Genomic DNA, 55,930 nt, shown 5'->3' on the forward strand with positions numbered 1-55,930 from the left:
ATGAGTTCTTCTCGCGGTCTTGAGATAGATTTTGCAGAGCCGGCCATGGCGCATGTCGCACGGGCGGCGTTCGACTTGAACGGATTTTCGGCCGAGTATGTCGAGCTGAGCGGTGCTGAACCCTATGACTTCAGAAGCCGTGGCGAGAACCACTATCTCGCACTGCACGACATCACTCTCACTGATGGCGAGCTGCGCGTGGACGGTCTTCCGACGCTCCATAAAAAGGACTTGCGCGACACGATCACCTTCGTGCCCAAAGGCTGCGGCATCGAGGGCTGGTGCCAGCCTCAGCCACGAACCAACCGGTTTGTCGCTATGTATTTCGATCCAAAGGCGATCCGCGACGATCTGGCTGGTAGATATTCCGAGCGGGATCCTGCGCCGTTCGCTTACTCGCGCGATCCACAGTTACGCGTCACACTCAAGAAACTTGAAGCGGTTCTCAGGGCGCCTCATGTGGACGAGCTCCACGCGGAGAGCGTCTGCCTGCTGGCATCGCTTGAGGTTTTCGGGGTCATGGCCGACAGGCAGGGGCGTCTGTCGGACCGACAGATCGCCGCGGTCACGGATTTCGTGGAGGGGCATCTGCAGGCAACAGTCGGCCTGGCCGAGCTGGCCGCTGTTGCCGGGCTCAGCCGTTTCCACTTTTCCCGCGCCTTCAAGGCAACGACCGGGGAAAATCCACACTCGTTTGTTCAACGGCGGCGCATCTCGCGAGCTGTCACGCTCCTTGCTCAGGTTGACCTGCCCATCGACGCGATTGCCGGGGCAGTCGGGTACAAGGGCACACCACAGTTTCGAAGGGCGTTTCATGACGTGATGGGGACTTCTCCGCTGAAATATCGTCTGCAACGTTAGGCAAAATGGCGGGGGCCACCAATGGGCTATGAGTACACAGATGCCAGTCTGATCGTCTGCGATAGGGAGCCGATCACGCGGCTCGAAGAGATCCAGAACTTCGCGTTCCTCGTTGCGATTTCGAACGACTGGACGATCGTTCGCGTATCCGAGAACTGCGAAACATTCTTCACCGTCAAACCGGAGAAACTCCTGGGCACGCGCTTCGACACGTGGATCAGTGAGACGGCGCTCCACGACATCCGGAACCGGATGGCGATTTTGGCGTCAACGACAGGAGAGAGAATCTTCGACGTGAAGCTGGTGCAGGGATTGCCCAACGTCGATCTGTCGATCCATTTTCAGGGCGATCTTCTGATTGTCGAAGGCGAACGGACACAAAAGACCGAACGGGTGGAGGCGGCTTCGATGGTTCGCGCAATGGCTGCGCGTCTGACCAAAGTTCCTTCAATCGAGAAATTCCACAGAGATGCGGTCCGACAGGTCCTGGCGATCACCGGCTTTGATCGAGTGATGATCTATCGGTTCGACACAGACGGTCATGGCGAAGTCATCGCGGAATCAACCCGCGCCGGGGTGGATAGCTTCCTCGGGCTTCATTATCCCGCGTCGGACATCCCACGCCAGGCGCGCGAATTGTACTTGCGCAACCCTTTCCGCATCATAGCCGACGTCGCGGCACCAACCGTGGCGTTACTACCTCCCGCGGACGCGGTCACGCCACCGCTTGACCTGTCGATGTCGATCAGCCGTGCAGTGTCTCCGGTCCATATCGAATATCTGCGCAACATGGAGGTCGGTGCCTCCCTATCCATTTCGATCGTCGTCGAGGAAAAGCTTTGGGGGCTTATCGCATGCCATGCCAATGGACCGCGCCTGCCGAGCTTCATCATGCGGACCGCATCGGAACTGTTCGGCGCAATGTATTCGATGATGCTGGAGAGCCGTCTGCGGCGCGGCAGCGAGGAGCACGAGCATCGCGCACGTGCTTTGGCTGATCGCGTCATTACGATGATTGCTGGTGACGAATCGTTGATGGAAGATGCTCAGTGGCTGCAGGACATGACGCGCGACATGCTGGATTGCGATGGTGTCGCAATTTACCGTCGCGGCAAAGCTCATCTTCACGGGGCCACTCCATCGGAACATAATGTCATCTCTCTGGCCCATCATCTGAACGCCGCCTCGCCGAGCCGGGTCTTCACGACCGACAACTTGGCTTCGGTCCATGCGCCGTGCAGCGAGACAGCGGACCGCGCCGCCGGCATGCTGTCGATCCCCATCTCGCGTGTTCCGCGCGACTATATCTTGCTGTTCCGCCGCGAGCGGCTGAGCGAGATCAGGTGGGGTGGCAATCCTGCAAAGCCAGCGGAAGCAGGCACCGAGAGCGAACGCATATCGCCCCGCAAAAGCTTCGCAGCATTCGCCGAACTCGTCCGCGGCAAATCCAACCCTTTTTCCGATCGCGATCAGCGCATCGGCGAAGCGATCAGACAGGCACTGATCGAAGTCATCCTGCGCTATTCGGACGGCGCCAGCGACGAGAGACGACGTGCTTCCGAACGTCAGGAAGTGCTGATTGCCGAACTCAATCACCGCGTCCGCAACATCCTTGCCCTGATCCGCAGTCTCATGACGAAGACAAGCCATACAGCCGTTGATGTCGCGAGCTATGTCGAATCGCTCGGCGGACGGGTGCAGGCGCTCGCACGAGCCCATGACCGCGTCACGCGCCAGAGCTGGGGCCCCGCGCCGCTCGCCGGCATCTTTCAGGATGAGATCGCGGCACATGACGGCGTACGCGGTCGATTTACCTTGAAGGGACCGAACGTACTGCTGCAGCCACAGGCGATGTCGACCATTGCGCTGGTCGTTCATGAACTCGTCACCAACAGCTGCAAGCATGGCGCGCTTTCGGCAAACGGCCGCATAGAGGTGACCGTCGACTCGGTCGACGGCGAAGGCGTTTACATCAAATGGAAGGAAATCGGCGGCCCGGCCGTGGTTGCGCCGACACGGCGAGGGTTTGGGTCTGTCATCGTCGAGAAAACGATTCCGTTCGATCTGAAGGGAACGGCAGAGGTCCGCTTCCTGCTGGCCGGGTTGGAAGCGGATTTCTTCATCCCGGTGAATTATGTGATCATTGCGCCTGAAGACCCGGCACCGACGCAGACGATGATTGAGCCCGATACCCTGAAAGCTACCAGCGTCCCCCCAAAGCAACTACTGCACGATGCGCAGGTTCTGCTGGTCGAGGACAACATGCTCATCGCACTGGAGGCCGAGGACATGCTGTACGAGCTGGGCGCGGTTCAGGTTCACCTCGCCTCCACTATTGCCGAAGCCGAACAGCTGCTTGCCAAGCAGAGTTTCCAGTTCGCTATGCTGGACATCAATGTCGGTCGCGGCACAAGTTTCGATCTTGCGACCAAGCTCGGGCAAGCAGGAACGCCGTTTATCTTCGCGACCGGCTACGGCAACGAATTGGCGATCGCGCGCAGAAAGGAAAGTGAGGTCGTCATCCAGAAGCCCTATGAGCGTGATCATCTTGCGCGCGCCGTGCAACAGGTGCTGACGAAAGCGACTGTCGAAGATGGCTGACGAAAGCGCTCGCGCTCTCTTCATTCATCCGCTCTGAAACGACGTTCCCTGCCCCCACTGCGGTCAATGACCTCAACCTGCAGGTTGCCGGCATGACAGCCCATTCAGTGGACCGACTGGCCGTCGTCTTCTTCGAGGAAGCTTTTGATGCCGTCGCGCTCGGCGGTGGCGAGGAATTCTTCCCAGGCGTCCTTGTCGGTCGCGAATGTCTCTTCCCAGCTGGTCACGACTTCCGTCTGGCTGATGACCTCGAGCGTCCAGTCGCCATTGGTATCGGCCGGGCGATAGATATCGACGAGCACGGTGACGCCATCGTCTTCGAACTCACCGGCGAATTCTGAATGTTCGAGTTTGGGCTGTTTCGTCATCGGTGAAGAACCTTCGTTTTCGTGCTGTCTTTAGAGAGACGCCAGCTCAACACGCCGGCCCTTGTTCGGTTGCATGGCCGGCATATTTGCCGAATGCGCTTTCCCTTATAGCAAAGCGAAAATTCACGCCAGCCGTACGGCTGTGCAGAAATCGGGCTAGGATTGTCGGCCGAATTGGTGGACAAAGGACGCATATTGATGACCGGAGGATTTTTTTCGATGCGCGCTACCGTGATCCCTGCCCCGCAGCCCGTGCTTCTTGATGTCGAGGGCGAGACCGAACAGTTCCCGGTGCGCCGGGTCTATTGCGTCGGCCGCAACTATGCCGACCACGCCATCGAAATGGGACACGATCCGTCACGCGAGCCTCCCTTCTTTTTCCAGAAAAATGCCGACAATCTCTATCATGGCGACACGTTTCCATACCCGCCGGTCTCTTCCGATGTGCATTTCGAAGTCGAGCTGGTGATGGCGCTTTCCGGTGGCGGCGCCGACATTCCGGTCGAGGAAGCCCTGTCCAAGGTCTATGGCTACGGGATCGGCATCGACTTCACGCGGCGCGATGTCCAGGACAAAGCAAAGAAGATGAGCCGGCCGTGGGAATCGGCAAAGGCGTTCGAACATTCGGCGCCCGTCTCCACACTCGTCCCGGCCGCCAAGATCGGGCACCCGCAGGAAGGTGCGATCTGGCTTGAGGTCAACGGCGAACGCAAGCAGTCCGGCAACCTCAACCAGATGATCTGGAAGCTGCCGGAAATCATCGCCGAACTGTCGAAGCTCTTCGTGCTGGCACCGGGTGACGTGATCATGACCGGAACGCCGGCCGGCGTCGGACCGATCGTCAAGGGCGACACGATCACCTGCAGCGCCGAGGGTGTCGGCAAACTCTCTCTCAAGGTGGTTTGAAGCACGAACCGGAGGTCAACAGATGCCGATCTATGCGCTTGGCGAATACCAGCCAAAACTGCCCGCACCCGACCGCTTCTGGATCGCGCCGGATGCGAACGTGATCGGCAAGGTGGAACTGGGCGAGGATGTCGGCATCTGGTTCGGCGTGACGCTGCGCGGCGACAACGAGCCGATTACTGTCGGTGCGCGGTCGAACATTCAGGAGGGCGTGATGGTGCATACCGATCCCGCCTACCCAGTCGTAATCGGTTCGGACTGCACGATCGGCCACCATGCGATCGTGCATGGCTGCATCATTGGCGACAATTCGCTTGTTGGCATGGGTGCGACCATCCTGAACGGCGCAAGGATCGGCCGCAATTGCCTGGTGGGCGCCAATGCGCTTGTCACCGAGGGGAAGGAATTCCCGGACAATTCACTGATCGTCGGCTCGCCTGCCAAGGCAATTCGCACGCTTGACGATGACGCCGTCGAACGGCTGCGGCAATCTGCGGCGCGCTATGTGGAGAACTGGAAGCGGTTTTCCCGGGACCTCAGGGCGCTGTGATCAAACGGACTATGCCGCGCATTTCTGGCAGATGCCGCGGATCTCGATCGTCGTCTTTGACGGCTTGAAGCCCTTGCTGGATGCCCAGTCGCTGAGGTGGTGATCGACCTCGTGATCGTGGAATTCCAGCACCTGGCTGCAGCTTTCGCAGATCGCGAAGGCAACCGTGCCGTGGCCATGCCCCTTGCCGCAGCACTCGCTCTCCCGGTGCGCGCAGGCGACGAAGGCGTTGAGGCTTTCGAGCCGGTGGACCATGCCGAATTCGGTCAGCTTGTCGAGCGCGCGGTAAACCTGAAGCGGTGCACGGAAGCCGTGGTCGCGCAGTTTGTCGAGGATCGTGTAGGCGCTGAGCGGCCCATCGGCACGGTCCAGCGCATCAAACACCAGCGACTGGTTCTTGGTCAGGGCCGGATTGACGATCGGGGCGTTCATCCGCGCACTCCTTTATTGGTTGCCCGCTCATTCGTTTTGCGGCCGAAGGCGGGTAGCAAACTCATGATGAAAAGTAGGAGTGCTGCCACCACGATGGAAGGGCCGGACGGCGTATCATAGGTCAAAGAGCCGAAAAGACCGCCGACAACCGCCGCAGCACCGATTAGCGAGGCGAAGACCGCCATCCATTCGGGGCTTGCCGAAAATCGTCTGGCCGTCGCGGCTGGAATGATCAGCAGCGAGGTGATCAGCATGATGCCGACGATCTTCATGGCGATCGCGATGACCAGCGCCATCAGAAGCATGAAGAACAGTTTTGCCTGCGCCGGCCGCATGCCCTCGGCTTCCGCAACGTCTTCGCTCACCGTCGAAGCGATGAGCGGGCGCCAGAGGAATGCGAGCGCTGCGACGACGACGATACCGCCACCCCAGATGAGCGCGATATCGGACGGCGTGACCGCCAGGATATCGCCGAACAGGAAGGCGATCAGATCGATCCGGACCCAGGTCATGAAGGCAACGAGGACAAGGCCGATCGCCAGAGCCGAATGCGAGAGGATTCCGAGCAGCGCATCCGCAGACAGCGACTGGCGACGCTGAAGGAGGAGCAGCAAGCCGGAGACGAGGACGGCGACGCCGAATACCGACAGAAGAAGATTGACCTCGAAAAACAGCGACAGCGCCACGCCGAGCAGCGCAGAATGGGCCATCGTATCGCCGAAATAGGCCATTCGCCGCCAGACGACGAAGCAGCCGAGCGGTCCGGCTGTCAGCGCCACGCCGACGCCGGCGATCATTGCGCGAGTGAAGAAGTCGTCAAGCATGAGGCTTGCCCTCGCCGTGATGGTGGTGGCCGTGGTCGCCATCGTGGCGATGGTCGTGAGCACCATCGTGATGGTGCTCGTGGTCACCATGGTCGTGGTCGTGCCCGGCAGCAGGCTCGTGATGATGGCCGTCCTCGGGATGGCAATGATCGGTGATCGAGCCGTCGCGGTGCTGGACCCGACCATCCGGCAGATGGGTATGGTCGTGATTGTGGCTATAGACGGCGAGCGCACGGCCATTGGCGCCAAACAGCTTGGCATAGTCAGAACTCTGGCTGACCACTTCCGGCGTGCCACGGCAGCAGATATGACCGTTGAGGCAGATCACCGTGTCGGTTCCCGCCATCACCATGTGCAGATCATGCGAAATCATCAGGATGCCGCAACCGGTCGTGGTGCGGATCTTGCGGATGAGATCGTAGAGCGCTGCCTCGCCGGCAAAATCGACACCCTGCACGGGCTCGTCCAGGACGAGCAGATCCGGCTTTCGCGCCAAGGCGCGGGCCAGCAAAGCGCGCTGAAATTCACCGCCCGACAGGTGACGGACTTCGGCATCGGCCAGATGCGCGATGCCGGTCGCTTCGAGCGCTGCCATCGTATCCTGATCGGAAATCGAGCTTGTCAGCCGCATCAGGCGACGAACCGAAAGCGGCATCGTCCAGTCGATCGAAAGCTTTTGCGGCACATAGCCGATGCGCATATCGCTGCTGCGGGTAACGGTGCCCTCGTCCGCCTTCAGGACGCCGATCGCCATCTTGGCAGTCGTCGACTTGCCGGCGCCATTGGGTCCGATCAGCGTCACCACTTCGCCTCGGGCAATCGATAGATCGACGCCGCGCACAAGCCAGCGATTATCCCGGAAAATGCCGGCATTCGACAGCGATACGAGTTTCGCTGCGGCCTTTGCATGATCTCCAAGCGGCAGGTCGGCCCGGTTTCTCATCAGCATGGTCGTCAAAAAATCCTGTTGTCAGGCCTCTTGCAGACCCTGATGGCACACGTTATAGCATAACGCAATTGATGTAATAACATTACGTCATTTCACAAGGAGCTATCCGATGAAATTTGCCGCAACCCTCCTCCTCTCATGCTCGGCCCTGATGACCGCATCGAATGCATTTGCCGATGCACCCAGCGTCGTTGTCTCGATCAAGCCGATCCATTCACTGGTCGCCTCCGTCATGAAGGGCGTGGCGGAGCCGAAGCTGATCGTCGAGGGCGCGGCCTCCCCGCATACCTACAACATGCGCCCATCCAACGCGTCCGCCCTGCAGAAAGCCGACCTGATCTTCTGGGTCGGCCATGGAATGGAAGCGTTTCTGGAAAAGCCGCTGGAAGCGCTCGGCACCAAGGCTGCCGTGGTAAGCCTGGAAGACGCGCCGGGCCTGACCAAACTGAAGTTCCGCGAGGGCGGTGTGTTCGAGCCGGAAGCCGAAGAGGAAGGCCATGATCACGGTCATAGCCACGGCAGCGAGGATCACGCAGCCGGCGCGGAGGACGACGGCGACCACGACCATGACGGCAATGACGTGCATCTATGGCTCGACCCGATGAATGCCAAGGCGATGGCGCAGGAGATCGAGAAGGCGCTGGTTCAGGCCGACCCGGAAAACGCGACGACATATCAGGCGAATGGCGCAGACCTGATGAAGAGGCTCGATGCACTCGATACGGAACTGAAGACCACGCTCGAGCCGGTCAAGAACAAGCCGTTTATCGTCTTCCACGATGCCTATCAGTATTTCGAGAACCGTTACGGCGTGAAGGTTGCGGGCTCGATCACGGTGAGCCCCGAATCCATTCCCGGCGCAGAGCGCGTGAAGGAAATCCACCAGAAGGTGGAGGAGCTTGGCGCCACCTGCGTGTTTGCGGAGCCGCAGTTCGAGCCAAAGCTGGTGAAGGTGGTGACGGAAGGAAGCAAGGCCCGTTCCGGCGTTCTCGATCCGGAAGCCGGAGCACTGACCGAGGGGCCTGATCTCTACTTCGAGTTGATGCGCGGTCTCGCGACCTCATTGAAGACCTGCCTCTCGCAGGCTTTCTGATCTCCAGGACATTCGCGGTGCTGCGACCTGCAGTGCCGCGTGTTGAGACAAACAGGTGGGGGACGTCGAACACTCGACGTCCCCCAACTCAATTTATTGGCCGGATATGATTCTTGCGATCACGCCACTGGTGATGCCGACGAGCAGGAAGTCGTTATCCACCTTCACCCAACGCTGACCGCGCGGCGGGGCCGACAGGCGGTAGCGGCGATAATCGCGGACTTCCGCCATGTGGCGGCGCTCAGCAGCCGACATGCGATGACCCCGCACCCAGCGCTTCTTGGTGACGACGACTTTCTTCTTTTCAATGACGACATGCTTGCCGGCCGGGCGGTGATGCTCCGGACCCTTGCGCCAATCCTGCGCCTGCGCTGTGGAGGCGATCGGCGCGACCAGAACGGTAGCGGCGAGCATGGCAATGATGAACTTCTTCATGGTTGTTTCCTCGTATTGAACACACGAGAGAATTAGAGCCCAACCGATGAACGCCATATGAATGGAAGATTAAACTTATGTAATGATCCTAGTGCCTTGGCGTCATATCTTATCGCAGGAAGTTAAGCGCTACGGGAGCTTCTCATACGATTGGCTCGTATACGAAGTCGTCGAAATCAGCGGCTTTCGCACGACCTGAGGTATCGAAGGCGAACACGCCCACGAACGCGCCGGTGAATGAGCCATGCTCGCCGCGTCCACCTTCGTCTGAGATGACAGAGGCGTCCAGCATCGGTCCGATCGGCTCCCAGTCGTTCGCTCCACCTGCGCGCCAGAAGAACTGAAGGTCATTGTCATCGACTTCGATCGCCAGATGCACCGGTCCGTCTGGCACCGGCACGCCGCTTCCGGCTGGCCAGACGAGCTTCGCATGCGGGAAGTCGCCGGGGCATGACAGCACTGTCACAACGCGGCCGAGCTTCTCGTGCAGCGTGACGGCGACGGCATGCAGCTTGTGGCGATTATAGTAATGGGTAAGGCCCGCCACCTGCTGGTAGGTATCAGGTGAGAAATCGACGACCGTCTCGGCCCGGAAGCGATGGTGCTCCTGCCTGCGGGCGACCAGAGCCTGCTCGAACCAGGAACCGATGCTTTCGCGGCCGATCAGGCGCAGATGGCCCGGACGCTCCGTCAGGCTGAAGATCCGCTCCGGTTCCGGCGTGCGCAGCCACTGGAATTCGGTTGGCAGCATTGCCGTGTCGAACCCGTGCACCACGCGACCGGCATCCTGAGCCGCCTCGGCGCCGTTCGTCACGGGGACGTCGACGGCGGGAACCATGCCGCCATGTTCGAGATAGAGCCAGTCGTCCTTCCAGACGCATTTCTGCAATGCCGTCTCGCGGCCGAGCGGTGAGCGGCGATGCGGTTCGATCGGTCTGCTGCAGAGGTGGGTGTGATAGACCTCTCCTTCCGGCGTCTCCACATACTGCCCATGGCCGGACCGCTGCAGCTCCGCCTCCGGTGCATCCTTGGACGTGATGAGATGGTTATCGGGATGTAGCTCGTAAGGGCCGCCGATCGTTTTCGACCGGGCCATCGTCACAGCGTGATTATAGCCTGTGCCGCCCTCGGCAGTCGTCAGATAGTACCAGCCATTGCGCCTGAAGAGATGCGGGCCTTCGACAAGGCCGAGAGCGCTGCCCGGAAAGATATTGCTGATGGGACCCTTCAACGTCTTCGTCTCGGCGTCCCATTCCTGCATGAGGATGCCATCGAACGCGGGCGATTTCGGCGCGCCGCCAAAGCTCTCGGTCCGGTGGTTCCACTGCATGTTCAGGAACCACTTTCGCCCGTCGTCGTCGTGAAACAGCGACGGATCGAAGCCGGAGGAATTGACATAGATCGGGTCCGACCATTCACCTTCAATCGTCGGCGATGTGACGATGTAGTTGTGAGCGTCCTTGAAGCTGCCGTCGAACCGTTTCACGTCGGTATAGACCAACCAAAACAATCCATCCGCATGGGAGAGGCACGGTGCCCAGACGCCGCAGCTATCGGGATTGCCGCGCATGTCGAGCTGGCTTTTCCGCTCCAGAGGCCGCCGCACGAGCGTCCAGTTCACGAGGTCGCGGGAGTGGTGGATCTGAACGCCCGGATACCACTCGAATGTGGAGGTCGCGATATAATAGTCCTCGCCGACACGGCAGATCGATGGATCGGGATTGAAACCCGGCAGGATGGGATTGCGGATCATGAATTTCCTCCGGTATGCACTAGGTCTCTAAGATGCAGACTGCTCTCCTCAGTCTGCATCCCGTTGTTTCCCGCTGTGGGGAGGTTCACTTGCGGGCGGGACCCTCGCGTTCGGCCGATGCTGCCCAGAGGTTGATATCGGCTTCCTTGGCGAAACCGTCGATCTCGGACAGTTCGTCTGCCGTAAACTCCGGGTTCTCCAGCGCCTTGACGCAATCCTCGACCTGTTCCGGGCGGCTGGCGCCGATCAGGGCCGTCGTCACGCGGCCGCCGCGTAGAACCCAGGCAAGCGCCATCTGCGCCAGCGTCTGGCCTCGCCTTTCGGCAATGGCGTTCAGACCTTTGAGGTTCTCGACATTCTTATCGTTGAGGAAGGCCGGGCGCAGCGACTTGCCCTGGGCGGCACGGCTGTCTTCTGGAATGCCGCCCAGATATTTCGATGTGAGCATGCCCTGAGCCAGCGGCGAAAACACGATCGAGCCGACGCCGAGATCATCCAGCGTGTCGAGCAGACCGTCTTCCTCGACCCAGCGATTGATCATCGAATAGCTCGGCTGGTGGATGAGAACCGGCGTTCCGAGAGCCTTTAGGATCGCCGTAGCCTCCCGGGTGCGCTGCGAATTGTAGGACGAGAGGCCGACATAAAGCGCCCTGCCCGAGCGAACGATGTGATCCAGCGCGCCGCAGGTTTCCTCCAGCGGCGTATCCGGATCGAAGCGGTGCGAATAGAAGATATCGACATAGTCGAGACCCATGCGCTTCAGGCTCTGGTCGCAGGATGCGATCAGGTACTTGCGGCTGCCCCATTCGCCATAGGGGCCGGGCCACATGTTGTAGCCGGCTTTCGACGAGATGATCAGTTCATCGCGCAGCCCGTGAAAATCATCGCGCAGGATCTGGCCGAAGGCCGTTTCGGCGCTGCCAGGCTTCGGCCCATAATTGTTGGCGAGATCGAAATGGGTGATGCCGAGATCGAAGGCTTTTCTGCAGATATCGACCTTGCGCTGGTGCGGGGTGTCGTCACCGAAATTGTGCCACAGGCCGAGCGAGATCGCCGGAAGCTTGAGGCCGGACCGGCCGCAGCGATTGTATTTCATGGTGTCGTAGCGGTTGTCCGCCGGGTGCCAAGCCATCTCTGAAAATCCTCCGAATGAAAAACGGCGCCGACCTCTTCTTCGGCGCCGTGCACGTCATAGAGTATCAGACAAGAAGCGCCAGCGCTTCATCGATGCCGAGCGCGGCCGGTTGGGTGCAGGTCGTTGTGGTCGCAACGAATTTGCCCTCTTCTCCGGATTTCAGGATCGAGGTCATGACGTCGACGCCATGCAGCGCCCGGTCGATCGAGCAGCGAATGTCGCGCCCTTCGATCAGGGCCATGGCCATGTCGGCCAGACCTGCGGTGCGATAGTTAGCACGCGGACCGTTCGTTGGATGCTCCTGGTTGTTTTTGCTGAAAGGATGATCCCAGTCCTTGAGCGGCTGGATATCCTTGTCGCGGCCGCTGGCTTCCACCACGCCACCGAAGAAGTTCGGGTCGGGGACGTAGATCGAGCCTTCCGTGCCGTAGAGTTCCATATTCGCATGGCGATGCGACCAGACATCCCAGCTGGCCGAGAGCGTGATCGTTGCGCCTGCCGCGAACTCGAGCAGCGCGTGGATGTTGGTCGGGGTCTCGACCGGGATGCTCTGGCCCTTCAGCGGTTCGCTGGTGATCGTCCGCGTCGGATTGGCCATCGACGTCAATGCCGCGACCCGTTTGACGGGGCCGAGGAAGTTGACGAGGTTGGCGATATAGTACGGCCCGAGGTCGAGGATCGGACCTCCGCCGTTGAGGAAGAAGAAGCCGGGGTTCGGGTGCCACATTTCCATGCCCGGGCTCATGACATGGCATGTACCCGACGTGATGCGTCCAACGCCGCCGTCATCGATGAATTTTCGGGCCAGCTGGTGCGCGCCGCCCAAAAAGGTGTCCGGCGCGCAACCGATCGCCAGTCCCTTTTCCCGTCCAAGCGCCTGCAGCTGCTTTCCCTCTTCCAGCGTGATGGTCAGCGGTTTTTCGGAATAGACGTGCTTGCCGGCACCGAGAATGGCTTTCGAGACCTCGAAATGCGCGGACGGGATCGTCAGGTTGACGATCACGTCCAGCTCGTCATTGGCGAGCAGCTCCGGAATGGTCTGCGCCTTGACGCCGTATTCTGTTGCCCGCTGCCACGCCGCCTCCGGATTGAGGTCGGCGCAGGCCAGAACCTTGATCCCCTTAAACAGCGGAGACAGCGCGAAATAGGTCATGGAAATGTTGCCGCATCCGATGATGCCGACGCCAAGTTCCTTGGTCATGGGAAACTCCGATCCAATATCTGAATTCAGTAGGTCTTGAAGGCGGCCATCGAACGGGACGCGAGCCGCTCGATATCCTTCGGGTTGTCGTGCTCCAGCACGAAGTGCTTGGCGGGTGTCTTCTTCAGTGCCGCGATCAGTTCCTTCCACGGAACGGTGCCATGGCCGACGTCGGCCCATCCGTCTTCATCCGTGTTCTCGCCCGCTGGCGCGATGTCCTTGACGTGAACCGCCGAGATCTTCTTGCCGTAGCTTTCGATCCAGGTGAGCGGATCGGCACCGCCACGGACGACCCAGGCAATATCTGCTTCCCAGCTCAGATCAGGGCCGCCGGCAAAGATCTGTTCCTGTGGCGTGGAGCCATCCGGCAGCTGCTTGAACTCGAAATCGTGGTTGTGCCAACCGAATGTATAGCCGGCGTCCTGATACCGTTTTCCGGCTTCCTGCAGGCGCTGACCGAAGGCGAACCAGCCTTCCGCATCCGTGGGTCTCTGATCGGCTGCGAGGTGGGGGCAATAGATGGCACTAATGCCGAGCGTCTTTGCGATCAGCAGTGCCTGGTCAGGCTCCTGTTCGAGGAGGTCGAGACCGAAATGGCCTGTGGGCATCGTGAGTTCGTTGGCATCGAGCTCTGCACGAAACTTCTGAAGACCGGCCTCGTCGAGCGTTCCGTAGAGACCGCCATAGCCCTCGACCTCACGGTAGCCGTGACTGGCCACGAGTTTCAGAACATCGGATAGCGGCGGGAAATTGCGGGCGCTGTAAAGCTGGAAACCGAGCGTCGTCATGTCATTCTCCTTGAAATGAAACTTTGGTCCGCGGAAAGCGAGAATACCGCTCCCACGGCTGGTCACCCTCTTGGGGAGTGGTGAACTGTTGAAAAGCTGCGGATCAGATCCGCTCCTCGGTCGCCGCATCGAACAGCGACGCCATGGTCATGTCGAAGCCCAGCCGGACCTTCGATCCGACAGCGTAACGACGGGCCCCGCCGACGCGAACGGACAGAGTGTGAGCGGCGAGTTTCAGCCAGATGAGATTGTCTGCACCCATCGGCTCCTCGATGTCGACGATCGCCTCATGGACTTCCTCTCCGGCGATATCGGCATCGACCTTGATATGTTCTGGACGGACGCCGAGGACGACCTTGCGCCCGGGCCTTAAGGGTTCAGATGCGCTGTAACCGTCGAGCAGGAAGCTGACGCCGTTCGTCTTGAACACGGGACGGCCGCCCTCTTCCGCCAGCTCGCCATCCAGGAAATTCATCGAGGGTGAACCGATGAAGCCCGCGACGAACTTGTTCTTCGGTCGGTTGTAGATTGTGACCGGGTCGGCAAGCTGCTGGATGACACCGCTCTTCATGATGGCGATGCGGTCGGCCAGCGTCAGCGCCTCGATCTGGTCGTGGGTCACGTAGATCATCGTGTTCTTGAGCTGCTGATGCAGCCGCTTGATCTCGACGCGCAGCTCGGATCTGAGCTTGGCGTCCAGGTTGGAAAGCGGCTCGTCGAACAGGAACACGTCGACATCGCGCACCAGGGCACGGCCGATTGCGACACGCTGCCGCTGTCCGCCGGAAAGAGCTGCCGGCTTTCGCTGCAGAAGCGGTTCGATCTGCAGGATCGCCGAAGCGCGCGCGACGCGTTTGGCGATGTCTTCCTTCGGCAATCCGGCGACCCGCAGGCCGAAGGACAGGTTCTTTTCTACCGTCATCTGCGGATAAAGCGCATAGGACTGAAACACCATGCCGATGCCGCGATCCTTGGGTTCTTCCCAGGTGACGTTGCGGCCCTTGATGAAGATCTGGCCATCTGTCGGCTCCAGCAGGCCGGCGATGCAGTTGAGGAGCGTCGATTTCCCGCAGCCGGAGGAACCGAGCAGAACAAGGAATTCACCATCGTGAATGTCGAGGTTCAGGTCTTCCAGAACCGTGACCGCCCCGAAGGACAGCGACAGGTCGCGGATCGAGACGCTGTGCTCGCCGGATAGGGTGGAGGGTTCGGGCAACGAGGTTGCACCTGGGGGAAATGCGTTGGTGTGTGGTGTCTGGACGGAAAGATCGGTCATGGGGTCATCCCTTCACTGCGCCAGCGGCGATGCCGCGGACGAAAAGGCGGCCGGATACGAAATAGACGATGAGAGGAACAGCGCCGGTCAGAAGCGTCGCCGCCATGTTGACGTTGTATTCCTTCACCCCCTGCACGGAGTTGACGATGTTGTTGAGCTGCACCGTCATCGGGTAGCTGTCGGGCCGCGTGAAGACGACGCCGAACAGGAAGTCGTTCCAGATGCCGGTGACCTGCAGAATCATCGCCACGACGAAGATCGGCAGTGCCATGGGCAACATGATGCGCCCGTAGATCTGCCAGAACCCGGCACCATCGATGCGCGCCGCCTTGAACAGTTCTTCGGGCAGCGAGGTGAAATAGTTGCGGAACAGCAGCGTCAGGATCGGCATGCCGAAGATGGTATGGACGATGATGAGGCCGGTCAGGGTTCCGTAGATCCCCATTTCACGCAGGATGATGACGATCGGATAGATCATAACCTGATACGGAATGAAGGCCCCGATGATCAGGATGGAAAAGAACAGTTCCGACCCTTTGAACCGCCAGTTGGCGAGCGAGTAGCCGCTGACCGAGGCGATAAAGATCGAGACCACCACAGATGGCAACAGGATGCGGACGGAGTTCCAGAAGCCGCGTGACAGGCCGTCGCAATTGAGGCCGGTGCAGGCTTCTGCCCATGCCTTTACCCAGGGCTCGAATGTGATCTCCATGGGCGGCGAGAAAACGTTGCCCATGCGTATCTCGGGCATTCCCTTCAGCGATGTCACGACCATTACGTATAGCGGCAGAAGGTAGTAAAGCGCCGCAAGGCCGAGCGTGCCATAGAGGATGATATTGCGGCGTGAAAGCCTGCGCTTTGGTTTGCGACCGCTCGGGCCCTCCAGAGCGCGTGACGGTGTTGTCGCCAGCACTGTGGCATCTGTGACGACGGTCGATGTGGTGTCGAAAGTGGAAACGTTAGCCACGCTTGCGACCTCCGAATTCGAGATAAGCCCATGGGACAATGATGATGGCGACGGTCAGCAGCATCATGGTCGATGCGGCAAAGCCCTGGCCAAGGTTCTGCGCCTGAAACATGTAGTCGTAGACGTATTTCGCAGGCACTTCGGACGCGTTGCCGGGGCCGCCTGAGGTCTGCGCCACGACGAGATCGTAGAGCTTGACGATGCCGCTCGCGATGATGACCAGCGTGGTGATGAAGACCGGACGCATCATCGGGATGACGATGAAGAGGTAGGTCCGCCACATGGGGATGCCGTCGACGCGCGACGCCTTCCAGATATCCTCGTCGATGCCGCGCAGACCTGCCAGCATCAGGCACATGACGAGCCCCGTGCCCTGCCACAGCCCGGCAATCAGGATGCCGTAGATGACGATGTCGGGGTCATAGACCGGATTGAATTCGAAGGTCTCCCAACCGAGCGACCGGACGATGTGCTGGATGCCGAATTCGGGGTTCAATATCCATTGCCAGACGAGGCCGGTGACGATGAACGAGAGCGCGAACGGATAGAGAAAGATCGTCCGGAAAACGTTTTCGAAGCGGATCTTCTGGTCCATCAGCGCGGCGAGCACAAAGCCGACAACGAGGCTGAAGATCAGCGACAGGATGCCGTAGATCGCGAGATTCTGGATCGAGATCAGCCAACGCGCCGAGCCCCACAGGCGCTCGTATTGATCAAGCCCGACGAATGTTGCCCGCGGCAGCAGTCTCGAATTGGTGAATGAGTAAATGACGGTCCATACGGAACCGCCGAGGAAAATCACCAGCGCGACGAAGATCATCGGAAGGGAGGCAATTTTCGAGTTCAGGTTGCGAAAAAGCTGGTTTGGTCTGGCAGATTGATGGGTTTTCGCCATGTGTTGTCCTCGATCGGCTGCAGCGTGAAGGCCGCAGGTTTCCGGGCCGGCCCCGCGGTGATGCGGGGCCGGTCAAGGTCAGCGATTTGAAGCGGTGTCAGTCCGCAGAGCTGATGATATCGACGAAGCGCGCCTGAGCATCCTTCACGGAGATGGAGCTGCTGAAGAACTCCGACATCAGATCTTCCTTCTGTTTCTGCGTATCGGCAGACACAAGCTGGTCGGTGCTGGTGGCGGTGTTACCCTTGGCGATGATCGCGATACCCTTCTTCATGCAGTCGTTGGCGGCTGCCATGTCGATATCGCCACGGATCGGAACCGATCCCTTTTTCAGGTTAAAAGCGACCTGTAGCTTCGGATCGACGATCGTTTCGGCGAGAACGTTCTGCGCCTCCGATTTTGCCTCGTCCTTCAGCAATGGGAAATAGATCGCATCGCCGTTGGTGGTGAGCACGTCATTGATGCCGAGCCCTGGCAGGCAGGTGTAGTCGGTCCCGGCAGTCTTTCCTGCCAACGAGAACTCACCCTGTGCCCAGTCACCCATGACCTGGCCACCGGCCTTGCCGGTCAGCACCATGTTGGTTGCCTGGTTCCAGTCCTGTACGTTCGAACCCTTGGCGAGTTCGCGTGCCTTGTCGGCGGCTGCAAAGATCTTGGCCATTTCAGGCCCTGCAGCAACCTTTGCGTCCTTGTCCTTGTAGACCTTCTCGTAGAGGTCTTTGCCGCCCAGCGAGATCAGCAAGGTATCGAACAAGCCATTGGCCTGCCACGGCTGACCACCCAGTGCCAAAGGCTGGATACCGGCCTTCTTGAGCGCGGGCGCTGCTGCGACGAACTCGTTCCAGTCCTTCGGAACGGCAACGCCTGCCGTCTTGAAGGCTGCGTTCGAGAGCCACAGCCATTGCCACGAGTGGATGTTGATCGGGGCACAATAGATCTTGCCCTCGAACGTGCAGCTGTCGAGCAGGTTGGCAGGCTTGATAACCTCTTTCCACTTGCCCTTCTCAGCCACATCGCTCAGGTCTCGCATGAGACCTGACTGGACCAGTTCTTCGGCCTGCCGGCCGTGGTTGAACTGCGTGGCGCCCATCGGGTCACCACCGGTGATCCGGCTGATCATGATCGGCCGCGCGGTTCCTCCCGAACCTGCGATGGCACCATCAACCCATTTGTTGCCGGTAGCATTGAAAGCGCTCGCCAGTTCCTTGACAGCTGCAGCCTCTCCCCCCGACGTCCACCAATGGGTGACCTCAAGATCGGCTGCCTGAACAAAGCACGGCAATGCCACGGTGGCAGCCATAGCGGCTGCAAAAGCACGGATGCGCATGAGTCTCCTCCCTCACTGAAACGTTGCAGTAAAAGGCTAGGACAAACATCGATGGAGGGCAACCGAAAATCGCGTGAAAGATTCGGAGCAGGTTCGCAGCGATGTCCGACAGCAGCCCGCGTGCTTCGTGTTGATGCACTTATCTCGTTACATAACAATGCTTTATAGGATTATTGAATTGATCCTTCTTCGCAGACGCAAAAGAATTGTGCGTCTGCGTTGTAACGGGTATATCGACGGCAAGTCGTTGGTTTTCAGCGAAAATAGGACTGTATCGTTGCAGTTTTTTACCGTATGAACGGTGCTTGTGGAGAAGGTCGCAGTCGCCGGTGATCTCCGAGAAAGCTGCAGCCATGGATGAAGACAAACGTAGATCCTTTGGGACGATCGGCAATCAACGCCCGACCCTTAAGACAATTGCCTACATGACGGGGCTGGGTATCACGACGGTGTCGCGGGCCCTCAAGGATGCACCCGACATTGGGGCCGACACAAAGGAACGCGTTCGACTTGTGGCCGGCCAGCTCGGCTATCACCCGAACCGGGCGGGCGTCCGGTTGCGCACAGGCAAGACCAATGTGATCGCGCTCGTGCTCAGCATCGAACAGGAACTGATGGGCTTTTCCAGCCAGATGGTTCAGGGCATTTCCGAGGTTCTCGGGGGCACGCAATATCACCTCGTGTTGACGCCCCACTCGTTCGAGAAAGACCCGATGGTGCCGGTGCGCTATATCCTCGATACGGGATCGGCAGATGGCGTGATCATCTCGAGGATCGAGCCGGACGATCCGCGTGTGCGGCTGATGACGGAGCGCAACCTGCCTTTCGTCACCCACGGCCGAACCAGTATGGGGATCGAGCACCCCTACCACGACTTCGACAACACGGCGTTTGCCTATCAGGCGGTCGAGCGGCTCGCCAAGCGAGGCAGGCGGCATATCTGTCTGCTCGCCCCGCAGAGCAGGTTTGCATACTATGCCCACAGCCGCATCGGCTTCGAACGGGCGCTTGCCGATTTCGGCTTGAGCGAGGTTCCGATGGGACGGATCACGACGGAGACGTCGCTGGAGGATATCAGAGCCTATTCGGAGAAGCTGTCGCGGCTTCCGCAACCGCCTGATGGAATCATTTCGATGAGCGGCTCTGCAACGATCGCGATCGCCTCAGGCCTTGAAGCTTCCGGTCGAAAACTCGGCCGCAATGTCGATATCGTGTCAAAGCAGTCGGCCGAATTTCTCAACTGGATCAGGCCGGAAATCCTTGCTGTAAACGAGGATATCCGTTGGGCGGGACGGGAACTTGCAAAGGCCTTGCTGGCCCGAATCGATGGGGCGGCCCCAGAGCTTTTGCAAAGCGTCAGCCAACCGGAATGGTCGATCAAGTCACCACAGGACTGATCGAATGCAAAAAGCCCGGCCCTTGGCCGGGCTTTCGGTGTTTGCAAAATAGTCTTAGGCGAAGTCGGCTAGTCCGCTGCCCCACGGGCCATGGTGCTTGTCGACGCCGTCGAGGCGATCGAAACCGTGGGCACCAAAGAAGTCGCGCTGCGCCTGGATGAGGTTCGCAGTGCCGCGTCCACGACGGTAGGCATCGAAATAAGACAGCGCGGACGAGAGCGCCGGAACCGGCAGGCCGGACATGACGGCATAGGAGACCACGCGGCGCAGTGCGCCATCGGTGTCTGCGACCATCTGGGCAAACGCCGGTGTCACGATCAGGTTTGCAACATCCGGGTCCTTCGAGAAGGCCGAGGTGATCTCATCGAGGAAGGCAGAACGGATGATGCAGCCATCGCGCCAGATCTTGGCGATCGTCGGCATCGGCAGGTTCCAGCCATACTCCTTGGAGGCGGCAGCCATGACGGCAAAGCCCTGCGCATAGGCGCCGATCTTGGCCGCAAGCAGCGCGTTTTCGAGATCGGCGAGGAACGCCGCGCTGTCTGCCGGCGCATCGATCGACTTCGGCAATCCGAACTGCTTTTCTGCGGCGAGGCGCTCGGTGCGCTGAGACGACAGAACACGCCCGGCGACGGCGGCCTCGATCGCGGTTGCCGCGACACCCATGTTCTGGGCTTCGATGACCGACCACTTGCCGGTGCCCTTCTGGCCGGCGGAATCAACGATCACGTCGACCATCGGCTTGCCGGAGATCGGGTCCTTTGCCTTCAGGACCTTTTCCGAAATCTCGATCAGGTACGAATTCAGGCGGCCGGTATTCCACTTGCCGAAGACGTCGCCGATTTCGGTGGCGCCCATGCCGAGACCATCGCGCAGGATGCCGTAGATTTCGGCAATCATCTGCATGTCAGCGTATTCGATGCCGTTATGGATCGTTTTCACGAAATGGCCGGCGCCGTTTTCACCGAGCCAGGCGACGCAGGGTTCATCGTGGAATTTTGCGGAGATCGAGGTCAGCACCTTTTCGACGCGCTTCCAGCTTTCCTCAGCACCGCCGACCATGATCGACGGTCCATGGCGTGCGCCTTCTTCCCCACCGGATACGCCCATGCCGATAAAGGTCAGGCCGGAACCTTCGAGGTTTTCGAAACGGCGCATCGTATCGCGGAAGTTGGCGTTGCCGGCATCGATCATGATGTCGCCCTGCGAAAGATAGGGCTTCAGGAGCTCCATCTGCTGATCGACCGGATCGCCGGCCTTGATCATGATGATGATCGGGCGTGGGGGCCGGATTGCAGCGATGAATTCTTCCAAGGTCTCGCAAGGAACGATCTGGCCTTGCAACGCGCCCGCCTCGGCGTAGAATTTCTTGGTAACTTCCGCTGTCCGGTTGAAGACGGCGATCTTGTTGCCTTTTTCCGCGATGTTGAGCGCGAGGTTTGCACCCATAACGCCAAGACCGATAAGACCGATTTCTGCCTGTTCCACGGATATGCCTCCAGTTTTAATTTGACGCTGTTTTGGCATCCTCGTTTCCAAACGGCAAGGCTAAGACGAAAGCGAGCCCGTTTATTCGCGGATGCGCCGGCTTGTGCGATCAAGAGGATTTCCGAGTGGCATGCCACTCGGCGTAGAACCCAAGGAGGCCTTCATGACGGTCATGCCCGCACGCGTAATCCACCTCTCGATCGAGCGGAACTGGAGGGATGTCTACGCATTTGCAAGGCGTCCGGAAAACATGGCAAGCTGGGCTTCCGGCCTTGCCGCAGACCTGCGCGCCGAAGGTGAAGACTGGATCGGCGATGGCGGTCCGGTTGGAACAATCCGTGTTCGCTTCGCTCCCGACAACGACTTCGGCGTGATCGATCACAGGGTCACGTTGGAAAACGGGATGTCGATGGACAACGCGCTGCGTATCATACCGAACGGTGATGGAGCTGAAGTTCTGTTCACTCTTATGCGCCAACCCGGTACCGACGATGCGGCGCACGAAGCGGATGCCGCGCATGTCCTTAAGGATCTGCAGTCGTTGAGGGCAATCATGGAACGCTGAGCGTCAGGCCGCAGGCCTCTTCCGCCGATCGGCGGTCTCTTGAATGACCAGGAGAACACCGATCATCGTTGAAGACCGCTGGAACGGCGACATGCGGCAGCGAAGCACAAGCGTCTCGCCTCCGACTTGATCTGCATAGGTGACCGACGTGCTTTCGCCTTCGAAGCAGCGGTCCAGGTTCGGCTTGAACTCGTTTCGAAATCGATGGAGACCGACAAATTCCCCGATATGCCGGCCGACGAGTTCCTCACGGGGAATGTTCAGCCGCTGCGCGTTCGTCTCGTTGGAATAGAGAATGCGATAACCGGGAGCGACGACAAGAATGCGGTCCGAAAGCTGGTTCAGGAGGGAATCGTCGAGAATGCCGCTGGAGACGGCTTGGTCGATCGGCGACGATTGGTCCTGCGCCCCACCGGGAGCTCCCAGCGCTTCCGCACAGGTCGTCTGCGGTGCAAGATACCGCTCGACCAGGGTCTGCAGGAGGTGAGCGTTGCGCCGAACGCAGCTGCGATCGTCCGCTTCCTCATTCAGGAGGTCGAGCGCAAAACGAAACTGGGCTTGAATGCTGCCGGCATCGGATTCGGCGCTGCCAAAGATCGCCAGGAGCAAAGGATCAAGTTCGCGGTCGAGACTGGCTGTCAAAGCCTCGTCTTCGCGGTCGATCGCCTGCTGTAGCTCTCCATATTTCGACCAGAAAAGATCGATCAATGCTTGCAAGACAATGCCCTCTCCACACGAGCCTCACGTCAGCCGTGGCCCTCTGAGACGACTGCGGCCAATCTCGTATAATACATCACACGTTAAATGTAGTCTCAAAAACGGCCCCTAAAAATGGCCGGTAAATACCCGTAGACGCTTGCAACCCACGAGAATTGTGGCTTCAGGAAATCAATCCGTGACCGTTTTCTTGATGTGCCAGCGGTCGTGATACCACAGCCACTGTTCAGGGTATTCCCGCACCCAGGATTCGACCTTGTCGTTCAGGACCTGAGACGTGCCCTGGATGTCGAGATTGCCGCGTTCGTCGCGCGGAAGTTCGATGCGAGGCTCTATCTCAAGGCGAAAACGATTGTTCGGGAGACGGATGCAGCGGGCCGGATAGACATCCGCATCAAACTGACGCACGAGCTTGGCAAGAAGCGGGTTCGTTTTAACAGGGCGTCCGAAGAAATTGGTCGACAACCCTTTTCTGAACTTCTGGTCGACGAGGACACCGACCCCCCCGCCCGCGTCCAGGCGCCTCGCCAGCGAGAACGATGACCCCGCATGCGACGGCACGAGCTGCCCCATGCGGGCACTGCGGAACGAGAAGACCTTATCCGCGATGTAAGGGTTGTTCGGCGGACGGAACAACACCATGACCTCGAGACCAAAGGCCTTGCCGGCGACAGGCAGGAGCTCGAAATTGCCGGTATGGGCGGTAAAGACGATAAACGGCCGCGGGTTTTCGACCAGATCGAGGAAGATCGGGGTGCCCGAAACTTCCACCCTGCCCGGCTCTTTCTGTTCCGGGTCAAAGTCGAACAGCCTGTCGAGAAAGACATATTCGGCGGCAAGCCTGCCCATATGTCCCCAGCTGGCGACCGCGATCTCCTGCAGCTCCGCCTCTTCCTTTTCAGGAAAGGCGTTGCGCAGATTGGTCATCATCAGCTTGTGACGCCAGAATTTAGGCCCGATATAACGCGCGAAGCGATCGGCAAACCGGATCGCCGGATCCGCCGGAAAGATCTTCAGGAAATTCAGCAGCCCGAACGTGAGCTGCGCCACCAGCCACTGGCGGAAGTGGATAAGCTTCAGAACAATCCGGGTAATGACCATCTTCATCCGTGGTCAGTCCATCCTCAGGACGATCTTGCCGAAGATCTGGCGGCTCTCCATGCGGGCAAGTGCCTTGTGGATTTCATCGAACGTGACTTCTGTGTCGATCACCGGATGAACGATGCCCTGGGCCATCTTCTGCATGGCATCGGCCATGTTCTCCATGCGGCAGCCAAACGAGCCGATGAGCTTCAACTGCTGCTGGAACAGCATCATCAGATTGAGGTCGGTGGAAACACCCGAGGTGGAGCCGCAAGTGACGAGGCGTCCGCCGCGCTTCATGCACAGCATGGAACCCGCCCAGGTATCCTTGCCGACATGTTCGAAGACGACATCGACGCCCTTCTTCTTGGTCAGCTTGCGCACGACGCCTTCGAAGCGATCCACACGGTAGTTGATGACATGATCGGCGCCGAGTGCCTTCGCCTTTTCGATCTTGTCGTCCGAGCCGACCGTGGTGATGACCGTGCAGCCCATTTTCTTTGCCAGCTGGATGGCGGCAGATCCGATGCCCGAGCCGCCGGCGTGAATGAGGATCGTCTCGCCGGGCTGGAGCTTGGCGTTGTCGAACAGCATATGCTCGACCGTGCCGAACGTCACAGGCGCAAGCGCTGCCGCGACGGCATCGACGCCCGGAGGTGCCGGAACGAGAAGACGGGCCGGGAGATTGGCCTTTTCCTGGGCAAAGCCGTCGAGATGGAAGCCGTGCACACCGGAGACGTTTTCGCAGAGGTTGTCGCGCTTTTCGCGGCAGGGCTTGCAGAGGCCGCAGGTACGGGCGCCGTAAATCGACACGAGCTGGCCGGGCAGAACATTCGAGACGCCCGGACCGATGGCTTCCACGATGCCGGAGGCCTCGGCGCCGATCGTCAGCGGCATCTTGCGCTTGGCAAATGCCATGCCGCGCCAGCCCCAGACGTCGATGTGATTGAGGGCAACGGCCTTGACGCGCAACGTTACCTCGCCGGGACCCGGCGCTTCCGGCTCGGGAATATCGACGGCTTCGAGCTTGCGGTCATCAATCAGTTGCAGCGCGCGCATAACAAGTCATCCTTCGCCCGTTGGAGCGTTCAAAAGTCTACCAAAAGTCTTGGGGGCTCGCCTTACGCCGGTTCCAGCGTCATGACAAGGCTGGCGTTCTGGCCGCCGAAGCCGAAGGAATTGGACAGAACCGCCCTTGGCGCACCGTCCCGCTTCACATTCGGCACCACATCCAGCTCGATCGTCGGATCGGCATTGGTGTAGTTGATGGTCGGCGGCAGAGTGCCGGTCAGCATCGTCTGGATCGAGAATACGGCTTCGACAGCACCGGCTGCCGTCAGCGTATGACCGATCATCGACTTGTTCGACGATACCGGAATCCCCTTCAGCCCCTCGCCGAACACGGCGAGCATGGAGCTATATTCCATCTTGTCGTTTTCCGGCGTCGATGTGCCGTGAGCGTTGATATAGCCGATGCCGCTTTCGTCCATGCCCGCATCTTCAAGCGCCGCCCGGATCGTGGCGATCGCCGGGCCGCCGTCCGGGGACGAGCGGGTGCGGTGGAAGTGATCGGCCTTTTCGCCGAGACCCTTGACGATGCCGAGCACCTTGGCGCCGCGCGCGATAGCCGACTGCAGGGATTCCAGAACGAGCGTTGCCGCGCCTTCCGCGATGACAAAGCCGTCGCGATCCTTGCTGAACGGCTTGGACGCCTTTTCCGGCGGATCATTTTGCGTCGAAAGCGCAGACAGAAGCGAGAAGCGCACGAGTGCCTCGACGCTGACAGAACCGTCGGTCGCTGCGACCAGAGCCTTGTCGGTACGACCCTGACGGATCGCTTCGACGCCGAGCTGGATCGCGGTTGCACCAGAGGCGCAGGCGGTTGAAAGCGTTACGGGCAGGCCACGGGTACCAAACTTGTCGGCCAGGCGCTCCGAAATCGAACCGAACTGGACGGCTTCGAGAAAGACAGGATCAGGACGCTCGCGCATGGCCGTCAGAAAGCGATCGTAGGCGTCGCCCTCCTGTGTCGATGGCGGTGCACGGTCTGCGAGCGCGAAACGGTCGGACCATTCCGGCTCAACCGGCGGCGCTGCCAGAAACAGCGGTCCGTCGAAATCGCCGGACAATCCGGCTTGTGCCATCGCCTCCGCGGTCGTCTCGCGAGCAAAGGCAAAGGAACGCTCGACCGAGTTCTCGGCCGGCACCTTGATGAAGTCCACCGTGCCGCTGATGCGGGTCGAAAGGCCTTCGGTCGGAAAACGGGTGATCTTGTGGATGCCCGACGTGCCAGAGGTCAACGCTGACCAGTTGTCCTCAAGGCCCTGTCCGAGCGAGGTGATGACGCCCATGCCGGTTACCGCGACGATGGGCCGGCCGAGATGATCCGTGAAGCGGTTGTCACTCATGACTGTCTCCTTCACGCTTCAGCAGAGAGGACAGCAATCCCCTCGCCGCGCGTATATCCAACTGTAGTGACAATCGCCTGCTTTGCCGGGGACGCCATCGGCGTCTCGTTTGCGGCGTCGAAGGCCGGGACCTTGGCAGTCGATTCGAGCGTCAGCGCTGCAAGGGCGATGCCGAGCGGGAACTGCGCTTCCATCGCGTGGCCCGTAACGCCGCCAAAGCCGCGGATCGCGGAACCCGGGAAAGCCTGCTCGAGCGCTGTCTTTTCGCGCTTCGCGAGATCGACCATGCCGCTCGCGCCGGAGAACACGACAGTTTCCGCCCCCTGCGTGCCGTGGGCGGTGAGCCGCGACATGCGCTTCTCGAGCCCGCCATCGTCGCGGTTGCCGCGATCGCCTTCGACGGCATCGATCGTTGCATAGATCCGTGCACCACGCGCCTGCGCGTAGCCGCGGGATTCGAGCACCAGGAAGGCGCCCACCGAACCGGTGATCATTCCGCCGCCATTGTCCGGCGAGCGAGACCACAATGGCTGCCAGCCGCCTGTCGCGTGGGCACGGATGCCCTCGACCAGCAGAAGAATATCAGCCCGTTCCGCCACGAAGGCGCCACCGACGAGACTGTGGCTCGACTGGCCCGCCTTGATGCGGTGGAAGGCGGTTTCGATGGCCGAGATACCGGCCGATTCTTCGCCCATGAAGGTGCGGGACGAGCCGGTGACCTTGTGGACGATCGAGATATTGCCCGCCATCAGGTTCGAAAGCTGGGCAAGGAACAATGTCGGACGGAGCTCCGTCGTCAGCTTCTCGTTCAAGACCATGTCGCGATCGTTGCGCTTCAGGGCTTCGTCGACAATCAGCGAGTTGACCTTGATGTCGCGCTCACCGCCGCCGGCTGCAACGATCATGTCCATCGAGGCGCAGGCATCCGCATCCGTCTTCAGGCCGGCGTCGTCGAGAGCGAGCCCTGCGGCGAAAACGCCGAGACGCTGCCAGTTCTCCATCTGGCGCTGATCGCCGCGCTTGGCGATCTGGGCCGACCAGTCGATCTCAGGCATGGGATGGACAGGATAGGGTTTGAAACGCTCCGTTTCGACCTTGGGCTCGTCGATGGACGATCCCGTCAGAAACGCGACATGCGGCTCAATGCCGACGCCGAGCGAGGTCACGATGCCGACCCCGGTAATCACCACATCATTGTCAGACTTCATAACTGTCCTCTTTGCGCGGCCATTGACCAGCGACGACATCAGGCACGACGGGACACTTTAGAACCGGTCCGTCCGGGCCGCATTATTCCCGAAGGCTTTGCGTCAGGTGCCGGCTTGCATCGCCGCAATGAGGCCGATCTCTTCGGCGCGCTTGCGCACGATCGGCGCCAGCGGAACTTCACTGAAAGGCATGGTCCGCAGCTTGAGCTGCGCATCGCACACCTTCTTGCCGCCCGACGTAATCTTTGCCTTTGTCACCATGTAGCCGGAACCCTCATGCTCCAGAAACGCCTCGATGTCGAGCACGGCGTTCGGCTCGACAAACGCACGCATCTTGGCACTGTCCACCGACATCAGAAATGGCATCGCGGCGAAATCGGTCGCCGCAAGTACCAGCATTCCGGATGCCTGCGCCATGGTTTCGATCAAAAGCACGCCCGGCACGAGCGGCATTCCCGGAAAGTGCCCTTCGAAAACAGGGCTCTTTTCAGGAACGACCGAGCGTGCAGTCAGCGTCTTTCCCGCGAGATCAAGCGTTTCCACCCGATCAATCATCTGGAAATATTCAAGCAGCATGAACTTGCGTCGGCTTTGGGCTTTAGCCCTTTGCCGCCTTCAGTTCGTCGATCTTGGCGCAGAGGTTCTTCAGAACGAAGTATTCCTCCGTCGAGACCTTGCCCTCGTTCACTTCCTGGGTCCACTGCTCGAGCGGAATCTTGATCCCGAATTCCTTGTCGATTGCGAAAACGATGTCGAGGAAGTCCAGGCTGTCGATGCCAAGATCGTCGATCGTGTGGCTCTCCGGCGTGATCGTCTCGCGGTCGATCTCGCTGGTTTCAGCGATGATGTCGGCAACTTTGTCGAATGTAGCAGTCACGCCCATGTCCTTTTAAAAAGTCTGTATTCGGTGTTCCACATAAGGAAACCAATCGAAAATGCCAATGGGTTCCAACAAGACGGCGCCAATTTGCCGCTACATTGTTGCCTAAACATCGATTGCCGATCGGTCAGAATGCCAAACCGCCCTCAAATTTGAAGAGGGCTAGGCCGGCCGACCTGCCGTCAGCGCGACACGGATAACGTCCAGGACCTTTTCGGGTTGGACACCGACCGCGACCTTCTGGCTTGGCTGATCATCCCAAGGACTATCGACGAACCGTCGGCCTGTGTCAGGCGCCTGGATCGTCTCGCCATCGGCAATGCCGCCGCAGACCACGCGGACAGGGCCGCTGCGGAGTTTGAACAGATCGGGCGCCACCAGATAGACGCAGGCACAGCTGTCGTGGATTGCCATTCCATCGAGACCCGCGCCCTGGCGGTAGAAATCGATATAGAACTGCGAAAGGTCGGACAGGAGTGTTAGCGCCTTATCGCCACCCTTGGCCAACTCAGCCATATCATCTGACGACATCATCGTCTTCATGGTGACGTCGAGGCCGAAAGCAATGACGTTCCACGGCGCGGTAAAGACGATATCGGCGGCATCCGGATCGCCGTGAATATTTGCTTCGGCTGCTGGCGTCACATTGCCATTGACGTCGAAAGCGCCGCCCATGATCACCACCTGCTTGGTCAGGCCTGCGATCTCCGGATCAGCCTGCAGCGCCAAAGCCAGGTTGGTCATGCGACCGACCGCGACAATGGTGATTTCGCCGGGATTGGCCCTGATCGTATCGATGATGAATTGCGATGCCTCGCGCGGATCGAGCGGCCAATCGATTTCGAGAGGCACGCCGATATTGCCGAGGCCATCCTCGCCGTGCACGACCGTTGGCGAGTGTTGCTCGACCCGCGACGGATCAAGCGTCTTGCCCGCCCCTTTGGCGATGGGCGCGTCGATGCCCCACTCCTTGTGCAGGAACTGGGCGTTGCGCGTGGTCAGTTCGATCGAGGCATTTCCGAACACCGTTGTCACGCCGAGAAGATCGATATCCGGATGGCGATGCAGAAACAGCAGCGCCATGGCGTCGTCTACGCCGGGGTCAGTATCGAATATGACTTTTTGCATGCGAATACCTTGAAATGCTCGCCGCCAGCCAGCGGCCGTTCATCGCGCAACATAGCGCCGCAACGGTTTACTGCAATGCAGCCGCAATCTGCAACCGCTGCCAGCGCCCCCCCTATTGCCGGATCACCGATTCGGTGCCACAAGCCGGCGCGCATCCCTCCGCCATTTCCCCTCCTCTCCTTCACGCAGAGCGCCAGCCTTGAGCGACATTGCATTTCAGCTGCTTTTTCTTCTTTTCCTCGCAGCCATCTTCGCGGGGTTCGTTGATTCGATTGCGGGTGGCGGCGGGCTGATCACCATCCCCGTCCTGCTCATTGCCGGCATTCCGCCGCTGGAATCGATCGCGACGAACAAGCTGCAATCCCAGTTCGGCTCGGCATCGGCAACAATCGCCTATGCGCGCAAGGGCCATGTGAAGCTGAAAGAGCAGCTGCCGATGGCAGCCATGGCGGCGCTCGGCGGCGCCATCGGTGCGCTGCTTGCCTCCATCGTTCCAGCCGAATTCCTGACGACCGCGATCCCCTTTCTGCTGGTGGCAATCGCAATCTTCTTTGCGATCAAACCCAATCTCGGCGATCTGGAAAGTCACCGACGGGTGACGCCGTTCGTTTTCGGGCTGACCGCCGTGCCGATCGTCGGGCTCTACGATGGCGTCTTCGGGCCTGGGGCCGGTTCATTTTATATGCTGGGCTTCGTTCTGCTCGCCGGCTTCGGACTGCTCAAGGCGACCGCCCACACGAAGCTCATCAATCTCGGCTCCAACTTCGGGTCGTTTCTGGTGTTTGCAGCGTCGGGATCGGTGCTCTGGAAGATCGGCCTGATGATGGGCGTTGGCCAGTTCATCGGTGCGCAGATCGGGTCGCGACTGGCGATGCGGAACGGTGCGAAAATCATCAAGCCGCTGCTGGTGATCTCATGCATTGCGCTTGCGACCAAACTGATCGCCAATCCGGCTCATCCGGTTCGTATCTGGCTGGGGTTCTAGATTATCTCCCGACCGAAACCAGTATAGCCCGTCACCCCTTCATCTTCAGCGGTAAGCCGGCGGCCACGAGAAATACATCGTCTGCCACGGCTGCGATTGCCTGATGCAGGCGGCCGGCATGATCGCGGAAGTCTCGCGCCATGCGATTGTCCGGCACGATACCGAGACCGACTTCATTCGACACGAGGATGACGGTCGAAGCAGTATCCCTCAGATAAGACAGAAGTCCTTCAGAGGCTAAGGCAATGTCTGCCTCCGCCATCATCAGGTTCGTCACCCACAGCGTGAGGCAGTCGACGAGGATGACGACATCATCAGAGTCTATGCTGCGAAGGTTGGCTGCGAGGTTCAACGGTGTTTCGTGGGTGATCCAGCCCGTGCCACGGTCGGCTTGATGGCGCAGAATGCGTTCTTCCATCTCGGCGTCATAGGCGCGGCCTGTGGCAATGTAGTGCCTGTTGAGACCGGTTTCGCCGCTAAGTTTTTCAGCGAAGGATGACTTGCCGGATCTGGCGCCGCCAAGGACAAGGACGACGCGCCCGGAGCGGGTCATGGCAGCAGGCCGATCGCAGAGAAAGGGACCGGACAATTCGTAGATGAGGAAGGCGTCCGGCCCTGCTGGTGTTTGCTCTGGATTTGCATTGCAGCGCCATGTTGACTCGTTGAAGGTCGCCCGTCAATCCCATGCGGGTTAGACATTTAGGGGCGCGATCTCACAACTTTCTCAATGGGCATTCTGTTTGCGACATGCGCTGCCGACTTGTTGCGTTGAAACGCGCTGGTTCGCCGCGTATCTGAGCGCATATGAAAACGACATGGCTTCGGTCTACGAAGCCTTTGAGGAAACACCGATGCTTTACATCTTCATGAACAATGATGGCGTTCAGATTGCCTGGAATTCGAGCCTTCCGCGTCGTGATCGTCAGACCCGCGCCATGGAACTCGACACGCGCTTTTCGCTGCTCGGTTTCATCCGTACGTTCAGCGCTGGCTGATGTGAAATCAGAACCCAAAAGTCGACATTGACGCAACCATAGCGCGATCTTTCATTTCGAGATCGCTTGCGTCACTGCAAAATGGTTATGGCGTCCGGTACGCACTACCTGATCCGGCGCCAAGTCGTTCGAGGACGACCATGGCGGCAACATCTACGCGTACATTCTTACCGTATGGTTATTAGCGCGTTACCAATGCCTGCAGTTTCAATTTTTTTTCCCCACACTGCGTGAATTTTTCTTTGCGACAGCGAGGGCGCTAATCAGCCACTAAACGTCAAATATCGGACGTGACAAAGTGCCGACTGCATGAACGGGCTGCTGCTGGTTGCAGAGTTTGCTTAGTTATTGCCGGCGATGGCGCTTTTGTCGTCACAAAAGAGGCGAACACGATATCTTACAAGGGCTTGGTGATATGCCCGTTATTGTGCTATTACTCGCGGACAGTTGATTTCTGCTTCGGAAAACGTAGGCTGATACTGCTGACACATTATTGCGCAACGCCTGTGACATCATTCGCTGGCGTATAAAAGACGCATGAGGCCAGCTGGCCGGTGCAATCACATCTACCGGTTGATCGCACAAAGCCGCAGTCATCGGGTGCCGGCTATCGGCGCCTCCAGAGTTGAACACTGTCAAGAATAAGACTGGGAGGTCTTACACATGAAGAAACTCCTCACTTCCGCAGCCTTCGCCGCCGGTCTTTACGCTTTTGCCGGCACTGCCCATGCCGACTGCGGTTCGGTATCAATCGCAGAGATGAACTGGGCGTCCGCAGGGGTTGCCGCTCATATCGACAAGATCATTCTCGAAAACGGGTATGGCTGCTCGGTGGAAATGGTGACCGGCGACACGATGCCGACCTTCACATCGATGAACGAAAAAGGTCAGCCTGACCTTGCACCCGAATTCTGGGTCAACGCCGTGCGTACCCCGCTCGACGCAGCTGTCAAGGAAGGACGCCTCGTCATCGCTGCGGAAATCCTTGCCGACGGCGCTGTCGAAGGATGGTGGATCCCGAAATTCCTTGCGGACGCGCACCCGGATATCAAGACCGTTCAGCAGGCGCTTGCGCATCCCGAACTCTTCCCGGCACCGGAAGACAAATCCAAGGGCGCGGTCACCAACTGCCCGTCCGGCTGGAACTGCCAGACCTCGACTGCCAACCTCTATAAGGCTCTCGGCGCAAGCGAAAAAGGCTTTGAACTGGTCGATACCGGCTCTGCTGCCGGGCTCGACGGCTCGATTGCCGGCGCATTCGAGAAGAAAACCGGCTGGCTCGGCTATTACTGGGCTCCGACCGCGATTCTCGGCAAGTACGAGATGGTGAAGCTGTCCTTCGATACGCCGCATGACAAGGCCAACTGGGATGCCTGCACGGCGGTTCCGGATTGCCCGAACCCAAAGGTCAACTCCTATCCGAGTTCGGAAGCCTTCACGGTCGTAACGAAGAAGTTCGCCGACAAGGCCGGCGTCGCGATGGATTACATCAAGGCCCGCAAATGGGGCAATGCCACGATCAACAGCGTTCTCGCCTGGCAGACCGACAACCAGGGCACCAATGAAGACGCCGCCAAGCACTTCCTTACAACCAGCCCGGAAATCTGGAGCAAGTGGGTCAGTGCCGACGTCGCTGAAAAGGTAAAGGCCGCTCTCTGAGCCTAGCCTTGCCAATGAGGGAAGCCGATCTGCGGCTTCCCGCTCAAGGCGCGTGAGAAGTCGCGACAAGCCGTCCACCGCTGACGGTCGCGCGAACCCGACGCCTTATCCATTGCAGACGTGCATGAAGCTGATTTGGTCAGGAAGGCGCTCGGGCAGCCATGCCGGGTTACGCCAAAAATCCAACCTATAAAGGGGAACATCATGGCAACCTGCAACTTCCTGCCGAACGCTCTCTGTAGCTTTCCGGCGATCAGCGACGCTTCCATCCGTGAAGCGCGCAAGGTCATCGATGAGGGGTTCAAGAGCCTTGTTCGCGAATATACCGGCTTTATCGATACGATCGTCCAGCCCCTGCAATGGTTCCTGAACTTCCTGGAAAGGCTGTTCACCAACTCGCCGTGGATCATCGTTCTCGCCGTCATCCTCACCATCGTCTATCTCGGCAGCCGCAGCATCCGCATCACCATCGGTACCGCGCTCGGAATGTCGTTCATTGGCTTTATCGGCCTTTGGAACGATGCGATGATCACGCTCGCGATCACCACGGTCGCAACTCTCATCTCCATCATCGTCGGCATCCCTATCGGCATCCTGATGGCGCGGTCCGACCGCGCGCAGGCAAGCGTCAACCCGGTTCTCGACGTGATGCAGACCCTGCCGAGCTTTGTCTACCTCATCCCCGTGGTGATGATTTTCGGTATCGGCAAAGTTCCGGGACTGATTGCGGTGGTCATCTATGCGGTCCCGCCAATGATCCGCCTGACCAATCTCGGCATCCGGCTTGTCGACAAGGAAGTGCTCGAAGCTGCAGATGCGTTCGGTTCGTCGCCAAGCCAGAAGCTGAAGAACGTGCAGATGCCGCTGGCCCTGCCGACAATCATGGCCGGGATCAACCAGACGATCATGATGTCGCTGGCGATGGTCGTAGTCGCATCCATGGTCGGCGTCGGCGGGCTTGGCCGCAACACGCTGCAGGCGATCAACAACCAGTTCTTTACGTTCGGCATCATGAACGGTTTCGCGCTTGTTGCGATCGCCATCATTTTCGACCGAACAAGCCAGGCATTCGGCAAGCGCCTGCAAAAACATTCGGAGGTGGTCCATGGCTAGTCACGGCATCGAGATCAAAGGTCTCTACAAAATCTTCGGCGCGAACGGTCGCCAGTATATCGACGCCATCAAGGCGGGCATGACGAAGACCGAGCTCAACAAGAACCACGGTCATGTGCTCGGCCTGAAAGACATCAACATATCCATGCCGGCGGGCGGCATCACGGTCGTCATGGGTCTGTCTGGTTCCGGCAAATCGACCCTGATCCGCCATATCAACCGGCTGATAGACCCGACCTACGGCGAAGTCGTCTATGACGGCGTCGACGTGTGCACGATGAGCGAAAACGATCTTCGGGAATTCCGTCGGCACAAGACGGCGATGGTGTTTCAGAAATTCGCGCTCCTGCCGCATCGGACCGTGATCGAGAACACCGTCTACGGGTTGGATATCCAGGGCGTGCCTCGCGCGGAAAGCTTCAAGAAAGGCCAGTACTGGATCGAGCGGGTCGGCCTCTCCGGCTTCGAGAACCACTACCCGAACCAGCTTTCCGGCGGCATGCAGCAACGCGTCGGCCTCGCACGGGCGCTGACCAACGATGCCGACATCCTTTTGATGGACGAGGCCTATTCCGCGCTCGATCCGCTAATCCGCGTGGATATGCAGACCGTGCTTCTCGATCTCCAGGCAGAGCTCAAGAAGACCGTCGTATTCATCACCCATGATCTCGACGAGGCGCTGAGACTGGGTGACAAGATTGCCATTCTGCGCGATGGCGAAGTGGTGCAGCAGGGAACCGGCCAAGATATCGTCCTGTCACCGGCTGATGACTACATCACCGCCTTCGTCAAGGAGGTGAACCGAGGGCGTGTGTTGCAGGCAAAAACCGTCATGAAACCGTTCGACGGTCTGACTGACGGCATCAGGCTTGCGGGCAACACGACGATCGAAGCCGCTGCGAGAGCGATCTGCGAGGCGAGCCTGACACGGGCAACGGTTACAGATCCGACTGGAGCGCCTGTCGGGACGCTCGACCTGCACACCATCATTTCTGCCATGGTCAGCCCTGCATCATCGGAGGAGGCACGGATCGCTGCGGAATGACAGGGCTCGGCGTCGGACCGTTCTGAAGCCAACCGGCCATATGCCGACGTCCTTATCGACAAGGTCGACATGTTGGGCGATAAGATCGACAAAGGTCAGGACGGCGCTCCCCACGGTGTGGAGGCGTGGATCTGGCGTGAAACGATCACGGTAAAGGATGAAGACGTGAGCAACATTTCGCCAATTGGCAGCCGCGAGACCGTTGCCGAGAGTTTCGAGAACCGGTCGGCCGAACAGCAGTCCTGGCTTGTTCTGTTGATGGAGAACCCGTCGAGCGATGACCTTCTCCTGTCGGGTCTGCATCTCTACCTGGATCAGGCGAGTGAAGGACGGTTTCTCAACTCTTTGAAACTGGAAAAATCTGGTGGATGGCTCGGCAATGCAGCGCCGGCGCGGCTTCAGATCCGCATTGCGGAAGCGGCGAAATCCAGCCAGCACCCGGCTTATCAGGCGTTCAAGAAGGGTCTTGATCAGTCAGGCGGCTTCGAGCGCGCCTATCCAAAGGCTCGAGTCTGATCAAGTCGAGCAAAGCGCATCGAAACTGGCCGTAGCTTGTACGCCAAGACCGCCCTGCCCCTCGCTGCGGGGCACCTCAGCAGCCTCGCTGCCGGCACGTGATGGCCGACAGCGGAGCTGGGGAGTAACTAATTACTGTGCAGCCTTGCCAACGCGGTGGCCGGCGTCCTGGGTGGCGTTCACGGTGTTCGCCGTGTCCTGGCCTACGCCGCGGATCGTGTTGCCACACGAGCTGAGCGAAGCTGCCGTTACGAAAAGTGCGGCGATAACCGTGACTGTCTTTGCCGTCATGTTAGAAAACTCCCTGGATGAAGATCAAATCGTTCGGAAAATCAATTTCCGGCACAGGAACGTTCCAGCTCGGAAAAAGTTCACGTGATCAAATGTGATGTGTCTCTTAGCGACCGCTGTGATGCTTTTTGGCAACAGCCCGATCGCGCCCGATGACTTCACCGCCGGTTCCAGCACAATGATACAGGACAAATCGGTTGTCGCAGCGCGCGAACCGAGAGGTCGGTGTGAATTTGCCAATCTTTCCCCGTTACTATGAGCGCGCACGCTACGCGGTCAATTACGGGGCAGGCCCATGACGGAACATTCATCTTCTCGGGTTTTGATCATGACTGCTGGCGGCATAAACCCGCAGGTGATGATCAATGCCATCCATCGGGAGTTTTCTGATCTCCACGTTATCCAGGAGGAAGCGGAACGGAAATCGGTGCTTCTGAAGCGGCGCGCGAAGCGGTTTGGATGGATGCATGCGCTTGGTCAGCTGGCTACGATGATTGCGTCACGGCTCGGCAAAGGCATCGCAGCGAGACGGTCTGAAGAGATCATTCACGAGCACGGGTTGATAGCGGCTTCCAACCCGGCAGTTCCTGTGACATCCGTATCGTCCCTGAATGACGCTTCGTGTCACGCTGCGGTAAGTGCAATCCGACCGGCAGTCGTCTTCACGATATCCTGCCGTATCCTGTCATCCCGAACGCTTGCCGCGATCCCCTGCCCCGTGATCAACTTCCACGCCGGCATCAACCCGATGTATCGTGGCCAGATGGGCGGGTACTGGGCTCTCGTGGAAGGCGATGCGCAGAATTTCGGGGCAACCGTCCATCTCGTTGACAACGGGGTCGATACCGGCGGAACGCTTTACGAGAAACGGATATCTCCGGCCCGTTCCGACACGATGGCAACCTATCCGCTCCTGATGACGGCATCCGCGACGGATATCGCAATCAAAGCAATCCAGGATGCGATCACGGGCAATCTGAAGCCGTATGAACCATCCGGGCCATCAGCCCTGCGCTTTCCGCCGCCGATCTGGACGTGGCTTTATCACGGCATCACCAAGAAGATCTGGTGATGCTCACGGAAATGCCCGAGTTCAGGCCGCCGTTGCCAGCGCGCCGAACGCTTCCCTCATGCTTTCCGCGACAGCCTTGGCCGGGGCCGAGAGATGGGGCGCGGTTAGAAGCCGAATGTCGAAGCTGATGAGTTCTGGCAGCCCTTCCTTGGCGCCCAGAACCTGCATGTCGCTCGTGACATAGGAAAGCGGGAATGGTGCGATCGCAAGGTCGGACACGACTGCTGCGCGCTGCGCCATCGTATGGGAGCTCGCATAGGCGATACGATAGGAGCGCTTGTGGCGATCGAGCTGAGAGATCGCATCCTGCCGCCACACGCACCCATCCTCCCAGACGGAGATCGGTAGCGGATCACGCAAGTAGGCATTGCCGCATTTAGCACCGGCCCAGACGAGCCGTTCGGAATGGATCACTTCACCGGTGGTCGGGAACGGCCTTGTCGCGCAGTTGATCAGGGTGAGATCCAGCCGCTGCTCATCCATCCGCCGGCGTAACTGCAGGCTCTGGTCGACGGTGACATCGACCATGATCCCCGGAAAGCTCTCTCCGAAATCCTTCAGGAGCTTTGGAAGTAACCGCTCGGCGATATCATCGGGAGCGCCCAGCCTCACGACGCCCGCTAGATCGGGCATGACGAATCGCGAGACCGCTTCGTTCGATAGAGCGAGCATCCGGCGCGCATAGGACAGAAGCATTTCGCCATTCTGCGTCAACGACACGGATCGCGCGTCCCGCAGGAACAGCGTCGTCTTCAACTGTTCTTCGAGCTTCTTGATCTGCATGGACACGGCCGACGGCGTTCGCAGAACCGCTTCGGCCGCAGTCGAAAAGTTGCCCGTCTCGGCAATGGCAACAAAGGTTCTGAGGATGTCGATATCGAGCAATGGAAGAGGCGGTCGAAACGGAACGGTCATCGTCATCACCATCAATTAAATTGAACCTAAGCACCATATCATTTCGTTTGATTGAAAGTCAAACAGGTCGCACCCTTGGAAACACGACACGCCATTTCAAAACAAAACTAATTTTGATGGGATGGATCATTTTAATTCTCTTTTTTGATGACTGACAGCAGTTCACTTTGAACCCGCGTCCAGTGCTCGAACGAGAGCCCCAAGGAGAAAATCGATGAGCATCATGACCTATCGTGAGAGTGTACAGCCACGAACATCGCAGTCGTCGTTTGCGACATACGTCGGGCTTGCCCGCAGCATCGTTTCAAACCTGCGGGACGCATGGCGCCGCCGTCAAAATGAACAGGTCCTTGAGGGCCTGCCACCAGAAATCCGCAAGGATATCGGTTGGCCATCCACCGACAACGACCTCAAGCGCCATTGATGCGCAACACTCATGGCCTGCATGCGACATGCAGGCAGGTCTTGAGGCTGCGTCTTTTTTGATCGCCTGTTAACCAGATTATAGTGTGTGCGACCTTTGGACGTCGCAAATTTGACATTTCGCCGTCGTCAAATGTCCTTCTCCGTCACCGCCTTCCGTGTCAATGTCGCTTTTAAAGAAACGACCGGATCAACGGCGGCCAGCGAAGGGAACAGCGACATGGATATAACAAACCGTGGGCACGCGAAGAAACGCGCGCTCGTTTTCTTTCTTGTGCCGCATTTTACGATGCTGCCCTTTGCAGCCGCCGTCGAAACCCTGCGGATCGCAAACCGCATGCTTGGCTACGCCGCCTATACCTGGCGCCTCTGTTCCGTCGATGGCGAGAAGGTCTACTCGTCCAGTGGTATCGGTCTCGAAGTCAATTCCTCTCTTGCAGACGAACGCCGTCACCTGAGCGGTGAGCATCGCCCCAGCATGGTGCTGATGTGTTCCGGCATCTATGTGGAGGAGTTCAACAACAAATCTGTCAACGCCTGGCTGCGCGAGACCTATAACCGCGGCACGGCTGTCGGAAGCCTTTGCACCGGGGCGCATATTCTGGCGCAGGCGGGGCTCCTGAACGGCAAGCGCTGCGCGATCCACTGGGAGAACCTCCCGGGTTTTGCAGAAGCGTTTCCACAGGCGGAAGTCTATGCGGATCTCTACGAGGTCGACTCCAACCTCTATACCTGCGCTGGCGGCACCGCGTCACTCGACATGATGCTGAACCTGATCGGCCAGGATTTCGGCGACAATCTCGTCAACCGTGTCTGCGAACAGCAGCTGACAGATCGCGTCCGCAACCCGCATGACCGCCAGCGTCTTCCCTTGCGTGCCAGGCTCGGGGTCCAGAACTCCAAGGTTCTGCAGATCATAGAGCTGATGGAAAACAATCTGGCCGAGCCGCTGTCACTGGTCGAAATCGCCGACGATGTCGGCCTGTCCCGCCGCCAGATAGAGCGTCTGTTCCGGCAGGAAATGGGCCGATCCCCTGCCCGCTACTATCTCGAGATCCGCCTTGACCGCGCCCGGCATCTGCTGGTGCAGTCCTCGATGCCGGTCGTCGAGGTTGCGGTCGCCTGCGGGTTCGTGTCGGCGTCTCATTTTTCCAAGTGTTACCGCGAGGTCTACAACCGCTCACCCCAGCAGGAACGCGCAGAGCGCAAGCTTTCGCTCAACACCGCACGCACCGGGGTCGTGGTGTAAGTTTTTTAAAGAGCGGCACCCCATCGATATGAGGTGCTGCTCGCTTTGCACACTCAGCAGCTCTCAAGAAATCAGGCAACGTTCCTGACGTCGGCTGCTGGAGCCTTCGAGCGCATCGTGCGGATCTGGATCAGCGTATCCAGGTTCTGGTTGACGCGGCAGTAGAACTCCTCGTCGATGAAGGGCCGCAACATGAAGTCATTGCCGCCGGCCTTCAAGAACCGGGCGGAAAGCAGCCGGTCCGACGACGAAGACACGCCGATCACGCGCAGTTCGTGGGAACCGCGAACCGAGCGGATGCGGCGCGTCAGTTCGAAACCATCGATATCGGGCATGTTGTAGTCGGTGACGACGAGACCGATATCGGGGCTCTTCTTCAGGATCTCGAGGGCCTTGGCGCCGTTCTCGGCGACACTGACCCTAAAGTTATAGCGCTTCAGACGACTCGACAGCAATGCGCGGGCGGTCATGCTATCATCGACGATCAGGACGTGATGGCGGTGGTTGGTCAGGAACCGGCAAACCGATTCCGCCAGCATGTCGACCGCAAAGACGTTGTCCTTCAGGATATAATCCACGATATCCTTGGCCAGTAGCCTATCGCGTGTTTCCTGCTGGAAGGTGCCGGTAAAGACGATGGTCGGGATCGACAGATCGATCAGGTATTCCAGCGCCTCTCCGTTTTCAGCACCCGGGAGGTTGATGTTGGAGATCGCAAGCGTGACAGGCTCGGTGGAGCGATCGTAAGCAAGCTGCAGATCTTCGAAGTTACGGCAGATCTCAATCTCGATGCCGAACAGTTCTTTCAATCGGGTCCCGACCATCGACGTAAATACGTTAGAATCTTCCGCAAGCAATATGCGCGCATTCGCCAAAGATTCGCCGGAATATTGCATGCCGGAAATGCCGAGAAATGTCATGGTACCCTTTTAACCCCGATCCTTGCCCCATTTGTTTAACTCTATGCGAAGCAATTTTCAGAAGCGTTAATTAGGCAGTACTTTCACATCTTGAGCGCAGCGGTCATCGAGTTACCGCTGCCTAAAGTGAATGATGTATTATTCCGGTACCTTACCATTCTCGGCGTGTGGCTTTACGCGCCACCCGCCGTATCTCCCTCATCGGGCAGGACCGGCTTTCCGCGGTGGAAGACGATCTCCTGCTGCGGGAACGGAATCTCGATGCCCTCCGCGCGGAAGCGCTGCAGAATGGCGATCCTGAGGTTGTTCCGGATGCGAAGACCATCGCCCATGTCAGCGAGATGGAAACGAAGCTCGAAATTCAGCGACGACGGCCCGAATGTCAGGAACTCGACGTGAGGCTCCGGATTCCGCAGCACTTCGGGGATCTGGTCGACGAGTTCCAGCAGAATGTCCATCACCCGTTGCGGGTCAGCGTTGTAGCTGACAGCGATCGGAATTTCCGAACGGCCGATCTTGTTGCGATGCGTCCAGTTGCCGACCGCGGCGTTGATCAGGTCGGAGTTCGGCACGATGATAGATTGTTTGCGGAAGGTCTCGATCTCGGTCGCACGTACAGAAATCCGCTTGACGATACCTTCGTTTGCACCCGTCACCACGTGGTCACCCACCTTGAACGGACGTTCCACAAGCAGAATCAGTCCCGAAACGAAGTTCGATACGATGTTCTGCAGGCCGAAACCGATACCGACCGACAGTGCAGACGCGACAAGAGCAAAGCTTGAGAGGTCAATGCCCGCAGCCGACACGCCGACGATGACGGCAAGCCCGACGCCGAGATAGCCGATGCCCGTCTTCACCGAGTTTCGGACACCAAGATCCACCTGGCTTCGGGCAAGAACGTTGTTGTCGATCCACTTCTGAACCCAATGAGTTACGACAAACCCCAGCCCGAACAGGAGAATGCCGCCGAAAATGCCGACGATCGAGATGGAGACGTTACCGATCCGAATTTCGGTGAAGAAATTGTAGATCCATGCCTCGATATCCGTGGTCTGGAAGCCCCAGGTCAGAAGGATGAGCGGGATGCCGAGAAACAGGGCGAACGCATAGATGCCGAGGCCGGCAACAAGCCCTGTCTGGTCGAGCGCGACCTCGCCAAAATTGCGGCGCTCCGCCAGCTGCCGACCGGCGCCGGTGTTCTTGAACGCACCCTGCTTGGAGATCGCCTTGCCCGACAGGAAGCCCAGATAGACCAGGACGACAACCGCGCCGGTCAGCACGATCTGTGTCGCGACGAAACGGGCAAGACCAATATAGCCCGTCAGGACAGCAAGCAGAAGCAGCCCGCCCATGATCTTCAACAGACCGGAGAAAAACCGCGGCCACGGATGGCCGGTACTGCCGCCACGATCCTCGCCCTCGGCAACGCGCGGCCGTACAAAGGAAATGGCGATCAGGATGAGACCAACGATGACAGCGGCGAACAGGCTCTTGACGATCGTCAGAACCAGTGGCGAGTTCAATGCCTCGCTGATCGCGCCGAGAAGGTAATCCAGTCCGTTGACCACCGCCATGACGAGCACGGCCAATGTCAGCAGCCGCGCGCCCTTATCGGTGATGCGCACCAGTCGCCATGCCGGTTCTCCCGGCGCCATTACGCCATAGGTGAGCTTCCAGACAAACGAGACGAACCAGATGAAGCCGAACAGCGAAGCAATGATCGGCGCCACATCGGGTCTGAGAACATTGAACCCATCGAGGAAAAGATAGGAGGTCACCAGAAAGGCCGCGATCGAGACCGTTTGGATCACGGTCGACCAGAAGGCGACCGAAAGACGCTTGATGTAGGATGGATCTTCCTGACCGTTGCGACGAATGAAGCGGCCGAAAATGCGGTAGCCGCCCCAAAGGAAAAGGGCCGCAGCACCGATGGACAGCGCGATGGCGCTCAGAAGCTGAAGCAGCTTGAAGCGGATGACAAAGCCGATCCAGCTGCCAAGCGTCGCGTTGAAGTTGTGCACTTCAGTTACGAAGGCATTGCCCGCCTCGATGAATAGATCGGCGTTCAATTCCGTATGACGAAACAGCGTCTGCGCGAACAGGGCACGGCGCAGGTTGGTGATCGTGTTCGCGAGATTTGTCGCGCTGTTGGCCAGGTTGTTGGCATCATCGACGATGAGGTTCAGCTCGGAACGCTCATTGACCAGCTTGCCGCGCTCCTCGGCGACGGCCGGCGCTTCCTGCGGCTGCCCTTCGGCCGGTGGTTCTCCGAGGCTCGTCAACCTGGACTGGATCTGCGTGACACGTGCCTTCAGCGTGTCAGACGCGCTGCGCATCTGTTCGACGATCTCTTCCGCCTGCAGGCGAAGCTCGGCCAGTCGGCCGTCGTCAGTCGTATCCTGCCTGACCTGATCGTTGAACGTGGTCAGCCGGCCGCGAAGGCTGTCCAATGTCTCCTTCATTTCATGATTGATCGAGTCGACCGTCACCATCGACTGTGGATCTTGCTGAGCAGATGCCTGCGGTTGCCCGGCCTGCCTGGGGGCTGCCTGGCCCGGCGCGGTCTGGGCTGGTGCCGCTTGGGTCGGTGCAGCCGGGGTTGGCGCAGCCGGGGTCGGTGGAGCTTGGGTCGGTGCAGCCTGGGTTGACGTCGTACCGGTCTGCGGAGCCTGCGCATTGGCCGTAAACGCTGCTGCGGTCACAAGCAGGACGATCATGGATGCGCGGATCGTTCGCGTCATCAGCGACAAGGGATCGAAGGAGTTCACGCGCACCGGTCTCTACTCTTCTCAGGACAATCGGAATCGCAGGCACGAATAGAGGCACTTCAAGGCGAAGAAAAGGACGTCCTGCACAGCTTGAAAATTCCTTGGGAACTTTGGAACATTCTGCTGCGTTACCAATCGCAAATTCAAACGTGAGGGTAAGACATGGAAGAAGCAGGCATCGGCTGGATCGCAGCCATCATCATCGGCGGCATTGCAGGCTGGCTGGCAGAACAGTTCATGAAGAGCAATATGGGCGTCTTCATGAACATCCTTCTCGGCATCGTCGGCGCGATCATCGCCAACGCCATTCTCGGCTTCTTCGGCGTTGTGCTGGGCGGCTGGATTGGCTACCTCATCGCCGGCTTTATCGGCGCCTGCATACTTATTGCAGTTGCGCGCGCGTTTAGACGCTAAGCGCTGGTTAGATCAGGTCTGATCAAAAACCCGACCCCGGCAGAGCAAGATACTCGAGCTCTTCCGGGGTCGAATTGCGTCCGAGCAAAGCATTTCGATGCGGGAAGCGGCCGAACTGACGGATCACCTCCCGGTGCTTGACCGCGTAGTCGTGATATCGTTCGTCGCCGAGGAGAGCAAAAAGCTCGACTGCGCGATCCTGGTCTTCAAGCGCTTCCGAATGCTCGAAGGGCAGATACAGGAAGCACCGCTCATGCAGACCGGCGCCCGTATCGACACCTTCGTCGACTGCCAGCCTCGCCTCCCGCAACGCGATCCAATCTGTTGCGAACGCCAGCGGTGTGCCCCGATAGATATTGCGAGAAAACTGGTCGAGTACGATGATGGCCGCGAGCTGCCCCTCGCGCGAACCTCGCCACGTATCCAGATCTCCATGCGCCAGAAACAGGTGCGTCGCTGCGAAATGCTTCGAGATTGCGACGTCCAGCGCAGGGTTCTTTTCGAACCATTTCTCCGGTCCCAGTTCGACAAACCAGAAATTCAGCACGTCTTCAGGGGTACGAACCGCTTCAGAACTCATGAAGCTTGCTCCAGTTGAAGACCGTCGGACGACTTGCCCATCATCACCAGCAGAGCCTCCACGACAAGCCTGTGATCATCTCGCTGCGGGAGACCCGATACGGTGACTGCGCCGATACAGCCCGCGCCGTCCACCTTTATCGGAAAACTGCCGCCATGCGGTGCATAGTCGGCAATAGGAAGCGAGAACTTTGCCTCGAGTGTTGTCTCCTGCCTTGTCATTTTCAGACCCATCCCATAGCTCGACTGAAAGAAGCGCAGGACGACATTGCTCTTGCGCCGAACCCAGTCTTCGTTGTCAGGCATCGACCCCGGCAACGCCGTGTAAAAGAGTGGCATCGAGTGAAGCCGGATACCGATCGCGACTGGCAGCCCCTTCTCGATCGCCATGTCGCGCAGCAAAGAACCGAGTCGCCAGGCTTCGTCCGGACCAAAGCGGTCGAAAATCAGGGCCGCTTCCTGCTCGGCGATCCTGGCGATATCCTGTTCAAGCGTCATGGTATTTCCCCGTTTGTAGCCTCATTGATGACGGTGGAATTGGGGAATGTAAATATCCTGCCCGCCAGCGCCGTTGCTGATCTTCCGGCAGACCATCCGTTACACGGTTTGCGGAAAGACAATTGTAAATTGCTTGTGCGCAACCGCGAAGAAGCAGATAGAGGAAATTACCTCCAATCCTTCCCATTCAGGCCTCCCTATCATGGATCTATTTACCGCTGCTGGCTTGGCTGCCCTCGTCGAGGTCATTGCCATCAATCTCGTGCTGTCCGGCGACAACGCGATCGTTATCGGTCTTGCCGCTGCCGGCCTTCCGGCGGACATGCGCAAGAAGGCAATCCTGTTCGGCATCGCGGCCGCAACCGTGCTTCGTCTGATCTTTGCAGCGGTCACCTCATACCTTCTCGGCATCGTCGGGCTGCAGCTTGTCGGCGGCCTGTTGCTCGCCTGGGTGTGCTGGAAAATGTGGAGCGAACTGCGTGCCCACGATACGGCAGACGCCGACGCGCTCAACGCTGCGGCCGCCAACCAACCGCAAAAGACGTTTTTTCAAGCGGCAATGCAGATCGTCGTCGCTGATGTGTCCATGTCACTGGACAACGTCCTTGCCGTTGCCGGAGCTGCTCAGGAGCATTCCGCAGTCCTGATCATCGGTCTCGTCGTGTCGATTGCGATGATGGGTATCGCTGCCAATTTCGTGGCGAACCTGCTCAACCGCTACCGCTGGATCGCCTATCTCGGCCTCGCCGTAATCGTCTATGTCGCAATCACAATGATCTATCACGGCACGATCGAAGTCTTGCCGCTGATCCAGTCTGCCTAGTCGTTTCGGCTCGTTTTGAAACAGCGGTTTAAACGCTCATTATCATACAATCGAGATTGACCGTCGAATCAGAGCGCTGCCATTGAAGCAGGCCGGCTAGCAACGTTAGGTGGTCGCAGCCGGCAATAACCGGTCAGGGGCTCGCGGACCCCCAGCTCGAAAGTGCTGGTGAGCCCCGTCCAATCGTTGACTGAGGTCAAGGCCGGTTCGCGCCCGACGCGAGGCGGGTCAAACTTCGGTTATCCCCTGCCGTGATGCGATTGACCGTACCAGCACTCTCCTTTAGAAGCGGCATTCTTCCGAAGCAGGCTCTTCGGTGTGACGAATATTCCGGAGTTGGAACGGATGGCGGTGTTTCCGGCAGGAACACGAGAGACGGCCCGGTGCGCGCAGGACAAGCTCCCGTCGCAATGGGCAGTCTTTGTCGCGGCACTGCTGATCGCCTTCGTCGCCCTTCTGTCCGGTGGCCTTCGTGACAGCCAGGCAATTCTGCGCGTTGCGCATTCCAGCGAGAAGAGCTCGGAGACACCACAAGCCAGCAAACGCGATCCTATCCGCACGCTGGCGACTGCCGACCGCAGGGAGGCTGGTCCCAGCCAGTGGAGCGGCGCAGACGGCGCTTTGGCTTTCACCGCCTCGACACTGACGATTCCGGATTTTGCTCAGGCGATTGCATCCGCGCTCACCGATGCCAACCCTATCGGCACGCATTGGCCGGTTCCGCTGCCGCGCGCACCGCCCGTCGTCTCCTAAGCGCGATAGTCGAACCTCACACGCATACGGCCCCTTGCTGCGAAACGCGCAACCGGGGCGAAGCAGGATCTTAAAACATGAGAAATTCACCCTGGCTGGTGGCGAGCTATATCCTCGTCATCGTGTTCGGCTTCCTGGTGGCGATGCCGAACATTTTGCCGCAATCGGTCCTCGACCGCGTGCCGTCCTTCCTGCCTCACAGCCGTGTGTCGCTCGGTCTCGACCTTCGCGGCGGTTCGCATCTGGTGCTGGAAGTGGACCGTGCCGACCTCATCAACGAGCGTGTCCAGGGCCTGATCCAGGATGCACGCCGCGTTCTGCGCGAAAAGAACCTCGCAACATCGGCTATCCGTCGCTCGGGCGAGGCTGTGCTAGTTACGCTTCGCGATCCAGCGCAGCGCGATCAGGCCGTCACCGAGTTGCAGACGCTCGCGAACCCGATCGGGCTTGGCACGACGGTTGGTGGCAGCGACCTTTCCATCACCAGCCAGGGCGACAACACGATTTCCATCGCCCAGACGGATGCGGGGATCACCTCCCATATCAACGCTGCCGTTGAGCAAAGCCTTGAGATCATCCGCCAGCGCGTCGACCAGGTCGGCGTCGCCGAGCCGACGATTCAGCGTGTGGGTTCGGACCGCGTTCTCGTCCAGCTTCCTGGCGAACAGGACCCTTCGCGCCTGCGCCAGCTTCTCGGCTCGACCGCCAAGATGAGCTTCCACCTTCTCGGTGACCAGGGCCAGCCGGGCGTGACGATGATCGCAGACGAAAGCGGGCAGCAGTATCCGGTGCTCGATCGCGTCGAACTCTCCGGCGACCGCCTGACCGATGCCCGCGCGGCCTTCGACCAGCAGAGCCGCCAGCCTATCGTGACCTTCCGTTTCGACAGCGCCGGTGCAGCCCGCTTTGCCCAGATCACACAGGCAAACGTCGGTCGTCCATTTGCGATCGTGCTCGACAACAAGGTGCTCAGTGCGCCCGTCATCCAGACGCCGATCACCGGTGGCTCCGGTCAGATTTCCGGCAGCTTCACGCCTGAGGACGCGACCACCCTTTCCGCGCTGCTGCGTGCCGGCTCCCTGCCCGCCAAGCTCACTGTCATCGAAGAACGCACCGTCGGCGCCGACCTTGGCTCCGATGCGATCGAAATGGGCATCTTCACCGGCCTCATCGGCTTCGTCCTCGTCGTCTGCTTTATCTTCTTCCTCTACGGAAGCTGGGGCATTCTGGCCAACGCTGCGCTGCTCATCAACGTCGTCCTGACCTTTGCGGGCCTCACCTTGATCGGGTCGACGCTCACCCTGCCTGGCATCGCCGGCGTGGTGCTCGGCATCGGTCTTGCAGTCGATGCGAACGTTCTGATCAACGAGCGCATCAAGGAAGAAACCCGCAAGGGCAAGAGCGCGTTTGCGGCAATCGACTCGGGCTTTGCCCGCGCATACTCGACCATCGTCGACAGTAACGTCACGGCGCTGATTGCGACCGTCCTTCTGTTCTGGTTCGGCTCAGGTCCTGTCCGCGGCTTCGCGGTCACCATGGGCCTCGGCATCATGATCTCGATGTTCACCGCCGTGTCGGTCGTTCGCGTCGCGATGATCTACATTGCCGCTCAGCGCAAGCTGAAGAAGATCGAGATCAAGCCGCTTCTGCCGATCAACCTCGTTCCGGATGGCACGCGTATCCCCTTCATGAAGGGTCGTTTCATCGGTATCGGCGTGTCGGTCCTCCTGTCGATCGCCTCGCTCGTGCTGTTCGTGACGCCGGGCCTCAACTACGGCGTCGACTTCCGCGGCGGTATCCAGATGGAAGTCGTGACCGCCAACGAAGCGGATCTTGCATCCTTCCGTTCGGGCCTCAACGAACTCGGTCTCGGCGAAGTGGCACTGCAGGAATTCGGTGCCCATAACAGGCTTCTGGTCCGTGTCGAGCGCCAGCCAGGCGGCGAGATAGCCCAGACAGAGGCCGTCGAGAAGCTCAAGACGGAAGTCCTGAAGATCGACCAGACTGCCAAGGTCGAGCGTACCGAAGTCGTCGGTCCGAAGGTATCAGGCGAACTTGCGACTGCCGGCTTCCTGTCGGTCCTGCTTGCCTCGATTGCCATGATGATCTACATCTGGGTGCGGTTCGAATGGCCCTTCGCCGTCGGTGCCATCGCGACACTCGTGCTCGATGTGACAAAGACGATCGGCTTCTTCGCGATCACCGGTCTCGACTTCAACCTGACAGCGATTGCAGCCCTGCTGACGCTGGTCGGTTACTCTGTCAACGACAAGGTCGTGGTCTATGACCGCATGCGCGAGAATATGCGCCTCTACAAGAAGATGCCGCTTCGCGACGTGATCGACCTGTCGATCAACGAGACGCTGGCTCGAAGCCTCTATACCTCGGCAACGGCGTTCCTCTCGCTTTTGCCTATGGCTATCTGGGGCGGCAGCGCCGTCTCCAGCTTCGCGATCCCTATGGTGTTCGGCATTCTCGTCGCTGCCCTCTCGTCGGTGTTCATCGCGGCGCCGATCCTGCTGTTCCTCGGCGACTGGCGTACCCGCCATCAGGCTCAGAAGCCTGTTGCAGACGACACAGCCGTCGATTCCAAGCAGATCGGCAACGTCTGAGACGTTCTACCATCCGGACAAAAGGGCGGGTCGTTTCCCGCCCTTTTTCATTTCCACATGTCAAACCCGGTTTTCCATGGTCGATCTTGCCGCCTATGCGGGCCTGTTCTTTGCCGCATTCATCGCTGCCACGATCTTTCCGATGCAATCGGAAGCGGTCCTTGTCGGCCTCATCCTGTCGGATCGCTATGCGCTTGCGGCCCTCGTGCTCACGGCCTCCGTCGGCAATACGCTCGGCTCGGTCGTCAACTGGCTGATGGGATTGGGCGTGGAGCGGTTGCGGGACCGACGCTGGTTCCCCGTCAAGCCTGACAAGCTCGAGAAGGCGAAGACGTGGTATCGGAAATACGGAAAGTGGTCGTTGCTCCTGAGCTGGCTACCGATCGGCGGCGATGCCATCACCGTGGTCGCGGGTGTTCTTAAAGAACCGCTGCCAACGTTCCTTGTTTTGGTCTTCATCGGCAAGACGCTTCGCTATGGCGTCGTCGCGGCTGTAACGCTCGGCGTGATCGGTTAAACCATACCAAACATGGAACAATCGTGTGATGTTCCCATTAGTGTTGCCATGTAGGACTATGTTGGGAGGCAGTCATGGCAGAGGCGTTCGGCGCGAAAGAAGAAACACCTGAACTCAAGCGCGTGATGGGCCCCGGCCTGCTGCTGCTGTTCATCGTTGGCGATATTCTCGGAACGGGGATCTACGCGCTGACCGGACAAGTGGCCGCCGAAGTTGGAGGCGTTGTCTGGCTTCCATTCCTCATCGCCTTTCTTGTCGCCCTGCTGACCGCCTGCTCCTATCTCGAACTCGTCACCAAATATCCGCAGGCAGCTGGTGCTGCGCTCTACACCCATAAAGCCTTCGGCGTCCATTTCGTCACGTTCCTTGTCGCCTTCGCCGTGATGTCATCAGGCATCACGTCTGCAGCGACGGCATCGCGGGCGTTTGCTGCCAACTTCTCGACGTCGCTCGGGCTCGATCTTGGGGTCTGGGGCGTACCACTGATCGCTGTCGGCTTCATTGCGCTGGTGGCCGCGGTCAATTTCCGCGGTGTCGGTGAAAGCGTAAAGCTCAACGTCGTACTGACCGTTGTGGAACTGACCGGCCTCCTCATCATCATCGGCATCGGCCTCTGGGCGATTGCTGGTGGCGAGGGCGATGTGTCGCGTGCCTGGACGTTCGCCACACCGGAAGGCAGCGGAACGTTCTGGCCAGTCGTCGCCGCAACCGGTCTTGCCTTTTTCGCGATGGTCGGGTTCGAGGACTCGGTCAACATGGCCGAAGAGTGCAAGGAGCCAAGCCGTCTCTTCCCGAAAGTGCTGCTGACCGGTCTCGCGATCACCGGCGTGATCTACATTCTCGTGGCAATTTCAGCGATTACTCTGGTGCCGGCGAACGAACTGGGCGAAGGGGAGACACCGCTTCTGAAAGTCATCCAGGCCGGCGCGCCCGCGTTCCCGATCAGCATCTTTGCGATCATCACGATGTTTGCCGTCGCCAATTCGGCGCTGATCAATATGATGATGGCAAGCCGGCTTATCTACGGCATGGCTCGCGAAAATGTGCTGCCCGCCATGCTCGGCAAGGTGCACGCAACGCGCCGCACGCCGTATATCGCAATCGTTTTCACATCGCTTCTCGCCGTCTGTCTGATTCTCTTTGCCGGCGGCGTGCCCGCTCTTGGCGGGACGACTGCACTACTGTTGCTTTGCGTCTTTGCGATCGTCAATGTCGCCGTGCTGGTGCTGCGCAAGGACAAGGTAGATCACAAGCACTTCCGGACACCAACGATCTTGCCGGTTCTTGGTGTGATCTCCTGCGTGTTTCTGGCGGGTCCCTGGGCCGGTCGCGATCCGGTCCAGTATGCCATTGCCGCCGCCCTGCTTGGCCTCGGCGTCATACTGTGGATCGCCACCGTCCAGTTCATGAAAACATCCAGCAGGGCTGCCTGACCGGTACCAGACGACCGGCGTCAGCCTCTCACGCTCTGGACTGAAAGGTGATGACGCCGTCGTTGGCGACGCTTACGGAAACCCCGGTGTAATCCGGGATCCGGAAGTGCCCCCCTTCGACGTCGTGGGTATGGGTGGCGGTGATCACCATGACATCGGCACCCGCCGCCTCGCCTGCCTTGATGCCGGCAGGGACGTCCTCGAACACCATCAAGTTGGAAGGGTCTGCGCCAAGCCGTTTCGCGCCGAGCCTGTAGCCCTGCGGGTCCGGTTTGCCGATCGTGACGTCCTCGGCAGTGACCAGCATGGACGGTATCGCAAGGCCAGCTGCGGCAAGTCTTGCCTTTGCGAGTTCCAGCGGCGACGACGTCACGACACCCCATTGCCCCGCGGGCAGGCTCGCCAAGAATTCAGCAGCGCCCGGTATCTGAACGATACCCTCGACATCGTCGATCTCGCCGCGCAGAACCTTCTCCGCTTCCACTGCCGGATCAAGACCCGGCAGGTTGAGGCTGGTGATCGTGTCGATGCCGCGCTTGCCGTGCATGAAGGGCAGGAATTTCTCCACGTCGAGCCCCTGCTCTGCCGCCCAGCGTCCCCAGACACGTTCGGCGGAAGCAATCGAATTGAGGATCGTTCCGTCCATGTCGAAGAGAAAGCCGCGATAACCTCTGGTCGGCAGGACGATGACGTTTTGGGAGACTGACAATGCGGAATTCCTTTTGGAGAGACTGACGGGATTTGCAGGACCGGATACGCATCCGGACTACAGATAGGAGGGAGCCGGCGCAATTGACGGCGAGGTTCGAAGCGTTAGAACTGAGAATGGGAATGGAGAAAACCCTATGAATGAGGATTTGATGGGGCACGCGGATCTGCGCGGCCGCGGCGTGCTGATCACGGGCGGCGGATCCGGCATTGGAGCGGCGCTTGTCGAGGGATTCGCGGCCCATGGCGCGAAGGTCTCGTTTATCGACATTGCCGACGAACCCAGCACAGCACTGGCGGACCGGCTTTCCGCGATCAACGATCATCCAGTCCAATATATAAGGGCGGACTTGCGCGATACCGACGCCATCAAACATGCGGTCGATGATGCGGCAGCAAGCCTCGGGTCACTCTCGGTGCTCGTGAACAACGCCGCCTGGGACGATCGCCGGGATCTCGATGATATCACCGAAGATTACTGGGACCTCAGCCAGGCGATCAATTTGAAGCAGGTGTTCTTCACATCGCAAGCCGCCGTGCCGCATATGCGGTTGGCGGGCGGTGGTGCGATCGTCAATTTCTCATCGATCGCCTGGATGCTCAACATGGGTGGCATGCCATCCTACACAACCGCCAAGGCCGGTATCGTCGGTCTGACCAAAAGCCTCGCCGGCAGGCTTGGGCCGGAAAATATCCGGGTCAATGCCATCCTGCCCGGCATGATCGTCACCGAGCGGCAAAAGGACCTGTGGCTGAAGGATGAGGACATCGCCGCGATGATTGGGCGCCAGTGCCTCAAACGCAGCCTGGTGGCGCAGGATGTCGTGGGCCCGTGTCTGTTTCTCGCGTCGAGCGCCGCGGCTGCCATAACTGCGCAGACACTGGTGATCGATGGTGGCGCGATCTAGCGAGAAAGGAAGATGGTGCCCCTGCCGAGGAATTGAACCTGGATCGGCTGCAAACGAAGCAGCTGCTCTGGCTTTGAGCTACGAGGGGCGTGCGAACTGATTGCCACCGATTGGTAAGCAGCGCAATCACAGCCTTTACCAATGGTTACGGGGTAAGGTTAACCCTGGCCCATTATGGCTTGGCACAATTGAAAATGCTCTGCGGATCCTTCCAGAGGAAGAACCCGCAGGGCCTGGAGGCCAGCTACTCCGCTGGAGAGAGAGCGGGCGGCGCCTCCAAACCGTGCTGCCGCAGGGGCCGCATTCCGGTCATCAGGCGCGCCAGCATATAGAAGACCGGCGTCATGAAGATGCCGAAGAAGGTCACCCCGATCATGCCGGAGAATACCGCGATACCCATGGCGACGCGCATTTCCGCACCGGCACCGGTGGACACGACCAGCGGCACCACGCCCATGATAAAGGCCATCGACGTCATCAGGATCGGGCGAAGGCGAAGGCGGCTGGATTCGACTGCAGCCTCGAACGGCGTTCGGCCTTCGAACTCCAGCTCGCGGGCGAATTCCACGATCAGGATCGCGTTCTTCGCTGACAGTCCGACCAGCACCACCAACCCAATCTGGGTGAAGATGTTGTTGTCGCCTCCCGTCAGCCAGACACCCGTCAGTGCCGCCAGCACGCCCATCGGCACGATCATGATTATCGCAATCGGCAGCGTCAGGCTTTCGTACTGGGCCGCCAGCACGAGATAGACCAGCAGCAGGGCGAGCGGAAACACGATGATGCTCGAATTGCCGGCAAGGATCTGCTGGTAGGTGAGATCGGTCCACTCGAAGGCAACGCCTGACGGCAGTGTTTCGTCGAGGATCTTGGTGATCGCCGCTTCCGCCTGACCGGAGGAGAAGCCAGGTGCCGGCGCTCCGTTGATATCCGCGGCGAGGAAGCCGTTGTAGCGCGTCGTGCGTTCCGGACCCGTCTGGGCGTCCACCTTGAGGAGCGCCGAAAGCGGGATCATCTGGCCCGATTGCGAACGAACTTTCAATGCACCGATATCCTCGGGCTTGGCGCGGAACTGCGCATCCGCCTGCACCCTCACGCTGTAGGTACGGCCAAACGCGTTGAAGTCGTTGACGTAGAGTGAGCCGAGATAGATCTGCAGCGTCTCGAACACGTCGGTGACGGATACGCCCAGCTGTTCGGCCTTGGCGCGGTCGAGATCGGCGAACAGCTGCGGGACGTTGATCTGGAAGCTGGAGAAGATGCCTGCCAGTTCCGGCGCCTGCATGGCCTTGGCAATCACGGCCTTGGTTGCATCGTCCAGTGCCTGGTAACCGTAACCGGCGCGGTCTTCGAGTTGCAGCTTGAAGCCGCCCGTGGTGCCGAGACCGTTGACCGGCGGCGGCGGGAACATCGCGATGAACGCATCCTGGATACCGGCGAATTTCTGGTTCAGTGCCATGGCGATGGCGCCGCCCGAAAGCTCCGGCGTCGTGCGGTTCTCGAAGTCATCAAGGACTGCGAAGACGATGCCGGAATTGGAGCCGATCGTGAAACCGTTGATCGACAGGCCTGGGAATGCAATCGCATGCTCGACGCCCGGCTGCTTCAGGGCGATGTCGCTCATGCGCTTCACCACATCTTCGGTACGGTCGAGCGTTGCCCCATCCGGCAGCTGTGCAAAGCCGATCAGATACTGCTTGTCCTGCGCCGGTACGAAGCCGCCCGGCACCGCGTTGAACACGCTGTAGGTTGCACCGATCAGGGCGAGATAGATCACCATGACGATACTCTTGCGCGACAGAAGCCCGCCCACCGTGCGGCCATAACCGTTCGAAGCGGAACCGAAGACCCGGTTGAAGCCGCGGAAGAACCAGCCGAACAGCCAGTCCATGCCACGCGTCAACCGGTCCTTCGGGGCATGATGCCCCTTGAGGAGAAGAGCTGCCAGTGCCGGCGACAAGGTCAGCGAATTGATCGCCGAGATCACCGTCGAGATGGCGATGGTCAGCGCGAACTGGCGGTAGAACTGGCCGGACAAGCCGGAGATGAAGGCGAGCGGCACGAACACCGCGACAAGCACGAGCGCGATCGCGATGATCGGGCCGGAGACTTCGCGCATCGCCTTGTAGGTGGCATCGCGCGGATTGAGCCCGTTTTCGATATTGCGCTCGACATTCTCGACGACGACGATCGCGTCATCCACGACAATACCGATCGCCAGCACCAGGCCGAACAGCGTCAGCGCGTTGATCGAGAAGCCCAGCGCATACATCACGGCGAACGTGCCGATGATCGAGACCGGAACCGCGATCAGCGGAATGATCGAGGCACGCCAAGTCTGCAGGAAGACGATGACGACGATGACGACCAGCGCAATGGCTTCGAGCAGCGTATCGACGACCTTTTCGATCGACGAGCGGACGAACTGCGTGGTGTCGTAGACGATCTCGTATTTGACACCTTCCGGCATCGCCAGCTGGAGCTGATCCATGGTCGCGCGGACCGTATCGGCGATCTCGATCGCATTCGAGCCGGGGGCCTGCAGGACGGGAATGGCAACTGCCGGGCGTCCGTCTAGAAGCGACCGCAGCGTATAGTCGGCGGCGCCCATTTCGACCCTCGCGACGTCGCGAAGCCTTGTGATCTCGCCATTGGCGCCGCTCTTGACGATGATGTTGCCGAACTCTTCGGGCGACTGCAGACGTCCCTGCGCGTTGACGTTGAGCTGCAGGTCGGTGCCCGGCAGGTTCGGCGAGGCGCCGATAATGCCGGCTGCGGCTTGAACGTTCTGCGCGCGGATTGCGTCCGTCACATCGCTTGCCGCAAGATTGTGCTCGGCAGCCTTTTGCGGATCGATCCAGACACGCATGGAATAGTCACCGGCGCCGAAGACCTGCACCTGGCCGACGCCTTCGATCCGTGCCAGCCGATCCTTGACGTTCAGCGTCGCGTAATTGCGAAGGTAGGTGAGGTCATAACGGTCGCTATCCGAGACCAGATTGACGACCATGATGAAGTCGGGCGAGCTTTTGATCGTGGTGATGCCGAGCGCCCTCACCTCGGATGGCAAGCGCGGTTCAGCCTGGCTGACGCGGTTTTGCACCAGTTGCTGCGCCTTGTCCGGATCTGTGCCGAGCTTAAAGGTTACGGTCAGCGTCATGACGCCGTCCGATGTGGCCTGGCTCGACATGTAGAGCATGTCTTCGACGCCGTTGATCTGCTCTTCTAGCGGCGTCGCAACCGTCTCGGCAATCACGACCGGATTAGCACCGGGATAGGTCGCCTTCACGACGACCGAAGGCGGAACCACGTTCGGATATTCGGAAATCGGGAGTGCGCGCATGCCAAGCAGGCCGGCGACCACGATCAGGATGGACAGAACGCCAGCAAAAACCGGTCTGTCGATGAAAAATCTTGAAATATTCATTGTCTAAGCCCTCTCTCCAGGGTCGAACAGAAACAACAGGCTCCCCTCTTGCGGCCTGTGCAGGACGCG

The 55,930-nt window shown here is 59.5% G+C and carries 54 protein-coding genes and 1 tRNA gene (1 of these 55 cut by a window edge); 23 read left to right on the plus strand and 32 right to left on the minus strand.

The window, feature by feature from the left end; translation table 11 throughout:
• A protein-coding gene (locus tag ACQY1J_RS12810; RefSeq protein WP_430251792.1) for a helix-turn-helix domain-containing protein crosses the window boundary here: on the plus strand, nt 1-861 show its 3' portion. 348 nt of this gene lie to the left of the window's left edge; only the last 861 of its 1,209 coding nucleotides appear in the window; the start codon falls outside the window, past its left edge; its stop codon occupies nt 859-861.
• A gap of 21 nt (nt 862-882) precedes the next feature.
• Nucleotides 883-3,462: an HWE histidine kinase domain-containing protein gene (locus ACQY1J_RS12815; RefSeq protein WP_430251794.1), complete on the plus strand. Its 2,580-nt coding sequence runs from the start codon at nt 883-885 to the stop codon at nt 3,460-3,462.
• 104 nt (nt 3,463-3,566) lie between these two features.
• Here ACQY1J_RS12815 and ACQY1J_RS12820 read toward each other — a convergent pair whose 3' ends face one another.
• The gene (locus ACQY1J_RS12820; protein WP_062457099.1) at nt 3,567-3,830 is read right to left on the minus strand and encodes a hypothetical protein; all 264 of its coding nucleotides are present in this window, start codon (nt 3,828-3,830) and stop codon (nt 3,567-3,569) included.
• 219 nt (nt 3,831-4,049) lie between these two features.
• On the opposite strand from ACQY1J_RS12820, the gene ACQY1J_RS12825 reads away from it, so the two are divergent.
• A complete protein-coding gene (locus ACQY1J_RS12825) occupies nt 4,050-4,736 on the plus strand; it encodes a fumarylacetoacetate hydrolase family protein (protein ID WP_430251796.1) in 687 nt (228 codons plus the stop codon).
• A 22-nt stretch (nt 4,737-4,758) separates the two neighbouring features.
• A complete protein-coding gene (locus ACQY1J_RS12830; RefSeq protein WP_430251798.1) occupies nt 4,759-5,286 on the plus strand; it encodes a gamma carbonic anhydrase family protein in 528 nt (175 codons plus the stop codon).
• A 9-nt stretch (nt 5,287-5,295) separates the two neighbouring features.
• Here the strand turns inward: ACQY1J_RS12830 and ACQY1J_RS12835 are convergent, their stop codons facing one another.
• Genes ACQY1J_RS12835 through ACQY1J_RS12845 form a run of 3 tightly spaced genes read right to left on the minus strand, consistent with a single transcriptional unit; the run spans nt 5,296 to nt 7,485 of the window.
• Nucleotides 5,296-5,718 carry a Fur family transcriptional regulator gene (locus tag ACQY1J_RS12835; protein WP_430251800.1) on the minus strand — a complete coding sequence of 141 codons (423 nt, stop codon included), beginning with the start codon at nt 5,716-5,718 and terminating at the stop codon, nt 5,296-5,298.
• Nucleotides 5,715-6,542 carry a zinc ABC transporter permease subunit ZnuB gene (gene znuB / locus ACQY1J_RS12840; RefSeq protein WP_430251802.1) on the minus strand — a complete coding sequence of 276 codons (828 nt, stop codon included), beginning with the start codon at nt 6,540-6,542 and terminating at the stop codon, nt 5,715-5,717. The genes ACQY1J_RS12835 and znuB overlap by 4 nt, the downstream gene beginning before the upstream one ends.
• The gene (locus ACQY1J_RS12845) at nt 6,535-7,485 is read right to left on the minus strand and encodes an ATP-binding cassette domain-containing protein (RefSeq protein ID WP_430251938.1); all 951 of its coding nucleotides are present in this window, start codon (nt 7,483-7,485) and stop codon (nt 6,535-6,537) included. Before ACQY1J_RS12845 ends, znuB begins: the two co-directional genes overlap by 8 nt.
• Before the next feature lie 115 nt (nt 7,486-7,600).
• On the opposite strand from ACQY1J_RS12845, the gene znuA reads away from it, so the two are divergent.
• Complete coding sequence (gene znuA, locus ACQY1J_RS12850) at nt 7,601-8,584, plus strand: zinc ABC transporter substrate-binding protein ZnuA (protein ID WP_430251804.1); 984 nt, start codon at nt 7,601-7,603, stop codon at nt 8,582-8,584.
• 93 nt (nt 8,585-8,677) lie between these two features.
• Here znuA and ACQY1J_RS12855 read toward each other — a convergent pair whose 3' ends face one another.
• The 9 genes from ACQY1J_RS12855 to ACQY1J_RS12895 form a co-directional block, all read right to left on the minus strand.
• Complete coding sequence (locus ACQY1J_RS12855; RefSeq protein ID WP_430251806.1) at nt 8,678-9,019, minus strand: RcnB family protein; 342 nt, start codon at nt 9,017-9,019, stop codon at nt 8,678-8,680.
• A 142-nt stretch (nt 9,020-9,161) separates the two neighbouring features.
• Complete coding sequence (locus ACQY1J_RS12860) at nt 9,162-10,772, minus strand: glycoside hydrolase family 43 protein (RefSeq protein WP_430251808.1); 1,611 nt, start codon at nt 10,770-10,772, stop codon at nt 9,162-9,164.
• Nucleotides 10,773-10,857: 85 nt separating this feature from the next.
• Nucleotides 10,858-11,904: an L-glyceraldehyde 3-phosphate reductase gene (gene mgrA / locus ACQY1J_RS12865; RefSeq protein WP_430251810.1), complete on the minus strand. Its 1,047-nt coding sequence runs from the start codon at nt 11,902-11,904 to the stop codon at nt 10,858-10,860.
• Between the two features lie 67 nt (nt 11,905-11,971).
• Entirely contained in the window at nt 11,972-13,108 is a 1,137-nt protein-coding gene (locus ACQY1J_RS12870) for a Gfo/Idh/MocA family protein (RefSeq protein ID WP_430251812.1), read from the minus strand.
• Nucleotides 13,109-13,134: 26 nt separating this feature from the next.
• Nucleotides 13,135-13,896: a sugar phosphate isomerase/epimerase family protein gene (locus ACQY1J_RS12875; RefSeq protein WP_430251814.1), complete on the minus strand. Its 762-nt coding sequence runs from the start codon at nt 13,894-13,896 to the stop codon at nt 13,135-13,137.
• A 103-nt stretch (nt 13,897-13,999) separates the two neighbouring features.
• A complete protein-coding gene (locus ACQY1J_RS12880; protein WP_430251816.1) occupies nt 14,000-15,172 on the minus strand; it encodes an ABC transporter ATP-binding protein in 1,173 nt (390 codons plus the stop codon).
• 4 nt (nt 15,173-15,176) lie between these two features.
• Nucleotides 15,177-16,139, minus strand: coding sequence for a carbohydrate ABC transporter permease (locus tag ACQY1J_RS12885; protein WP_430251818.1), 963 nt, complete (start codon nt 16,137-16,139; stop codon nt 15,177-15,179).
• Nucleotides 16,132-17,034, minus strand: a complete 903-nt coding sequence (locus tag ACQY1J_RS12890) for a carbohydrate ABC transporter permease (protein ID WP_430251820.1) — start codon at nt 17,032-17,034, stop codon at nt 16,132-16,134. The genes ACQY1J_RS12885 and ACQY1J_RS12890 overlap by 8 nt, the downstream gene beginning before the upstream one ends.
• 97 nt (nt 17,035-17,131) lie before the next feature.
• Nucleotides 17,132-18,361 carry an ABC transporter substrate-binding protein gene (locus ACQY1J_RS12895; RefSeq protein ID WP_174196697.1) on the minus strand — a complete coding sequence of 410 codons (1,230 nt, stop codon included), beginning with the start codon at nt 18,359-18,361 and terminating at the stop codon, nt 17,132-17,134.
• A gap of 353 nt (nt 18,362-18,714) precedes the next feature.
• Here ACQY1J_RS12895 and ACQY1J_RS12900 point away from each other — a divergent pair, with 353 nt between their 5' ends.
• Nucleotides 18,715-19,758, plus strand: coding sequence for a LacI family transcriptional regulator (locus ACQY1J_RS12900; RefSeq protein ID WP_430251822.1), 1,044 nt, complete (start codon nt 18,715-18,717; stop codon nt 19,756-19,758).
• 54 nt (nt 19,759-19,812) lie between these two features.
• Here the strand turns inward: ACQY1J_RS12900 and gndA are convergent, their stop codons facing one another.
• The gene (gene gndA / locus ACQY1J_RS12905; protein WP_430251824.1) at nt 19,813-21,246 is read right to left on the minus strand and encodes an NADP-dependent phosphogluconate dehydrogenase; all 1,434 of its coding nucleotides are present in this window, start codon (nt 21,244-21,246) and stop codon (nt 19,813-19,815) included.
• A gap of 163 nt (nt 21,247-21,409) precedes the next feature.
• On the opposite strand from gndA, the gene ACQY1J_RS12910 reads away from it, so the two are divergent.
• Nucleotides 21,410-21,811: an SRPBCC family protein gene (locus tag ACQY1J_RS12910; protein ID WP_430251826.1), complete on the plus strand. Its 402-nt coding sequence runs from the start codon at nt 21,410-21,412 to the stop codon at nt 21,809-21,811.
• Between the two features lie 3 nt (nt 21,812-21,814).
• Here ACQY1J_RS12910 and ACQY1J_RS12915 read toward each other — a convergent pair whose 3' ends face one another.
• The 8 genes from ACQY1J_RS12915 to ACQY1J_RS12950 all read right to left on the minus strand — a co-directional run bounded on the left by ACQY1J_RS12915 (nt 21,815) and on the right by ACQY1J_RS12950 (nt 29,235).
• Nucleotides 21,815-22,528 (minus strand): PAS domain-containing protein, encoded by a 714-nt coding sequence (locus tag ACQY1J_RS12915; RefSeq protein ID WP_430251828.1) that lies wholly within the window; start codon nt 22,526-22,528, stop codon nt 21,815-21,817.
• 171 nt (nt 22,529-22,699) lie between these two features.
• Nucleotides 22,700-23,635 carry a lipid A biosynthesis lauroyl acyltransferase gene (locus tag ACQY1J_RS12920; RefSeq protein ID WP_430251830.1) on the minus strand — a complete coding sequence of 312 codons (936 nt, stop codon included), beginning with the start codon at nt 23,633-23,635 and terminating at the stop codon, nt 22,700-22,702.
• A gap of 6 nt (nt 23,636-23,641) precedes the next feature.
• Nucleotides 23,642-24,670 carry a zinc-binding dehydrogenase gene (locus tag ACQY1J_RS12925; RefSeq protein WP_430251832.1) on the minus strand — a complete coding sequence of 343 codons (1,029 nt, stop codon included), beginning with the start codon at nt 24,668-24,670 and terminating at the stop codon, nt 23,642-23,644.
• A 62-nt stretch (nt 24,671-24,732) separates the two neighbouring features.
• Nucleotides 24,733-26,019: a beta-ketoacyl-ACP synthase gene (locus ACQY1J_RS12930; RefSeq protein WP_430251834.1), complete on the minus strand. Its 1,287-nt coding sequence runs from the start codon at nt 26,017-26,019 to the stop codon at nt 24,733-24,735.
• Nucleotides 26,020-26,030: 11 nt separating this feature from the next.
• Complete coding sequence (locus ACQY1J_RS12935) at nt 26,031-27,227, minus strand: beta-ketoacyl-ACP synthase (protein ID WP_430251836.1); 1,197 nt, start codon at nt 27,225-27,227, stop codon at nt 26,031-26,033.
• Nucleotides 27,228-27,329: 102 nt separating this feature from the next.
• On the minus strand, nt 27,330-27,803 hold the full coding sequence (locus tag ACQY1J_RS12940; protein ID WP_062457169.1) for a 3-hydroxyacyl-ACP dehydratase FabZ family protein: 474 nt from the start codon (nt 27,801-27,803) through the stop codon (nt 27,330-27,332).
• A 22-nt stretch (nt 27,804-27,825) separates the two neighbouring features.
• On the minus strand, nt 27,826-28,110 hold the full coding sequence (locus ACQY1J_RS12945; protein ID WP_092662234.1) for an acyl carrier protein: 285 nt from the start codon (nt 28,108-28,110) through the stop codon (nt 27,826-27,828).
• A 159-nt stretch (nt 28,111-28,269) separates the two neighbouring features.
• The gene (locus tag ACQY1J_RS12950) at nt 28,270-29,235 is read right to left on the minus strand and encodes a nucleoside hydrolase (RefSeq protein ID WP_430251838.1); all 966 of its coding nucleotides are present in this window, start codon (nt 29,233-29,235) and stop codon (nt 28,270-28,272) included.
• 199 nt (nt 29,236-29,434) lie between these two features.
• On the opposite strand from ACQY1J_RS12950, the gene ACQY1J_RS12955 reads away from it, so the two are divergent.
• Nucleotides 29,435-30,220: a TSUP family transporter gene (locus ACQY1J_RS12955; protein WP_062457174.1), complete on the plus strand. Its 786-nt coding sequence runs from the start codon at nt 29,435-29,437 to the stop codon at nt 30,218-30,220.
• A gap of 31 nt (nt 30,221-30,251) precedes the next feature.
• On the opposite strand, the gene cobU is transcribed toward ACQY1J_RS12955, so the two are convergent.
• Nucleotides 30,252-30,773 carry a bifunctional adenosylcobinamide kinase/adenosylcobinamide-phosphate guanylyltransferase gene (gene cobU, locus ACQY1J_RS12960; protein WP_062457177.1) on the minus strand — a complete coding sequence of 174 codons (522 nt, stop codon included), beginning with the start codon at nt 30,771-30,773 and terminating at the stop codon, nt 30,252-30,254.
• A 262-nt stretch (nt 30,774-31,035) separates the two neighbouring features.
• Here cobU and ACQY1J_RS12965 point away from each other — a divergent pair, with 262 nt between their 5' ends.
• The 5 genes from ACQY1J_RS12965 to ACQY1J_RS12985 all read left to right on the plus strand — a co-directional run bounded on the left by ACQY1J_RS12965 (nt 31,036) and on the right by ACQY1J_RS12985 (nt 35,548).
• Nucleotides 31,036-31,215, plus strand: coding sequence for a hypothetical protein (locus ACQY1J_RS12965; protein WP_430251840.1), 180 nt, complete (start codon nt 31,036-31,038; stop codon nt 31,213-31,215).
• A gap of 663 nt (nt 31,216-31,878) precedes the next feature.
• A complete protein-coding gene (locus ACQY1J_RS12970) occupies nt 31,879-32,874 on the plus strand; it encodes an ABC transporter substrate-binding protein (RefSeq protein WP_092662231.1) in 996 nt (331 codons plus the stop codon).
• Between the two features lie 204 nt (nt 32,875-33,078).
• A complete protein-coding gene (locus ACQY1J_RS12975) occupies nt 33,079-33,987 on the plus strand; it encodes an ABC transporter permease (RefSeq protein WP_062457186.1) in 909 nt (302 codons plus the stop codon).
• Nucleotides 33,980-35,032 carry a quaternary amine ABC transporter ATP-binding protein gene (locus ACQY1J_RS12980; protein ID WP_113166482.1) on the plus strand — a complete coding sequence of 351 codons (1,053 nt, stop codon included), beginning with the start codon at nt 33,980-33,982 and terminating at the stop codon, nt 35,030-35,032. The genes ACQY1J_RS12975 and ACQY1J_RS12980 overlap by 8 nt, the downstream gene beginning before the upstream one ends.
• A 165-nt stretch (nt 35,033-35,197) precedes the next feature.
• Entirely contained in the window at nt 35,198-35,548 is a 351-nt protein-coding gene (locus tag ACQY1J_RS12985) for a hypothetical protein (protein WP_062458086.1), read from the plus strand.
• 132 nt (nt 35,549-35,680) lie between these two features.
• Here the strand turns inward: ACQY1J_RS12985 and ACQY1J_RS12990 are convergent, their stop codons facing one another.
• On the minus strand, nt 35,681-35,839 hold the full coding sequence (locus ACQY1J_RS12990; RefSeq protein ID WP_062457192.1) for an entericidin: 159 nt from the start codon (nt 35,837-35,839) through the stop codon (nt 35,681-35,683).
• 295 nt (nt 35,840-36,134) lie between these two features.
• Between ACQY1J_RS12990 and ACQY1J_RS12995 the strand changes: the two genes are divergently transcribed.
• Nucleotides 36,135-36,911 (plus strand): formyl transferase, encoded by a 777-nt coding sequence (locus ACQY1J_RS12995; RefSeq protein WP_430251842.1) that lies wholly within the window; start codon nt 36,135-36,137, stop codon nt 36,909-36,911.
• A 21-nt stretch (nt 36,912-36,932) separates the two neighbouring features.
• Here the strand turns inward: ACQY1J_RS12995 and ACQY1J_RS13000 are convergent, their stop codons facing one another.
• Entirely contained in the window at nt 36,933-37,826 is an 894-nt protein-coding gene (locus ACQY1J_RS13000; RefSeq protein ID WP_062458089.1) for a LysR family transcriptional regulator, read from the minus strand.
• A 214-nt stretch (nt 37,827-38,040) separates the two neighbouring features.
• On the opposite strand from ACQY1J_RS13000, the gene ACQY1J_RS13005 reads away from it, so the two are divergent.
• Both ACQY1J_RS13005 and ACQY1J_RS13010 read left to right on the plus strand, forming a co-directional pair.
• The gene (locus ACQY1J_RS13005) at nt 38,041-38,250 is read left to right on the plus strand and encodes a hypothetical protein (RefSeq protein ID WP_430251844.1); all 210 of its coding nucleotides are present in this window, start codon (nt 38,041-38,043) and stop codon (nt 38,248-38,250) included.
• 219 nt (nt 38,251-38,469) lie between these two features.
• Nucleotides 38,470-39,498 carry a GlxA family transcriptional regulator gene (locus ACQY1J_RS13010; RefSeq protein WP_062458093.1) on the plus strand — a complete coding sequence of 343 codons (1,029 nt, stop codon included), beginning with the start codon at nt 38,470-38,472 and terminating at the stop codon, nt 39,496-39,498.
• A gap of 71 nt (nt 39,499-39,569) precedes the next feature.
• Here ACQY1J_RS13010 and ACQY1J_RS13015 read toward each other — a convergent pair whose 3' ends face one another.
• A complete protein-coding gene (locus tag ACQY1J_RS13015; RefSeq protein WP_174196706.1) occupies nt 39,570-40,418 on the minus strand; it encodes a response regulator in 849 nt (282 codons plus the stop codon).
• A gap of 173 nt (nt 40,419-40,591) precedes the next feature.
• Entirely contained in the window at nt 40,592-43,162 is a 2,571-nt protein-coding gene (locus ACQY1J_RS13020) for a mechanosensitive ion channel domain-containing protein (protein WP_430251940.1), read from the minus strand.
• Nucleotides 43,163-43,351: 189 nt separating this feature from the next.
• Between ACQY1J_RS13020 and ACQY1J_RS13025 the strand changes: the two genes are divergently transcribed.
• Nucleotides 43,352-43,603, plus strand: coding sequence for a GlsB/YeaQ/YmgE family stress response membrane protein (locus ACQY1J_RS13025; RefSeq protein ID WP_062457205.1), 252 nt, complete (start codon nt 43,352-43,354; stop codon nt 43,601-43,603).
• Between the two features lie 22 nt (nt 43,604-43,625).
• On the opposite strand, the gene ACQY1J_RS13030 is transcribed toward ACQY1J_RS13025, so the two are convergent.
• Nucleotides 43,626-44,183 carry a DUF924 family protein gene (locus ACQY1J_RS13030; RefSeq protein ID WP_192086610.1) on the minus strand — a complete coding sequence of 186 codons (558 nt, stop codon included), beginning with the start codon at nt 44,181-44,183 and terminating at the stop codon, nt 43,626-43,628.
• Nucleotides 44,180-44,680: a heme-degrading domain-containing protein gene (locus ACQY1J_RS13035; protein ID WP_430251846.1), complete on the minus strand. Its 501-nt coding sequence runs from the start codon at nt 44,678-44,680 to the stop codon at nt 44,180-44,182. Before ACQY1J_RS13035 ends, ACQY1J_RS13030 begins: the two co-directional genes overlap by 4 nt.
• A 202-nt stretch (nt 44,681-44,882) precedes the next feature.
• On the opposite strand from ACQY1J_RS13035, the gene ACQY1J_RS13040 reads away from it, so the two are divergent.
• The 5 genes from ACQY1J_RS13040 (at nt 44,883) to ACQY1J_RS13060 (ending at nt 50,818) form a co-directional block, all read left to right on the plus strand.
• Nucleotides 44,883-45,503, plus strand: a complete 621-nt coding sequence (locus tag ACQY1J_RS13040) for a TerC family protein (protein ID WP_092662219.1) — start codon at nt 44,883-44,885, stop codon at nt 45,501-45,503.
• A 345-nt stretch (nt 45,504-45,848) separates the two neighbouring features.
• Nucleotides 45,849-46,256, plus strand: coding sequence for a hypothetical protein (locus ACQY1J_RS13045; protein WP_113166478.1), 408 nt, complete (start codon nt 45,849-45,851; stop codon nt 46,254-46,256).
• Between the two features lie 77 nt (nt 46,257-46,333).
• Nucleotides 46,334-48,868, plus strand: coding sequence for a protein translocase subunit SecD (secD, locus tag ACQY1J_RS13050; RefSeq protein WP_174196709.1), 2,535 nt, complete (start codon nt 46,334-46,336; stop codon nt 48,866-48,868).
• Nucleotides 48,869-48,944: 76 nt separating this feature from the next.
• The gene (locus ACQY1J_RS13055; protein WP_430251848.1) at nt 48,945-49,385 is read left to right on the plus strand and encodes a YqaA family protein; all 441 of its coding nucleotides are present in this window, start codon (nt 48,945-48,947) and stop codon (nt 49,383-49,385) included.
• A 74-nt stretch (nt 49,386-49,459) separates the two neighbouring features.
• Nucleotides 49,460-50,818, plus strand: a complete 1,359-nt coding sequence (locus ACQY1J_RS13060) for an APC family permease (RefSeq protein ID WP_092662213.1) — start codon at nt 49,460-49,462, stop codon at nt 50,816-50,818.
• 28 nt (nt 50,819-50,846) lie between these two features.
• Here the strand turns inward: ACQY1J_RS13060 and ACQY1J_RS13065 are convergent, their stop codons facing one another.
• The gene (locus ACQY1J_RS13065) at nt 50,847-51,527 is read right to left on the minus strand and encodes an HAD-IA family hydrolase (RefSeq protein WP_430251851.1); all 681 of its coding nucleotides are present in this window, start codon (nt 51,525-51,527) and stop codon (nt 50,847-50,849) included.
• A gap of 136 nt (nt 51,528-51,663) precedes the next feature.
• On the opposite strand from ACQY1J_RS13065, the gene ACQY1J_RS13070 reads away from it, so the two are divergent.
• Nucleotides 51,664-52,434, plus strand: a complete 771-nt coding sequence (locus tag ACQY1J_RS13070) for an SDR family NAD(P)-dependent oxidoreductase (RefSeq protein ID WP_092662210.1) — start codon at nt 51,664-51,666, stop codon at nt 52,432-52,434.
• Between the two features lie 13 nt (nt 52,435-52,447).
• Here ACQY1J_RS13070 and ACQY1J_RS13075 read toward each other — a convergent pair.
• Nucleotides 52,448-52,523: transfer RNA gene (locus ACQY1J_RS13075), tRNA-Thr, on the minus strand.
• 155 nt (nt 52,524-52,678) lie between these two features.
• Complete coding sequence (locus ACQY1J_RS13080) at nt 52,679-55,861, minus strand: efflux RND transporter permease subunit (protein ID WP_430251853.1); 3,183 nt, start codon at nt 55,859-55,861, stop codon at nt 52,679-52,681.
• Nucleotides 55,862-55,930: the final 69 nt, after the last annotated feature.

The sequence above is a fragment of the Neorhizobium sp. DAR64860/K0K1 genome (assembly GCF_050500205.1).
GTDB lineage: Bacteria > Pseudomonadota > Alphaproteobacteria > Rhizobiales > Rhizobiaceae > Neorhizobium > Neorhizobium soli.

Excerpts from the sequence above, each read along its gene's own strand:
- ACQY1J_RS12820 (WP_062457099.1), bottom strand. The coding sequence starts at position 3,830 with ATGACGAAACAGCCCAAACTCGAACATTCAGAATTCGCCGGTGAGTTC.
- ACQY1J_RS12945 (WP_092662234.1), bottom strand. The coding sequence starts at position 28,110 with ATGGGCGTGACTGCTACATTCGACAAAGTTGCCGACATCATCGCTGAA.
- ACQY1J_RS13005 (WP_430251844.1), top strand. The coding sequence starts at position 38,041 with ATGAGCATCATGACCTATCGTGAGAGTGTACAGCCACGAACATCGCAG.
- ACQY1J_RS13000 (WP_062458089.1), bottom strand. The coding sequence starts at position 37,826 with ATGACCGTTCCGTTTCGACCGCCTCTTCCATTGCTCGATATCGACATC.
- ACQY1J_RS12940 (WP_062457169.1), bottom strand. The coding sequence starts at position 27,803 with ATGCTGCTTGAATATTTCCAGATGATTGATCGGGTGGAAACGCTTGAT.
- ACQY1J_RS13010 (WP_062458093.1), top strand. The coding sequence starts at position 38,470 with ATGGATATAACAAACCGTGGGCACGCGAAGAAACGCGCGCTCGTTTTC.
- ACQY1J_RS13030 (WP_192086610.1), bottom strand. The coding sequence starts at position 44,183 with ATGAGTTCTGAAGCGGTTCGTACCCCTGAAGACGTGCTGAATTTCTGG.
- ACQY1J_RS13045 (WP_113166478.1), top strand. The coding sequence starts at position 45,849 with ATGGCGGTGTTTCCGGCAGGAACACGAGAGACGGCCCGGTGCGCGCAG.
- ACQY1J_RS13015 (WP_174196706.1), bottom strand. The coding sequence starts at position 40,418 with ATGACATTTCTCGGCATTTCCGGCATGCAATATTCCGGCGAATCTTTG.
- ACQY1J_RS12835 (WP_430251800.1), bottom strand. The coding sequence starts at position 5,718 with ATGAACGCCCCGATCGTCAATCCGGCCCTGACCAAGAACCAGTCGCTG.
- ACQY1J_RS12870 (WP_430251812.1), bottom strand. The coding sequence starts at position 13,108 with ATGACCAAGGAACTTGGCGTCGGCATCATCGGATGCGGCAACATTTCC.
- cobU (WP_062457177.1), bottom strand. The coding sequence starts at position 30,773 with ATGACCCGCTCCGGGCGCGTCGTCCTTGTCCTTGGCGGCGCCAGATCC.
- ACQY1J_RS13040 (WP_092662219.1), top strand. The coding sequence starts at position 44,883 with ATGGATCTATTTACCGCTGCTGGCTTGGCTGCCCTCGTCGAGGTCATT.
- ACQY1J_RS12900 (WP_430251822.1), top strand. The coding sequence starts at position 18,715 with ATGGATGAAGACAAACGTAGATCCTTTGGGACGATCGGCAATCAACGC.
- ACQY1J_RS13060 (WP_092662213.1), top strand. The coding sequence starts at position 49,460 with ATGGCAGAGGCGTTCGGCGCGAAAGAAGAAACACCTGAACTCAAGCGC.
- ACQY1J_RS12980 (WP_113166482.1), top strand. The coding sequence starts at position 33,980 with ATGGCTAGTCACGGCATCGAGATCAAAGGTCTCTACAAAATCTTCGGC.
- ACQY1J_RS12855 (WP_430251806.1), bottom strand. The coding sequence starts at position 9,019 with ATGAAGAAGTTCATCATTGCCATGCTCGCCGCTACCGTTCTGGTCGCG.
- ACQY1J_RS12990 (WP_062457192.1), bottom strand. The coding sequence starts at position 35,839 with ATGACGGCAAAGACAGTCACGGTTATCGCCGCACTTTTCGTAACGGCA.
- ACQY1J_RS13020 (WP_430251940.1), bottom strand. The coding sequence starts at position 43,162 with ATGACGCGAACGATCCGCGCATCCATGATCGTCCTGCTTGTGACCGCA.
- ACQY1J_RS13055 (WP_430251848.1), top strand. The coding sequence starts at position 48,945 with ATGGTCGATCTTGCCGCCTATGCGGGCCTGTTCTTTGCCGCATTCATC.
- mgrA (WP_430251810.1), bottom strand. The coding sequence starts at position 11,904 with ATGGCTTGGCACCCGGCGGACAACCGCTACGACACCATGAAATACAAT.
- ACQY1J_RS12965 (WP_430251840.1), top strand. The coding sequence starts at position 31,036 with ATGGCTTCGGTCTACGAAGCCTTTGAGGAAACACCGATGCTTTACATC.
- ACQY1J_RS12935 (WP_430251836.1), bottom strand. The coding sequence starts at position 27,227 with ATGAAGTCTGACAATGATGTGGTGATTACCGGGGTCGGCATCGTGACC.
- znuA (WP_430251804.1), top strand. The coding sequence starts at position 7,601 with ATGAAATTTGCCGCAACCCTCCTCCTCTCATGCTCGGCCCTGATGACC.
- ACQY1J_RS12860 (WP_430251808.1), bottom strand. The coding sequence starts at position 10,772 with ATGATCCGCAATCCCATCCTGCCGGGTTTCAATCCCGATCCATCGATC.
- ACQY1J_RS12970 (WP_092662231.1), top strand. The coding sequence starts at position 31,879 with ATGAAGAAACTCCTCACTTCCGCAGCCTTCGCCGCCGGTCTTTACGCT.
- ACQY1J_RS12825 (WP_430251796.1), top strand. The coding sequence starts at position 4,050 with ATGCGCGCTACCGTGATCCCTGCCCCGCAGCCCGTGCTTCTTGATGTC.
- ACQY1J_RS13035 (WP_430251846.1), bottom strand. The coding sequence starts at position 44,680 with ATGACGCTTGAACAGGATATCGCCAGGATCGCCGAGCAGGAAGCGGCC.
- ACQY1J_RS12845 (WP_430251938.1), bottom strand. The coding sequence starts at position 7,485 with ATGAGAAACCGGGCCGACCTGCCGCTTGGAGATCATGCAAAGGCCGCA.
- ACQY1J_RS12950 (WP_430251838.1), bottom strand. The coding sequence starts at position 29,235 with ATGCAAAAAGTCATATTCGATACTGACCCCGGCGTAGACGACGCCATG.
- ACQY1J_RS13025 (WP_062457205.1), top strand. The coding sequence starts at position 43,352 with ATGGAAGAAGCAGGCATCGGCTGGATCGCAGCCATCATCATCGGCGGC.
- ACQY1J_RS12995 (WP_430251842.1), top strand. The coding sequence starts at position 36,135 with ATGACGGAACATTCATCTTCTCGGGTTTTGATCATGACTGCTGGCGGC.
- ACQY1J_RS12875 (WP_430251814.1), bottom strand. The coding sequence starts at position 13,896 with ATGACGACGCTCGGTTTCCAGCTTTACAGCGCCCGCAATTTCCCGCCG.
- ACQY1J_RS13080 (WP_430251853.1), bottom strand. The coding sequence starts at position 55,861 with ATGAATATTTCAAGATTTTTCATCGACAGACCGGTTTTTGCTGGCGTT.
- ACQY1J_RS12975 (WP_062457186.1), top strand. The coding sequence starts at position 33,079 with ATGGCAACCTGCAACTTCCTGCCGAACGCTCTCTGTAGCTTTCCGGCG.
- ACQY1J_RS12925 (WP_430251832.1), bottom strand. The coding sequence starts at position 24,670 with ATGCGCGCGCTGCAACTGATTGATGACCGCAAGCTCGAAGCCGTCGAT.
- ACQY1J_RS12910 (WP_430251826.1), top strand. The coding sequence starts at position 21,410 with ATGACGGTCATGCCCGCACGCGTAATCCACCTCTCGATCGAGCGGAAC.
- ACQY1J_RS12890 (WP_430251820.1), bottom strand. The coding sequence starts at position 17,034 with ATGGCGAAAACCCATCAATCTGCCAGACCAAACCAGCTTTTTCGCAAC.
- znuB (WP_430251802.1), bottom strand. The coding sequence starts at position 6,542 with ATGCTTGACGACTTCTTCACTCGCGCAATGATCGCCGGCGTCGGCGTG.
- ACQY1J_RS12895 (WP_174196697.1), bottom strand. The coding sequence starts at position 18,361 with ATGCGCATCCGTGCTTTTGCAGCCGCTATGGCTGCCACCGTGGCATTG.
- ACQY1J_RS12930 (WP_430251834.1), bottom strand. The coding sequence starts at position 26,019 with ATGAGTGACAACCGCTTCACGGATCATCTCGGCCGGCCCATCGTCGCG.
- ACQY1J_RS12880 (WP_430251816.1), bottom strand. The coding sequence starts at position 15,172 with ATGACCGATCTTTCCGTCCAGACACCACACACCAACGCATTTCCCCCA.
- secD (WP_174196709.1), top strand. The coding sequence starts at position 46,334 with ATGAGAAATTCACCCTGGCTGGTGGCGAGCTATATCCTCGTCATCGTG.
- ACQY1J_RS12920 (WP_430251830.1), bottom strand. The coding sequence starts at position 23,635 with ATGAAGATGGTCATTACCCGGATTGTTCTGAAGCTTATCCACTTCCGC.
- ACQY1J_RS12815 (WP_430251794.1), top strand. The coding sequence starts at position 883 with ATGGGCTATGAGTACACAGATGCCAGTCTGATCGTCTGCGATAGGGAG.
- ACQY1J_RS13070 (WP_092662210.1), top strand. The coding sequence starts at position 51,664 with ATGAATGAGGATTTGATGGGGCACGCGGATCTGCGCGGCCGCGGCGTG.
- ACQY1J_RS12830 (WP_430251798.1), top strand. The coding sequence starts at position 4,759 with ATGCCGATCTATGCGCTTGGCGAATACCAGCCAAAACTGCCCGCACCC.